This is a genomic window from Fictibacillus sp. NPDC058756, assembly GCF_042746035.1.
Classification (GTDB): Bacteria; Bacillota; Bacilli; order Bacillales; family Fictibacillaceae; genus Fictibacillus.
Genome location: NZ_JBHYPU010000002.1, coordinates 1 through 57671, shown reverse-complemented (window position 1 = coordinate 57671; position 57671 = coordinate 1). Strand labels below are relative to the sequence as shown.

The window sequence follows — 57671 nt, the reverse complement described above, 5'->3', positions numbered from 1 at the left end:
TAATGATTCAATACCGTTTGACGTGATTGATTCAACAACTAATCCCATGATTCCTAGCGGCGCAAGCTTAATCACCCAAGTAACCAGTTTAGCTACAGCATCCGAAACATTAGAGATCATCGTTTTTGTCGTATCCTGTGCATTTCTTAATGCCAGACCTAAAAGTACCGCCCATGCCAAAATACCGATGTAGTTTGCGTTAACAAGGGCGTTAAATGGATTATCAACAACGTTCATCAGCAAGGTTTTGAGTACTTCCACAACACCACCCGGAGGAGTTACACCTTCTGCTCCCTTTCCAAGGGTCAAACCTACTGGGAAGATAAAACTTGCAATAACAGCGATTAATCCTGCTAGAAATGTTCCTAAAAGATATAAAGAGATAATCGATTTCATGTTCGTTTGTTGGCCCGCCTTATGTTGCGCGATAGCCGACATAACCAGGAATAATACCAGCACAGGTGCAATAGCTTTTAGAGCACCTACAAATAAAGAGCCAAAAATAACAACAGGTTTTGCTGCTTGCGGAATCGTTACAGCTAGGATAATACCAACAATCAATCCAATAATGATTTGTTTAACAAGACTCAATTGATTCCACTTTTTCAGTATACTTTTCATAGATGTCATCACCAATCTAAGTTAGAATTGTAAAGCTGTTTAATCTCAAAAACCTGCAGTAAAACAAAGTCTTTTGCAAGGAAACAATAGGATGTACACCTAATGTATTCCACCCGAAAAAGACAACTGTCTTCCTAATAAATTGTATTATAGTGGGTATTTTGATAGATTACAATTTATTTATAAAAGTTGTAATTATTTGAATATTTTAAATAATTATTGCTGTTGCTATAAGTAGAGTGGATTTCCATTCCAGGATGCTCGCTTTCCTATTAGAAATGGACAACAGAAAGCACCTCAGTGGTTATTCCTGAGGTGCCTCTTATCTAGAATACATCCGTGATAATTTTTCTTTTAGTAAATTCCCACCGCATCAAATCCTGCGTTTACAGCATTCTCTTCGGCACTTCCTTCCCCATAAAGGTCGCTTGCTGACTGAACGAGAGCCTGGCGAGCGTCGCTAAAATTGGAATTTGAAGTTAGATAAACAGATAAAGCACGATAATAAATCTTCCCTAATTTTTCTCTTCCAAGTTCTTGTCCAATCAAGTATGCTGCATGGTTTGTAATGGAAGAGTTAACATGAACACCGCCATTATCTACATTAAGCGGCATGTTATAAAATTCATCCATATGAGCTGGATACACTCCACTGCCGTAAGCTGCTCTTTGCGGATTACTTACGACAACGCTGTTTGGATCACTTAAGCTGCGCAGTCTTGTGACACCATCGGCTTTTGCAGCTGGTGCCATAATGTCCTCGCCCATTTCCCAATCACTGTCGTCAACGAGCGCACCAAAAACGTCAGCAAATGATTCATTTAGTGCACCGGATTGATTGCGGTATGCCAAGTTCGCAGTATGAGAGATCACACCATGAGTCATTTCATGGGCTGCAACGTCAAGACCGGCTGATAATGGAATGAAAAACTTACCGTCGCCATCCCCATAAGCCATATAACGCCCATTCCAGAACGCATTATTGTAATCGACACCTATGTGTACATAAGAATTAATTGCCATTCCTTCTCCATCCAGAGAATTGCGACCATGTTCGTTTAGATAATACTCATAAACTTTCTCAGAATTATAATGAGCATCTACGGCCGCCCGATCATAGTCGCTTATGAAAGACGCAGAATTCCCTGTATATAGGGCGTCATTGCTGGAGTCCCAATCAGCTGTAGCATCATAAGTGAAGATTCCTTCAAGATTTTCATGTGAGTAGTCTGCTAAAGCAAATTTCGTGCTTGAATTATCTTCCTTCACACGGGTAATATGCAGGTTCCTGTGTTCACCATGCACACCTTTTCCCGAGCCAGTTTGCGTTTTATTTTCCTCAGCATGCATCAAGCCATTAAACTTATCAATCACTTCTCCTGACTTTGCATCCACGTACACAAACCAGTTTCCTGGCTCATCACCCATGAAGTTAACATTCACTTTATAAGCTGTATGATTTTTATTTTTAAAAGGATAAACGACAAGCTCAGCAGTTGGGTCATATGTCAGTTCTTCTGGAGCATTAACAGACGATAATGCAGCTTGAAGTGCTGCTTCACTGCTGAGAGAAGCAGTTGTATCCACTGCCTCAACAGCAAGAGTCTGATTTGTTCTGCCGTTCACAGATACTACTTCATTATTTTTATTAAAATGTGCAATAATTTCAGATCCTTCTACAGGAATTCCATTGATTGCTTGAGTAAAGCGGACATGCGTCATGCCCAGTTCATCTCTTTGTACACTTTTCACTTTTAAATTTTTATCAGGATTGTTGATCCCGATCTTATCTTGATTTTTCTTCAAATAATTTAAGGCATTAGAAGGACTGCTAGAAGAGAACTTTTCCGCCGAACGCTCCTTCACAAAAAAAGGAACACTCGTTTTTTTTTCATTCCACTCTTTAGAAGCTTGTACGCTAACTTCACTAGAGTTAATAGGTTGTGCAAGGACGTTTACGGGAATTGAGCCTACCAACAGTGCTGACGACAAAAGTACAGGTGCTAAAAGCTTTTTCTTCACTATGTAATACCTCCTATTAATTGGATAGTCTTCATTATAGAGGAGAAGAAAAAGTTTCGAATGAACAATAAGAATTATCTTAATTTTACAAAAATATAAATTATAGCTAATTATTTTAGGGTGTGTAGGTAGAATATACCAAATAGGATAAGGGAAAATCACTGCTAAGTAATTTATAAAAGCATAAAAAAGAAGGAGTTAGCAGGTTTTTATCCTGCTTTTCTCCTTCTTCTAATCAATCTTTATTCTGACTTTTGTTTTAGTAAGTGTGAATTATAAGCTTCATTACTTTAGAACTAATTTTGCGTAAACAGTTTCCAATGCCCTTCGGATACAACTTCGACCTCTCCATCGATCACTTTGATGGCGGTTTGATCATCAATTGCATACGCCGGCCCCTGCATCCCGGCTGCCCATTTCTCTGCAGCAGCCATCGTGTTATATGGCAGCATGTCGTGATCCACATGGGGGAACATTGCAAAATTGACCAGGCCTAGTGTTTTATCACCACCGTTGGGTGGAGTCCAGCCTACGAAGAATTCCCCAATGTTTGGTGCCATCACCATGCTCCCAGCACTCATTCCCACATAGACTGCGGGAAGCGAAGGCAAGAGATCTGCCAGCCCTGACTGCTGCATCCAGTGGTACAGGTAGAGAGCGTCGCCGCCCGACACCAACAGGACGTCCGTCTCGCGGACCAGCGGTACCCATCGTTCTTCATCAATGCTTGGCAGCGCTGTGAGCTCCAGCACCCCAACAGACTTCCAGCCCAGATCAACCATTGGATTCTCAGAATTCCCGCTGATGAATTCCCAAGTTTTCACGCCTGGTCCGACCCAAGGATGTCCGTACATCGCAGTGGGGATGCACAGTGCGCTAGATTCGGCGATCGGCTTGTCCAGCATATCAACTAGCGCATCGTGTATGCTTTTGTTATTAACGCCTGCAGATGTAAGCAGCAATTTCATAACGTAACTCCTCCTTGTCGTTACAATATTCTGATTGCATATTTTATTCTGCAAGGGCTTCCGTCTTCCTCTATCCCATAACTTTTTAGTCAATTTATAAGGACTCGAACTCTAGTAATGAAGTGAAAAATAAATAAACAAAAACAGTATGTAACCCATGAGTTTCCATACTGTTTTCACTGTATTTTCTATATGCTTTTATAAGTCATCAGTCTAAGTTAGCAAGCAATGCACGCACTTCATCTGTTGATTTCGTGTTCATCAATTGATTTCGCAATTCAGCCGCTCTAGGGAATCCTTTGACATAGATTTTGAAAAAACGATGAAGCCCTGTGATTGAACGCGGTACTTCTTCTGCATATTGATCCTGAAGGTCAAGCTGCAGTCTTAAAAGATCAAGGTATTCTTGGCTGCTATGCTCTCTTGGCTCTTTTTCAAAAGCAAAGGGATTTTTAAAAATCCCTCTCCCGATCATTACACCATCAATACCGTATTTCTCAGCAAGCTGCAGTCCGACTTGACGGTCAGGGATGTCTCCATTGATGGTTAGCAGTGTATCTGGTGCGATATGGTCACGCAGTTTTTTGATTTCGGGAATAAGCTCCCAATGTGCAGGTACTAGGCTCATTTCCTCTCTTGTACGTAAATGAATAGAAAGGTTTGCAATATCTTGTTTTAAAATATGCGTAAGCCACTCCTCCCACTCATTTACCTCCTTGAAGCCAAGTCGTGTTTTCACACTGACAGGCAGTCCGCCTGCTTTTGCTGCTTGAATAAGTTCTGCTGCAACATCCGGACGCAGAATAAGGCCGCTTCCTTTCCCTCTTGAAGCTACATTTGGTACAGGGCAGCCCATATTTATATCAATGCCTTTAAATCCCATCTCTTTCATGCCAATGCTCATTTGGCGGAAATATTCGGGATTATCACCCCAAATATGTGCCACTATCGGCTGTTCATCTTCTGTAAACGTCAAACGGCCGCGGACACTTTTTAAGCCTTCCGGATGACAATAGCTATCCGAGTTTGTAAACTCTGTGAAAAACACATCTGGCCGCCCGGCTTTACTTACAACATGACGAAAAACTACATCTGTCACATCTTCCATTGGTGCAAGTACAAAAAATGGACGCGGTAAATCACGCCAAAAATTATCTATCATTTCAAGCTCAAATCCTCTCAATATGGATAATAATCCAGGTAAAAAAATATTCCTTTACACTTATATCATGTCTTTAAACTGATTATCAATCACTGTACATCTATAAATTATGGAAAATTATTAAACAGAATAAAATAAACTAAAAAGCCTCATCCACCAAGGAATAAGGCTCCTTAAAGTTATGAGAGTACAAGCTTCGCAACTGCTTCAACATGCGTCGTCTGCGGAAACATATCAACGGGCTGTACTTCCACAGTTTTAAATCCACCATCTTCTAAAACACGGAGGTCACGGGCCAATGTTGCCGGATTACAGCTTACATAGACAACGCGTTCAGGCTTCATCTCGATAATCGTTTTTAAGAGTTCCTCGTCACAGCCTTTACGCGGCGGATCGACTACGATCGCGTCTGGCGTGATGCCTTGTTTCTTCCACTCAGGAATCACATCTTCTGACTTTCCTACTGCGAACTCAGCATTTGTGATGTTGTTTAATTCTGCGTTTCGTCTTGCATCTTCAATGGCTTCTGGTACGATTTCTACTCCGTACACTTTCTTGGCTTTTTGAGCGAGGAAAAGTGAGATTGTGCCGATCCCGCAGTACGCATCAATAACAGTTTCGTCTCCGTTCAATTCGGCGTATTTTAACGCTTGATCGTAAAGTACTTTCGTTTGATCTGGGTTGATCTGATAAAAAGATCGAGCTGATATGGCGAACTTGATGTCACCGATATAATCATGAATATATTCAGCACCCCATAGCACTCGTGTTTCATCACCAAAAATTACATTCGTACGCTTAGAGTTCACGTTTTGCACGATTGATTTTATCTCTGGAAGTGCTGATGTAATGTCTTCAATAATCTTTTTACGCTGCGGCAGATCTTTGCCGTTTGTGACCAAAACAATCATTAAATCACCAGTAGTTTTACCATATCGTGCGATGATATGGCGGAGAATGCCTTTGTGTTTTTGTTCGTCATAAGCTGTAATGTTGTACTTATTAACGATTTCTTTCACCGCTTGAACGGCATCATCGTTCGTATCTCCCGTAATAATGCAGCTGTCCATCTCTACGATTTCGTGGCTGCGTTTTTGGTAGAAGCCTGTGATGATTCTACCGTCACGCTGACCTACTGGTACTTGTGCTTTGTTTCGGTAGCGCCACGGCTCGTCACCCATACCGAGTGTTGGCAATACAGGTACTCCCTCAAGTTTTCCGATTCGTGTGAGTACATCTTCTACCTGCTTGCGTTTATATTCTAACTGTCCTTCATAGGATAGATGCTGAAGCTGGCAGCCTCCGCACCATTTGTAGATCGGGCATGGCGGTTCAACTCGTTCTGGACTCTCTTCTATAAGTTCTTCTAATCTTCCGAAACCGAATCCCTTTTTAACGCCAACAACCTTTATCTTTGCACGCTCTCCAGGCAAAGTATTCGGTACAAACAAAGTAAACCCATTAACGCGCGCAACTCCAGCGCCTTCATGGGTTAAATCTACTATATCAACTTCATAACTCTCATTTTTATGAACAGGCAAATCAGCCTTTGTCATTTTCATCGTCCCTTTTTGTCCATTATGCTTTTCTGATTGTAGCACAACTGCTTATGGACACCAAATGGCAAAATATAAAAAGAACAGACCCAAAAATTCAGGTCTGTTCACTGTTCATTAATTACCAGCCGCTTTTACAGCTTCATATGCATTTACGTATCCAGCTCCCACTTCATGAAGCTTATAGCCAGCCATCGGATCAGCTGTTGATTCCAGCAATTGAAGAACTTGGTCCGGCTGCAAGTTCGGGTTCGCTTCAAGCATTAGAGCTGCAACACCTGAAATGTGCGGTGTAGCCATGCTTGTGCCGCTTGCTGTTGTGTAGTTTGCAAGGTGTTCCGGCTCAATATATTCTGCATCTGTTACTGAACCAAGTGCGTTCATGACCACGCCAGTTTTTGATTTTGTAGAAACGATATCAACACCTGGTGCTGTAATGTCCGGGTGAAGCAGGTTATCTCCTTCAACTCCTCGAGATGAGAAGTCTGCCAGCTGCTTGTCCTTTGTTCCGGCAGCAACCGAAATGACCCAAGGAGCTGCAGAATAAGGATTTAACGTGTTATCGTCTGGCCCTTCATTACCCGCTGCGAACGTTACGACCATCCCAGCGTCATGTGCTTCTTTACTTGCTACGTTGATTGGATCGTTTGCCGAGTAATCACCTGTTGTTCCCCAGCTGTTTGAAATGACGTCAATGCCGTACTCTTCTTGATTTTCAATCGCATAGTTAAATGCTTCTAACGCCCAAAAGATGTTGATTCCTTCACCTGTGCTAAGACCTACCAGCTTCGCGTCTGGTGCAACGCCTGTATACAACCCTTCACTCGCTGTTCCAAGTCCTGCGATTGTTCCGGCAACGTGAGTTCCATGACCAGAAGAAGTATCAGTGTTTTGAACATTTTCAAGGTAAAGCGGTTCGTTCGAGAACAAATCCCCCGCTAAGAATTTTACGTTTTGAATAACTTTTTCTTCGCCAAACGGCAGATCAGGATGTGTAGCATCGATTCCGCTGTCAATAACGGCAACAGTTGTACCCTTTCCTGTAAATCCTAACTCGTTCCATACTCGCTCAGCCCCTATTAATTTGCGGCTGTCTTTCATTAAAAAGTTTAGGTCTTTGTTATGGTAGACCGATACTGCATCTAAACTGCTTGATAGGAGTGATGTAATCTCAAGCTTCGTTCCTTTAACAGCAACCATTGGCAGTTTGCTGAACGTTTTTGTTTCCAAACCTAGATTTTGCAGTGCTGTTACATCTGATGAACTCGGCAATGATTCATACGTAACTACCGCTTCTACCAGTGTGTTAGATGTAAGATCACTAAGGACTTTCGTCAACTCCGTGTCTACTTCTATACCAGCAACCGCCTTCGCATTTTGCTGTGGCAGGAAAAAAGCTGCAGCCATCATGAATGTTAAGCACAACGCAAAAAACTTTTTCATAACCAAACCCCTCCGCTTCCTTTTTTATGAATTGCTTTAATTTTCTAACAAAATAAAGGAAGAGACAATCATGCAAAGGGGATAAATCGCATTACTGTAAATGGACTATACTGATATATCGTTTGATAGGCTTTCCCGTGCGACGATAATGGTATAAAGGTCATTAATCGTCTTGTATTCCTTTGTAATTTCAATCGGAAAGTCACTCTTAATTTTGTAAAAATCACGAGTAATATCCGTCCCGATCACTGAAGTGATTTTGTTTAGGAATCTTCTAACCACATTCGGTTTCTGATTGGAATCTATAAATTTATCAAATATCAATAACGTGCCGCCAGGGCTTAAACAGTTCAAACTTTTCTCTAGTACTTTTTCAGGATGCTCTACAACACTTAGGATTAAATTTAATACGATAACTTCGAACTTTTGATTACCGAAATCCATGTCTTCAGCATTCATTTGGAGCAGTGTAATATCCCAGCTGATCTTTTTACTCTCAGCAATTCTTAACATGTCTTCAGAAAGATCAATACCTGTAACAGACGCACCTGCGGGCAAAAACGGAAAATCTTCGCCTGTACCTACTCCAACTAACAATAAAGAGTCCCCTTGCCGAACTTCAATTTCAGAAAAAGCTTGCTGCCGTGCCTTCCGAAAAAGACGGTTGCCCATAAACTTATCGTAGAAAGGTGCCAGCCTTTTATACTTTTGGATATTTGAGTTGTTCTTCATATTGAATTTCTCCCCCTTTAATTTCCCCATCAAAAAAAGAACACCTAATAGCTCTATGCTTAGGTGTTCAATCTCGTTTGCTTATATTATGGTTTGATTCTTTCTTTTGGCACTAACAACTCGAAGTGGTGATGCAGGTTTTCGAATTCACCTGGCAGAATCCCGCCCAGCTCACCGTCGAGGTTGATCTGCATCTTTTCGCGAGGTGTTACTTTAACACGCTTCGCTTTTTTGTAGATAACATGATCATCATGAATGTGTTCGCCGCGAATCGCAAGGGATGCGATACGGACAAACTCAGCAAGGTTTGTTTTCTTTAAGATGACCACATCGAAAAGTCCGTCATGGAATTCAGAAGATGGAGCAAGTTTTTCAAACCCCCCGACAGAGTTCGTATTGGCTACTAAAAACAACATGATCTCGCCTTCATACTTTTCCTTGTCATCAAATTCAATCTCAACATATGTGGGACGAATCGATGGAAGCATTTCGATTCCTTTAAGGAAATACGCAAGCTGACCAATCATCGTTTTGAGCTTGCTCGGCACTTCATAAGTAAGTTCTGTTATTCGACCGCCGCCTGCAATATTAATAAAGAATTTATCATTTACTTTACCGATATCAACCGGCATGTGGGTACCGCCGCAAAGAACATCACAAGCACCTTCGATCGTTCGCGGTACACCTACTGCACGCGCAAAGTCATTTGTCGTTCCCGCAGGAATGATACCAAGCATTGGACGATTCTCAAGGCTTGCAAGTCCGTTTACTACTTCATAGATTGTTCCGTCTCCGCCAGCTGCTATGACAAGGTCAAAACCTCGTTCCCCAGCAAGGAGTGCCGCACGTGTAGCGCAGCCATCTTCAGGTGTAGTCGCATGACATGATGTTTCATATCCTGCGTTTTCAAGTCTATCCAAAATATAAGGAAGCTGTTTCTTTACAGTTTCTCTTCCTGAACTTGGATTATATATTAGTCTAGCACGTTTCATATCTTTCACCTTCGCTGTTTGACTTCTATTAAAAGTTTTAACTTAAATCTTTCGCTGTATAACCACAAAAAACAGTCCGTACATGGACTGCTTCTAAGGATTCCTCTTATATTATAGTGATTCATGTCCTAAAAAGCAAAGCTGTTTGTATGTTGCATGTGTTGAAATTGTGTCTAAATTGAAGGGGGTCTGTCCCGGGTCAGACCCGGGACAGACCCCCTTCAATTTTCAAACAATTCTTGTGAAAATAAAGGAGTTTTATGTCTCTTTATGGAATTTTCTAGGTGAGGAGTGTGTAACATGGAGAAACCTGCATTAGAAATTTCCTTATCAACACCTGCGGATTACCCCGGGCTTGTTGAAATTGATCATCTCGTTTGGAACATAGAAACAACACCTGCACCAGATATCCGCTGGGATTCACCTGAAGATTATGGGAAGCAGTTTCCTGCCGGCAGTCAAATTGTCGCTCGATGCAACGGAAAGGTCTGCGGCTACATTTTTTATAAAGATGTGTTTCCAGTCCCTTCTAACCTGCATGTAGCAGATCTTGCGATGGCTGTTCACCCTGATTATCATGGACAGAACATCGGCTTTGAGCTTATGCATGCAGTGGAGGAGCTGGCGCGGGACAACGGCAAAACGAAGCTTTCTTTACGCGTCTTATCAACAAATGAGAAAGCGATCCGATTTTACAAAAAATGCGGCTACCAGGAACAAGGAAGACTTGTTGGTGAATTTTACTTAAATGGGCGCTTTGTCGATGACCTGCTTTTTTATAAGCATATCTAAAAACTAACTTCATAGATTAACTATTGCACCACGATCTCTAGGAGGTGTTTCAAATGTTTTGGGTGTTTATTTTATCACCACTCGCTGCGGTCCTGTTGCTTTTTGCAATTGTACATTGGAGAACGAAACAGAGGTATAAAAGATACAATGCAAAATATGAACTTGAGGAAAACGTAAGTGATCAAAACAAAATCAACAACGCAGCTGCCTGGAACTCTTCACAGCAAAATCACCATTCTGGCGGTGGCGGAGGAGGATTTTAAAAAGACGGGATGCCGATCCTGTCTTTTTTCACGCTTAAAGACTGAAAGGAGCTGCACATGGCACACAAAATAGCGATATCAGGAAGTACAATCATGTCTGATATTTCCCTGTTACAGGACCTTTTTATAGATGAAACGAGTCATATCGAAATAGGAGAATTCGAGAATGAAGATGCTTATCAACATTTTTTAGGTATGGTTAAAAGGTCGAACAAAAGCTTCGGACTTCATTCACCCCTTTTTCGCAATGACAGCAAATACGATCTTATTGAATACGTGCATTATGAGCCCGACAAAGCATGGATTCAATTTGAGAACGAAGTAAAGCGGATAGCGGAAGCTGGGGCAGCATACATACTTGTTCATTTTCCTTATATTCAAGATGATTCAAAAGATCCTAAAACATTAATAGAAGAAGGATTACAAAGGTTATCTCTCCTCCAGACAAAGTATAATCTGCCAATTGTCTGCGAACCAAAACTAGGAATGGGGAGATCCGCAAAAGGCATCGAGTATCTTCATAAGTTTCCTCTGTCCGTTTGGGAAAAGTACGGACTGAAGCTTTGCATTGATATCGGTGATTATCTGCTGGCTGCTGCAAAGTTATCTATGAACCCGCTAGACTTAATTCAAAAATGGCAGGATTACATTAAAGTTGTTCATCTTCATAATATTGAATTCATTGAAGAGAAATACATTTGGATCCCCATTCATCCATCACATGAGAGTGATGATGTTTATTTTCCGATAAAAGAGATTTTGAGTTTCATTGCCAAACAGAACAATATTTATTGGGTTTTAGAACATACGCCGCATTCATCCCCGAAGAAAGAATTCGTCATGGAAGGCATACAGTGGTTAAAGAAAGACATTTTAAATATTGATAAGTAACATGGAGGATGCAACAAATGAAACACTTAAAAATCGCCTTATTTCTTGGTCTATTAGGTTTACTTGCAGGAGCTTTTGTAGTTCCTTTTCAGCTGGAATCGTTGAAAAACACATTAACAGCTGCTGAGTATGCAAAAATTATGGACGCCATTCCTTTTCCACTGCCAGTAATGATAATCATAGCTTCACTTCAAATTGGAGTATTGGCTACTATATTAAGCTGGATTGGTTTAAGGCTTACCGAACGCACAGGCCTGACACTTCCCTTGCTTAGGGCGTGGATTGCTGAGAAAAAGAAACCTGTCATCGATCTGCCTGCTTTAAAACTCGCTCTTATAGGCGGCGCAATTGGATCTTTTTTTATGATTCTAACCGATTTGTTTTTATTTCAGCCTCACATGCCCAAGCTCGGAAATGGCGAAGGTGCCGTATGGTGGAAAGCCACACTTGCGGGAGTATTGTACGGAGGTATTGTTGAAGAAGTTCTGATGCGCCTTTTCCTGATGACATTGATTGTCTGGCTATTATCTTTCATATTCAAAAAATCTAACGAAACCATTCCTTCCTCTTTTTACTGGATCGGAATTATACTGGCAGCCATTCTTTTTTCAGCGGGACACCTGCCAGCTACAGAGGCTTTATATGGAGAGCTCAATAACATAATCATAGCCCGTGCTTTTGTTTTAAATGGAGTTCTCGCTGTTTTCTTTGGATATCTTTTTTGGAAGAAAGGCTTGGAATACGCGATGTTCGCGCATATGATACTGCATGTCGTAACCCAGCTAATGGTACTTCCTCTAATCCAACTAGTTTCATAAGGTTTCTCAAAAATACTGGATATAGCTCCAGTATTTTTTATTTGTAATTTTTTGAATGAATTATGTTAAATGGTACGTCAAATAAATAAAAGAAATATCTTTTGGAAAATTCATACATTTTAATTTCAAAAATTTGTCATTTAGTTTACAATTATTTCAATTAAAAAACATTTTGAAGAGAGGTGTTTCATGTTTTCTTTTCGCAGCTATTCAAAACGGTTTAGCTCGACAGTGCTAGGTATTCTTCTTATCAGTGCGCTTCCATCGCTTTTATTTGGCGTAAACTTTCATTTACAAGAAAAGGTTTGGATTTATACGACATATTCGTATAAGGGAGCACCAGTAAATCGCGATGTATTTCCTGAGATCTTTGATAAGTTCTTTTACTCGATGACAGTTTTCTTTTTAGCTTTAATCGTTGGTTTACTAATTGCACTGATTCTTACCTTCATCACGACAATGCTTCCAAGATTTATTCAGCGCATGATTTATGGTTTTTTAACGGTGTTAGAATCCTTTCCAGATTTATTTATCGTCGTTGTTTTACAAGTATGTATTGTCTACATTTACAAGCAGACAGGTATTTTAATTAATTTTTATAATAATTTCGATGATCCTATTTATTTGCTGCCAGTTCTCGTACTTTCCATAGTACCTACCATTCAGCTCTTTAAACTTACTCTTTTATTAATGAGAGAAGAACAGCACAGAATCTATGTAACGGTAGCCCAGTCTATGGGACTTAGCCGGTTTTACATCATATTAGTACATGTGTTTAGAAACATTTTGACGAGTCTCATTCAATATTCAAAACCCATTATTGTTTTCATGCTTTCCAATCTGTTTATCGTAGAATACGTATACAATTTAAACGGAATTTTGACATTACTGCTGTATACGAAGGGTGTTGTCTTTTTAGTAACTGCCCTTTTCATCGCCATCCCTTTTTCGGTGCTGTTTGAAATTGCGGATAACTATAACGTCTCCGTTAAAAAGAAAACAGAGGAGGATGCCGCATAATTACTAAACTAGTAAACAGCTAGAATACGTTTTACTATTTTATGAACTGAGGTGTATTATGTATTTTTCCTTCCATAGTTATTTAAGGCGCTTGCGTTCAACCATCCTAGGTATCCTTATTATCAGTATTCTTCCAGCGTTAATATTCGGTATAAACACTCAGCTTCATCAACAGGTGTATGTCTATTCATTGAGGGGCTTAACCGTAACGAAAGACATGTTTCCTGAAATCTATGATCAGTTCTTTTACTCCATGAAAATCTTCTTTGCTGCCCTGCTCGTAGGCTTGCTTGTTGCACTCGTTCTTACATTCATTACGACGATGCTTCCAAGATTTATCCAGCGGATCATTTATGGCTTCTTAACGGCATTAGAATCACTGCCCGATTTATTTATTGTCATTGTTTTACAGGTTTTTATTGTTTATCTCTATAAAAAGACTGGCATCGTTATCTATTTTTATAATGACTACAATAATCCTATTTACCTGCTTCCAATTATTGTACTTTCAATCGTGCCAACCATTCAGTTGTTTAAAATTACTCTCTTACTAATGAGAGAAGAACAGCACAAACCTTATGTAACAGTAGCAAGAGCTATGGGACTCAGCCGCTTTTACATTACTTTAAAACACGTGTTCAGAAACATCCTGACGAGTCTGTTTCAGTACTCAAAGACAATCTTCGTTTTCATGCTTTCAAACCTGTTTATTGTGGAATACGTCTACAACCTGAACGGAATTATGTATTTATTAATGAATACTAAGGGCGCCGCCTTTTTAGTAACTGCACTATTCATTGCTATCCCTTTTTCGGTCCTGTTTGAAATTGCGGATAACTATAACGCGTCAGTAAATAACAAACAGACGGAGGAAAATGCGGCATGATTATAAAACTAGCAAAACAGCCACAATTTCTGATTGGATTGCTTTTTATTCTCGGTTTACTAGTCTTCAGTTTCTTTTGGACCGACATTTTGGATATTCAAAGGTCAGAAGCCATGAAACTGATGGACTTTAAATATGATGAAGATGGAAAGATGATTGATCACATTCCATATTCTCCATCTGAACATCCACCATTTGGTACTGATTTGTTTGGTAAACAGCTTTTTTATCAAATCATTGATGGAGCTAAGTACACCATTTTAATCGCATTTGTAATCGCATTCTTTAGAATAGTACTTTCGGTTGGAATCACACTTATCAATCCAAAAGCTAATTACTCTTTTCTAAACGATCTTGTTTCAGCAACACTTACGATTCCTACAACGATACTAGCTTACCTATTCATGAGTTCACTATTGATGAAGCATTCGATGGAGCGCAAGAGTTTTACGGAACTAATCGTGATGCAATGTATTGTATTAATTTGTATCGGTGTCCCTCCTTTAATCTCAACTTTTTCCCGTGAGATCAGGAACATTTTAAACAAAGACTATATCAATAACACATTTGCTATAGGTGCAAAAAAGCCTTATGTGTATTACAAACACGTACTCCCTGAGCTGTCTACAAAATTGCTGCTTTTATTTGCTCAGCAAATGATTCAAGTATTGATACTCTTAGCGCATTTAGGAGTGTTAGCTATTTTTATCGGCGGCGCGGAAACATTAGCCCTAGGTGATCCTTTTAATGTAAAGCTAGTAGATATTCCTTTAGCTGGTGAATGGTCAGGAATTATCGGAATGTCCTTCAATAAATTGCAAGCTGCACCATGGGTTATATTAATTCCGCTTACATGCTTTGCTGTTACGATATTCGCTCTTAATTTAATCATTCAAGGTATTCAAAATAGTGTAGAAGAGACAAACAAGTTGTAAAGTGAGGTGTAGAATATGGATCAGCATATATTACAAATTGAACATTTAAATGTTGCTTTTAAGAAAAAAAGGGAAAAAAGTATAGCGGTAAATGACGTCAGTCTTCAAATAGAAAAAGGTCAGACCGTTGCATTGATTGGAGAATCTGGTTCAGGAAAAAGCATTACCTCTCTTTCAGTATTAAATCTCTTGCCGCCTAACGGTAAGGTTGAGAGAGGCTCCATCACCTTTGACGGAATAGACTTGTTAAAGCAATCTGAAAAAGAGATGCGAAAAATCAGAGGAAATGAAATATCCATGATTTTTCAGGATGCCATCGCCTCGCTCAATCCAGGGATGAAAGTCGGCGTACAGATCACAGAAGGGCTTAAATATCATAAGCTGCTTCCAAAAACTGACCTGAAGACAGAAGCGCTGCAATTGCTGGAACAAGTCGGTTTTAAAAATCCAGCCCAGATCTATGATCAGTACCCTGAGCAGCTTTCCGGCGGTATGAAACAGCGCATCCTAATTGCAATGGCAATCTCGTGCAAACCTAAACTCATTATTGCTGATGAACCAACTACTTCCCTGGATGTTACAATCCAAAGGCAGGTCCTTGATTTAATTGATCATTATAAATCAGATTTGGATGCCTCTGTTCTGCTGATCACCCATGATTTTGGCGTTGTTGCCGAATATGCTGACTGGGTTTATGTTATGTTAGGCGGTCATATTGTAGAGTCTGCTGATGTTTATACTATTTTCAAGAATCCTGTTCATCCATATACCAAAGCACTGATCGGCAGTATACCCAATCCAGAAAACAGTGAGGAACGTTTAAAAAGTATTTCCGATTATACATTTGAAGATACCGGCTATGAAGGCAGAAAGTTTGCACCTGAAACGTACACGTACGAAAGCAGTTCGTTTAATGCTCCTTCATCATTAATTGAAGTAGAGCCGATGCATTATGTTCGTTTCTTTGATGATGAAAGGAAGGTAATTGCCATTGGATAACCTACTTGTAAGAGCTCAAAATTTATCAAAGTACTTTACAGACAGCTCTGGTGTTCATAAAGCACTTGATGGTGTCTCACTAAATATTCACCGCGGGGAAACACTTGGCGTTGTTGGGGAATCAGGTTCAGGTAAAACTACACTTGGCCGTACAATTATGAGATTATACAAACCAGAACAAGGACAGATCTGGTTTGAAGGTAAAGAAATCACAAAGCTGAATGAAGGAAAATTAAGACCTTACCGAAAAGAAATTCAAATGATTTTTCAAAACCCATATGAATCTTTAAGTCCTCGATTAACTGTTGGAGAGATTCTTGAAGAACCGTTATATATTCAAAAAATAGGGACAAAAAAAGAGCGGATGGATAAAGCGATGAGTATGCTGGAGAAGGTTGGACTGCCTCGGAACTCTTATAGCAGAAAGATTCATGAGTTTTCCGGTGGTCAGCGCCAGCGTATCGGCATTGCTCGTGCATTGATATTAGAACCAAAATTTGTTATAGCAGATGAACCCGTTTCTGCACTTGATGTTTCCGTTCAAGCTCAAGTTCTAAATCTATTAAAAGATCTGCAGGCCGAAATGAATCTAACATGTCTGTTCATATCGCATGACTTAAGCGTCGTTCATTACATGAGCGACCGTGTAGCGGTTATGTATCTCGGGCATTTAATAGAATTAGCTCCAAAAGAAGAGCTGTATCGCAACCCGATACACCCTTATACGAAGTCATTACTGGCATCTATACCTGTTGCAGATCCAGAACGCCGCAACCCATATCGCGAGCCGATCATTCTTCCAGAGAAGCCGCTATACCCGCCACAGCTGGTGCATATCGGAAACGATCACTATGTATCGGCCAATATGATCAATATAAAAGATTTTGAGATTGATAGTACAAGAAAACAAGTAAGCTATATATAAAGTGAAAGACTGGCCGGTGGTCAGTCTTTTCTTTTTTCTGGCTTTTAAGTTCGCAATGTCGAAAAGTCTATAAATGCAGATTAACAGCTTAGAAGAATAAATTACGGCTTATAAATTTTATTTACATCTTATAGATTTAAATTACGGTCTAGAAATGAAAATTACAGTTTATAAAGCTTTCCCGTCTTTATCATCTATTCCTCAAAATGACAAACATACTCACCGTCATAGCTCCTACTCCTAAAATCAATGAAAAGATCAGACCGATCCATGCCATGAACAGATCATCACCTGGATAAGCAGGCTGGAGTATTATGTAATGCCAGATAGCCCAGATCATTAAGATAAGGAAAAATGAATTTCCTACACATGCCATCTTAATCTTGTCTTTTTCTTTTCCATCCCAAATCTCAGAAATAAAAAGCCACGTGAAAATGCTAAGCGGTATGCATAATAAAATTCCGAGTATGGTTCCCATCGGCAAAAAGAACATAATGACAAAAGCTATGCCGAATAAGGCAGTATTGGCAGCAAATAACGCTGCACCTGCCAGCCAAAAATTTTGACTTAACCTGCTTCCCTTAAGTTTATAGCTAAAGTTTGTTAAAAACCCGACTGAAGACCAATCTTTTTGTTTTGTTAAAAGGATAACCGTTAAAATCATTCCAGCTATTAAAAAGATCGACATAATATCACCCACATTTTTACAATTTACTGGTCTTATAATATCATTAAGGTAGACTATAAGAATATAAGATTATTTGAAGGAGGCGACAGGCATGATGGAACTTTTTATTTTATTTTTTGTTATTGCAATTGCAGCTCCCCTTTTAATTAAAAAGATGACAAATCCTAATTACTTAAAGATCGCTGAAATGACCACTTTGCCTCCAGAATTGGGCGTGAATGAAAATCTGCATCTTGAAAATAGGGTCCAGAAGTTAGAAGCTTCTCTTCCAAGCGAGTTTAAAGAGAAACTTAAACGCCGATATCTTTCTGAGCATCCTAAAGCTACAGAAGCTTATTTTGAAGCTTGTTTCTTCGAGCTTAAACGCTTCTTCATCATGTGCTCTTTATTGAATAACGTTCCGATGTTCAGCAAAAAAGTGGATGCCATCTGGCATGAGATGCTGATGTATACAAAGGAATACGAGAAGTTTTCGTCAGACCTATGCGGTGAGCACATTCATCATGCTCCCAACGATACAGTAACACCTGATCCGCACGGCAGAGCATGGTTTGATCTTTTATACACAAAGCTTTTTGTATTCACGGAATTCGCGCCTGTCGCATGGGGTACTTTCTTTCAAAACCCGCTTCATCCAGGACTTTTAGAAGAGCTCCGTACGCTTTCCGTTGAGGACTTAAGCAGAAGATATTTTAGAGAAAATGCTGATCAGAATATTGTTCATGCATTGCTTACAGAAATTAAAAGTGAACTTGAACGGGTTACGAAAGAAAATGATCCTTATAAAGGCTTAAAGCTTACGCCAAATGCGATTGATAGTGCTCCCATCCTAGCTGGAGCCATGCTTTATTACTCCTATCACCATTTTGATGAGTATGAGAGTCATATAGGGAAATTAAATCCGGCAAATAGCTACTCTGGGAATTCAACCGCATGTGGAAGCAGCTGCAGAAACGATAACCATGACAGCAGCTGCAGCAGTGATGGCGGCGGAAGCAGCTGTGGCAGCAGTTGCGGCGGCGGATGCGGAAGCAGTTAATTTGTAAGGCTATCATCTACAAGATTGTTGTTCTCGAAATATATTTCATCTTCATTGACAAGTTGAATGGAGTGCAAGGTGCGAGACTCCTCGAAAATGAAAAATCACATTTTCTTCGTGCGATGTAACGCTGCCGAAGCTTTCCTTGTCCTGCGGGACGAGTGTGACAGGTGAGACTCCTAATGGCGCAGAGCGGCAGGAGGCTCACCGCACGCCCCGCGGAAAGCGAGCAACCTGGAACGGAAGTAATCACTTCCAAAAAGCCTTCTTTCCTATAAAAAAGCCCTGCACGATGACACACACATCACCATGCAGGGCTTGAACAATTAGTTTTCTTCTACTACTTTACGATTTTTCTTAAAGATCTTCGACAATACTTCATACACGATTGGTACGATAATCAGCGTTAACAATGTGGAACTTGTTAATCCCCCGATTACAGTGATACCAAGACCTTTCGAGATTAGACCTCCTCCGCCTGAGCCAACTGCTAACGGTAATAGTGCTCCGATTGTTGCGATAGCTGTCATTAGAATTGGACGAAGACGCGTTGCTCCCGCCTCGAGAATCGCTTCACGCATACTCATTCCAGCACGTTCCATATGAATGATGCGGTCTACTAGAACGATGGCGTTCGTAACAACAATACCGATCAGCATCAACAGCCCCATCATAACAGATACAGAGATGGTTTCGCCGGCGATTAATAATCCGACAAATGAACCAATGACTGCAAATGGGAGTGAGAACAGGATCGCAAACGGTGCGACACCTTCACGGAATGTTACGACCAGTATGAAATACACAATCGCGATTGCCGCTAGCATTGCAGCACCAAGCTGAGTAAAGGTTTCTGTCATATCTGCTTGAACACCCGCAACCCCAACTGTTACCCCTTTAGGCATATCCAATTTATCAATGTCTTTTTGAACTTCCGAAGTTGCTTTGGACATATCGTCGCCGATTGCATTACCTGAAACTGTAGCATAATACTCCCCTTTGCTACGGGCAAGAGTATTAAGTGTTGTTCCTTCTTCAACTGTTACAAGCTCTGATAACGGCATTGTCGTTCCAAGGGCTGTCGGAACTTGTCTTGCCAAAATATCATCAACTGATTTAGGCTGTTTCGTCTGTTCCTGCTGAACAATAACGTCTAAAGTATCACCGTCTTTTTCAATCGTAGTTAATACATCATCCGTTTTTGCAGGATTAAGCATCATAACGATTTGACCCGTTGTCAGTCCGTATTTTAGCAGTTCATTTTGATCAACATTAAAAGTGTGCTCAACAAACGCATCCTTTGCGCTTGAAGAAACGTCTTCTAAGTGGTCATTCTTCTTCATAACGTCTTCTGCCATTTTTACAGCTTTATTGAGCTTATTTAAATCTTCACTGTAAAACGTATAGCTGACTTCATTCTCTGCTCCTGACATCGAAGAGAAGTTCTGACTCTTCCATTCTCCTGATTGACCGATGTCTGCTACATAGTCTTCTATATCTTCACGTACTTCCGGGAAGTTCTCCATCTCCGGGTCAAAGATCAAGTACATTAATGCACCGCCTGCTCCGCCGCCAGCCATAGCCATCATCGGATCGGCGTTTTCCGTTACAGAGATTTGAACGATGTCGATATAGTCACGCTTCAGCATTTCTTCTTCTAATTCTTCAACGTTTGCCAGTGTTTCTTCCTTAAGTTCACCAGCTTCTGGTGTATATGTTAAATACATTACTTTGTCTTCTTCACTGCCCATGAAGCTGAAACCGATTATCGGTGTTAACGCTAAGCTTCCTGCTAATAAAATGACAGCTAATAGTGAAGTGATAATTTTATGATTCAGAGATTTGTTAAGGATCCCTTTGTACCAACTTGATAGCTTACCAGCTTCTTTATGGCTTCCTTCTGTCTTCTCACCATATAGCTTCTTTTTAAATAAGAAGTGGGATAATGCAGGTACGATTGTAATGGCAACAATCAGTGAAGCTCCGAGCGCAAATGTCATCGTTAACGCGAAAGGCGCAAACAGCTCTCCAACCATTCCCCCTACAAAGATAAGCGGCGCGAATACTGCAACGGTTACCAGTGTTGATGATAGGATCGGCTTGAACATTTCGATTGTTGCTTCGCGAATCAACGCACGCCCATTTAACTTTTCTTTTTTTAAATGCAAGCGTCGATAAATATTTTCAACTACCACGATGGAATCATCGATTACACGGCCGATTGCTACCGTGATTGCACCAAGCGTCATGATGTTCAGTGTTATTTCCATCCAGTTAAGGAGCAATAAAGCCATGAAAATTGAAACTGGAATGGAAATGATTGAAATAATGGTTGATTTAAAATCACGCAGGAACAGTAGGATAATCAATACCGCGATCAATCCTCCGAATACTGCTTTTTCAATCATAGTTGTTACGGATTCTTCTATCGGTTTACCTTGGTCCAGAGATACATCAATAACTAGACCATCTATTTTTGATTTTTCTTCTTTAATTAACTTTTTGACGCTGTCTACAACATCCACCGTGTTGGCTTGCTGTTCTTTAACAATCTGAATCGCGATAGCGTCATCCCCATTTGTACGGGAGACTGACTCTACTTTTCCGACCGTTTTGATATCAGCAATTTCACTAAGCTTTACAAAAGGGGTTGGATTTTGTTCAGATGGTGTGACTGGGATCATCATGTTCTTCAGTTCTTCTGTAGTCATGAACTTACCGTCAACTGCTACTGCTTCTTCACTCTCTTCAAATTCATAAAGTCCTAAAGAGACTGCCATGTTGCTTGCCTGAATCATTTCTTTTACTTTATCTTCGGTTAAACCAAACTCAGACATTTTGGCTTTGTTATAAGTAAGGTCCACTTCTTCAATATGCTGACCTGTAATTTTAGCTGATGCAACTCCATCAATCTTCTCGATCTTTGGAAGAATAATCTCTTCTACCGTTGAAGTTAATTCCACGATATCTTCTTTCGTACTGCTGACACTAAGTGCAGCAACAGGCATCATGTTCATGCTGATCGCTGTAACTGTCGTCTCTTGTGCTGCTTCTGGGAGGTTTACCGCATCCAGTGCAGATTGCAGTTCGCGTTTAGCCTCATCCATATCTATGCCATATTCATATTCCACTTGAATGTTTGACATATTAGAATATGAATTCGAATAAACGGCTTTTACATCTTCAAGTCCTTCCACTGCTTTTTCTATCGGCATAGACACATCTTCCATAACCTTCTCTGGAGTCGCTCCAGGATAAACGTCCATAACCATTAAGTAAGGAATCGATACATCCGGAATCGTTTCCATATTCATTCGTGTCCCTGAATAGATACCTGAAACTGTTATAATAATGGTAAGCAGCCATACGGCTAATTTATTCATCAGGACAAAATTAACTAAACCTTTCATTAGTCCACCAACCCCTAATTGACTTATCAAACTCAATTACTTATACTAATGACTGATTGGTCATTTGTCAATGAATTATTACTAGGAGCGATGAAATGAGTAAAAAACAATTAATTATGGAAAGTGCTCTGGAACTCTTCGCAAAACAAGGATTCGAAGCCACTTCTGTACAGCAAATAACCGAACACGCCGGTATTTCCAAAGGTGCTTTTTACTTATCATTCAAGTCAAAGGACGAATTGATCATTGGGCTGATTGATCATTTTATGATGGAATTTATATCGGATATTGACCATGTAGTCAAAAATCACAATGAAGATAAAAATCTATTAAACGAATTTTATAAAGCAGCGTTTCATTCCTTTCAAAAGCATTCTGATTTCGCCAAAATTTTTATTAAAGAGCAATCGCAAACCGTTAACGAAGATCTCATTACTAAAATGCATCATTACGATAAACAAATCGATAAGATTATTTTAGAGATGCTGGAGCGTTTATACGGCGAAGAAGTCAGACATACAAAATATGATCTGATTTATTGTACGAAAGGCTTCATCCATACCTATTCACATCTATTTTTATTCTTTAACGTACCACTGGATCTGAATTTATTAAGTCAGTCACTTGCAGAAAAGACCTACTTGCTTGCCAGACACTCTGAGACAACTTTTATATCAGAAGAGCTTTACCAATCGTTTAATGAGATGCCGGAAGAAAAAGTTACAAAAGAGCAGATCATCGAAATCATTGAACAAAAAATAGAAGAAGTTGATGAGTCTACTGAGAGTGAGTCCTTAGTTCTGCTAAAACAGCACATTCAAGAACCAAGCCTCAGTCCTGTGATCGTAAAAGGCCTGCTGTCAAACCTCAAAGACCACCCCAAATGTAAGCAGATTTCTTATTTACTTCGGAATTATCTGGAGTTATAGACGAAAAAAATCCTCCTGTAATAGGAGGATTTTTATTTTAAGATCTTAGGTTGTTCTCTAAATTCTTCATTGACAAGTTGATTGTAGTGCAAGGTGCGAGACTCCTCGAAAATAAAAATCACATTTTCTTCGTGCGATGTAACGCTGTCGAAGCCTTCCTTGTCCTGCAGGATCAGTGGGACAGGTGAGACTCCTAAGGCGCAAAGCGCGAGGAGGCTCACCGCACACCCTGCGGAAAGCGAGCACCTGGAACGGAAATCAACTCTTTCTACGAAAACTTCCTTGCTTTATCTCTTTTTAAGTTCTTCCACAATAAGCTTATTTACAAGCGGAGGATTGGCTTTTCCTTTTGTTTCTTTCATCACTTGTCCAACAAGGAATCCAACTGCTTTTTCTTTTCCGTCTTTGTAGTCAGCTACAGATTGTTCGTTGGCATCCAAAATCTTTACGACGATTTCACGAATAGCCCCTTCGTCAGAGATCTGCACAAGACCTTTATCTTTTACGATCTTTTCAGCATCGCCGCCGTTTTCGATTAGCTCTTTGAAAACGGTCTTTGCAATTTTATTAGAAATCGTTCCGTTGCCAATAAGTTTAATCATACCGGCTAGACCTTCCGCCGTCAGAGCGGTTTGATGCAGTTCTCTTCCTTCGTTGTTCAAGTAGGCGCTCACTTCACCCATGATCCAGTTGGATGCTTGTTTCGCATCAGCACCTGCTGTGATCGTTCCTTCAAAGAAATCAGCCATCTCTTTTGTCATCGTAAGAACTTTTGCATCGTATTCAGGAAGTCCGAACTCGCCAACATAACGTTTCTGGCGCGCATCCGGAAGTTCCGGAATTTCTGACTTCACCCGATTCATCCACTCGTCATCAATAAAGATGGAAACAAGATCAGGTTCCGGGAAGTAACGGTAGTCATCAGACCCTTCCTTCACTCTCATAAGAAGTGTAGTCTTTGAAGCTTCATCATAACGGCGGGTTTCCTGAAGGATTTCTCCTCCGCCTGATACGACTTCACGCTGGCGCTTCTCTTCATGTTCGAGTCCTTTTTGAACGAAAGCAAATGAGTTTAAGTTCTTCAGCTCTGCTTTTGTTCCAAACTCCTCCTGACCGACTGGGCGAATAGAGATATTAGCGTCACAGCGCAATGAACCTTCTTCCATTTTACAATCTGAGACTCCCGTGTATTGAATGATCGCTTTTAATTTTTCAAGATACGCATATGCTTCTTCCGGCGTACGGATATCGGGCTCAGACACGATCTCGACAAGCGGTGTTCCTTGACGGTTAAGATCCACAAGTGAACCGTCTGCTGTATGCGTAAGCTTTCCTGCATCCTCTTCCATATGAATGCGTGTAATTCCGATTTTCTTTTTATTTCCGCCAACTTCGATTTCAATCCAGCCATGTTCACCGATCGGCTTATCAAATTGTGAAACTTGATAGGCTTTCGGGTTATCCGGATAAAAATAGTTTTTACGGTCAAATTTCGTCTCACGGTTGATTTCACAATTCAGTGCAAGTGCAGCACGCATCGCAAAATCAACAGCTTGATGGTTCACTACAGGCAGTACACCTGGATGTCCGAGACAGATGGGACATACATTCGTGTTCGGCGGCGCACCAAAGTTTGTAGAACAGCCGCAGAAAATCTTTGAGTTTGTTTTTAATTCTACGTGTACTTCTAGTCCAATTATCGTTTCAAATTCGCTCATTCTCTGCACCCCCTACAGCTTCGGCTTCGCTTTGTGATGTTCTGTTGCCTGTTCAAACGCGTGAGCAACCTTATAAATTGTCGCTTCGTCAAAATGTTTCCCGATGATTTGAAGTCCGATCGGCAATCCGTCTGAGAATCCGCATGGCACGGAAATTGCCGGGACACCTGCCAAGTTCACCGGTATCGTTAAAATATCGTTCATGTACATCGTTAACGGATCTTTCGTCATCGCTCCGCATTTAAATGAAGCAGATGGCGTTGTCGGTCCGATGATGACATCATATTTTTCAAAGATTTTTGTAAAGTCTTCTTTAATCAGCGTACGGACTTTTTGTGCTTTTTTATAATAAGCATCATAGTAGCCTGAGCTCAACGCAAACGTCCCAAGCATGATGCGGCGTTTTACTTCCTCACCAAATCCTTCACTGCGGGATTGCTTGTACATATCGATCAGGTTGTTGCTGTTGTCTGAACGGAGTCCATAACGAACACCGTCAAAACGCGACAAGTTCGCTGATGCTTCAGATGAAGACAGAAGATAGTAGGTTGCCAGGGCATAGCGCGAATGTGGAAGAGATACTTCTTCCCACGTCGCACCTAAACCTTCGAGAACCTTTAGAGCTTCCATTACGCGCTCTTTAACATCAGGCTGGACACCTTCTCCAAGGTATTCTTTTGGAACTCCAATTTTCAATCCTTTTACTTCGCCTGTTAAAGAAGCGAGGTAATCCGGAATATCTACTTTTGCTGATGTGGAATCCATCGGATCGTTCCCTGCGATCGCCTGGAGCAAATATGCATTATCTTCAACACTGTTTGTGATCGGTCCGATCTGGTCAAGAGATGATGCAAAAGCTACTAGACCGTAACGTGATACAAGACCATATGTAGGTTTCAGCCCAACTACTCCACAAAATGCAGCTGGCTGTCGGATGGATCCGCCTGTATCAGAACCGAGTGAGAAAAGAACTTCTCCTGCAGAAACGGCTGCTGCAGACGCACCTGAAGATCCGCCTGGTACACAGGAAAGATCCCATGGGTTATGCGTCGGGTGGAATCCTGAGTTTTCATTTGATGACCCCATCGCAAACTCGTCCATGTTTAATTTACCGATTGTAATCGTGTCCGCTTCAGTTAATCGTTCAACAACTGTCGCATCATAGATCGGTTCGAAATTTTCTAGAATTCTTGATGCACAAGTCGTGCGGATTCCTTTTGTGACGATATTATCCTTAATACCGATCGGCATGCCAAATAGCAGTCCTCTGTCAGCACCGGAAACTAGCTTCTCATCTAATTGTTTTGCCTTAATGCGGCTGTATTCTTCGTTCAATGTCAAAAATGCTCTTACTTTATCGTCAACTTGATGGATGCGGTCAAATGTAGCATCCACAATATCAGTTACTCTCAATTCTTTCGTATGTAATAACTGATGCAATTCTGAAATCTTTTTATCTAAAATCGACATACGTGGTATTTCCTCCTACTCCAAAATGTTCGGAACTTTAAACTGGCCGTCCTTTTGTGCTGGTGCATTTTTCATTGCTTCATCCACTGAAACAGAATTTCTCACTTCATCTTCACGAAGTATATTCTTCAGCTCCAGTACGTGTGTAGTCGGCTCCACGTTATCTGTGTCGAGTTCGTTTAATTCTTCAGCAAACCCGATAATTTTATCTAATTGCTCAGTCAGCAATTCGGCTTCTTCATCCGTAACAGCTAATCTTGCTAAATGCGCTACGTGTTTCACTTGATCTTTCGAAATTCGAGACAAACCTGACACCTCCAAGACTTCTTATACCAAAGTATTATTCTGATGATAACAAAAAGCTTGGTGTATAGGCAACTTGAGAAGAGAAGATTCGTGTGATTTGTGTAAAAAGAGAGGTATTAGGTCTTTTTTGGGTAGAATAAGGTCTAATTTATAAAAATTAAGTCTAAATCGACGTAAGTCTTCTTTATAAAATATAGGTCTTTTGACAAAACTCGACAAATGAAAAACCGACTCAAAACAAAATGTTTTGAATCGGTCTTATCTTTAGATACCCCACTCATGAAGTTCTAAACGGCGTACGCCTTCCTTCACGTAAGGATCTTCTTGTGCTAATGTTTGTGCTTCTTCTAAAGACTCCGCTTTATAAACGACCATACCCCCTGAACCATCAACGAAAGGGCCTTTAAGATGCACCTTGTCCTGTTCAACGAGTTCTTGCAGGTAATCCAGGTGAGCCTGGCGGTACTCCTGATTCAATTCCGATTTTTCCATATGTAAAATCGCTGCGAAATATGCCATCTAAATAACCTCCTTATTGATACATATATCTTACTATACTCCTTCTTAATACAAAAAGAAAAACACCCGGTTTTATCCGGATGCCTCAATCTTTTCCGTAGCTTGAATCTTTTGTTGGATGGCGAAGCATGCCTTCTTTTGGCGGTGCTTTCTTTTCAATCAGATCTCGATTCATGTTCGTATTCCATCCAATATCGTTCGTAGGATGCACCCACTCATCTCCTGCCATCACTTCAGGGTCTGTGTCAGTACTCCAATTATTCAGAGGTGAATTTTCTGAATCGTAAAAACTGTCTCCAATTACAACGCCATGCTCATTTATGAATGGAGCCTGCATCTTCATACCTGTCTCTTTAAAGTCTGGGGAGCTGATTTGATGCGGCATCGTTTCATCCAGATCGACTTCGGGCAGATTCTTCTTTGGCTCTTTATCCTTTGACATCTACTACACCTGCTTCCATTTCGTTATACGATTAACTTCTCCTGAACCGGCTTAGATAATCCATTTTTATTTACGATTGGGTGGAGACAGATCATTTTTAAAAGGTTATATATTGTTATGAAATTCCCCGCAAATAAAAAGCCTTTTCTCAAATGAGAAAAGACTTTTTATTTTACTATTAAAGTGTTTCTGAAGTTGTTTTTGCTTGCATGTGAAGTGTTAGGTAGTCTGGGCCACCAGCTTTTGAGTCAGTTCCAGACATGTTGAATCCGCCGAATGGCTGGTACCCAACAATTGCACCTGTACATCCGCGGTTGATGTAGAAGTTTCCTACGTGGAACTCTTCACGCGCGCGTTCGATGTGCTCACGGTTGTTAGAAAGAAGTGCGCCTGTCAGACCATATTCTGTGTTGTTTGCGATTTCCATCATGTGATCGAAGTCACGTGCTTTACATACCGCTACAACTGGTCCGAAGATTTCTTCTTGCATCAAGCGAGCTTTTTCATCAACATCAGCAAAGATTGTTGGCTGGATGAAGTAACCTTTAGAGTCGTCGCCTTCTCCACCAGTCATCAGACGGCCTTCTTCTTTTCCAATTTCGATGTACTTCATAATTTTGTTGAATGAAGCTTGGTCGATTACCGGCCCCATGTATGTTCCAACATCTTCTGGGCTACCCATCGTTAATGTTTTAGTAAGAGCTACAGCTTTTTCTAAAACTTCATCGTAAACATCTTGGTGGATTACTGCACGTGATCCAGCAGAACATTTTTGTCCAGAGAATCCGAATGCAGAGTAAACGATTGAGCTTGCTGCTAATTCAAGATCAGCGTCACGGTCAACAACTACTGTGTCTTTTCCGCCCATTTCAGCGATTACACGCTTTAGCCAGATTTGGCCAGGGTGTACTTTTGCTGCGCGCTCATAGATACGGCAGCCTACTTCACGAGAACCTGTGAATGATACGAAACGAGTTTTCGGGTGGTCTACTAGGTAGTCACCGATTTCTGCTCCGCTACCAGGAACGTAGTTAAGTACGCCTGCAGGAAGTCCTGCTTCTTCCATTACTTGAACGAACATTGCTGCGATAACTGGAGTTGAGTTCGCTGGCTTCAGTAATACAGTGTTACCAGAAACGAACGCAGCTGCTGCAGTACCCGCCATGATCGCAAACGGGAAGTTGAATGGAGAGATAACGATACCTACTCCAAGTGGAATGTAGTTAAATTTATTGATTTCACCTTCACGGCTTACAACTGGCTGACCAGCTTTAAGCTTGATCGCTTGGCGTGCATAGTATTCTAAAAAGTCGATAGCTTCAGCTGTATCAGCGTCTGCTTCTTTCCATGGCTTACCTGCTTCTTTTGTAAGCATAGCGGAGAATTCATATTTACGGCGGCGGATGATCGCTGCTGCACGGAACAAGATGTTCGCACGGTGCTCAGGATCCCACTTTTTCCAAGATTCGAAAGCAGTTAGTGCAGCTTGCATTGCTTGCTCAGCGTGATCTTGAGTCGCTTTTGAAACAGATCCAATCACTTCTTCTTTGTTAGCTGGATTTATAGAAATAATCTTTTCATCTGTTGTGATTTTCTCACTGCCGATAACAAGCGGAAACTCTTGTCCAAGCTTGGAATTAATAACCTTCAAGCCTGCTTCATAAGCTTCCTTGTTTGCAGGAACTGAAAAATCCATAAATGGTTCATGACGGTATTCACGTGTCATAATAAATTCCCCTCCTAATAAAGCGTTTTCAAAATTGGTTTTCCCACCGTTCATTTTACATGAACATAGCGTTTTGTTCAAACAAACAGAAATAGTCAGAATTCTTTATTTTTCAAGGGATTGACCGTGTTTATGCATGTTATTTCTTTGCGATGAATGATTAATCCATATAAGATACTTTTAGTTATAAAATTCTGGTAAAACACGAATAAATATACTTCTGCTTGTTTGTGAATAGACGCCTTTTTTCGTTGTTAGTTGTTAACGTTTTACGGTACGTGTTCTTTTTATTTATTACACGTTCGCCAAGTGACATTGGGTTTTTGCCCGTTCGAGTACTCTTTTCGCCCCTGCCTGGTCTATTTACACCCCAACAGCTTTATGTTTCACCCGTTGACTACCCATTTTCGCCCCGTGAAGTTGTCTTTACATATCATTCACCTTAAATGAGTTAAAAATATATAAAGTTCATTACAAAAAAAGAAAACTGACACCAAAAGGGCAAATTTGATGTCCTTTTGAGTCAGTTTCTTCACTTAATTGAACTATTTACGATAAATATGAACAAATGGTTCTTCTTGTGTTGTATCGTCTTTTACAATCAATGCCTCTGGCTGGTCAACAGCGGAACCGATGTACACTTCAATCGGAACATTCGGCAGTTCGCCGAGGGCTGATGTGGCGACGAACTGAGTAAAGGAGATGATCTCCGCTTTCCCTCTGAACTGTACAGGAATTTCGATCGTCATTCGCTCTAAGTTCCCGTCTTTATAGAACCCTTTTCCGATTACACCAATAAAATTCGGGAAGTATTCCTGAACTTTTGCTTTGAAAGTTGTAAACTTCTCATAATCACTTCGCTTCTTTTTTGAAGCTGTATCTGATGGGAACAACAGATAATCTTCATCGATGTTTTCCCACGAACTGATTGAGTTGCTTCCTTTTTTCACGACTCCTGCAGAAAAGAAGTTCCCTGGCGTTACGGAATCACGCTCTTCTTCTTGATAAAGTGCAACTACGATAGGCACATCTTGAAGTTTAGGGTCTTGGCGCAAACGGCTTGCGACCTGCCCAGCTATCTTTTGTGCTTCTTTTTGAACTTTCCCTCGATCCAGCTTCACTTCCCCTGGATAGATCAAGCTGTTTTTCTTAACATCGTAATAATAAGTCGAGTTAAAAGATAGACCAATTACTACGCCGCCAAGCTTTACCTTGCCATCTCCGCTTTGAACAAGATAGTTATGTTCTAAAACGTAAGAAAGGTATTTCGGGTTATTCTTGTTGGCTTCTTGCAATTTTTTTACGTAATCCGGATCACCTTCATCGACCTTGGCACCCAGTTTCGGGTTCAAACCAGTTTGGTCCAGATCACTTTTGCTCTTTCCTGGCTTCTCATCGGCTCTTCGCAGCCAATTGGTAACTGTAGGTTCGTTTAAGAACTGGCCTTCCTGGAAAAAGTATTTATCTGTATTGAAAGTATCTTGAGCTACTCGCATCAAGCCCATTTCGAACTCGTTAATATCCAGGCGGTTGTCTACGCCATAACGGATAACACCTCGTGCTCCGCCTGGCTCAAACGGAAAAATGCTTCGGTAATACTTTTCCCCTGTATTAATTTCCCCAGTGATGATCGCTTTTTCTTCTTTCTTCCCCTTTTCTTGCACAACCTTTTCTTCTTTTTCCAGCTCATCGTCACCCAGACAGCCAGTCAAAACGAGTAAAAGGCTTAAGAAAAGGAGTCCAACCCGTTTAATCATTACGGACACTCCTCTAATAGATGGTTAGCTCTCGCCAATCTTTATTTGTTAAGCTCATCAACCAATTGCTGTTCATCCCAGATATCAATGCCAAGCTTCTTTGCCTTATCAAGCTTAGATCCCGCATCTTCCCCGGCGATCAGCATATCTGTATTTTTACTCACGCTTCCGGTCACTTTTGCTCCTAAGCGCTCCAATTTTTCTTTTGCGTCATTACGGGTCAAAATGGACAGCTTTCCAGTCAGCACAACGGTTTTTCCTGCAAACGGCGTGTCCAAATCCTCAACTTTAATAAGCTTTGGTCCTTTGTATGTCATGTTCACACCGAGGCTCTGCAGTTCTTCCATCAGCTCTTTAACTTCAGGCTTTGAGAAGTATAATTGAATAGACTCAGCCATCTTTTCACCGATTTCTTCTACTTCTAAAAGCTCTTCTTTTGTTGCGGCCATCAATGTTTCCATCGTTTCAAAGCGCTGGGCAATCGTCTTAGCCGCCTTTGCACCTACATGACGGATTCCGAGTCCGAAAAGAAGACGCTCTAATGAGTTTTCTTTTGATTTCTCGATCGCTGCAAGCAGGTTGTCTGCAGATTTTTCACCCATACGTTCTAATTCTAACAGTTTATCACGCTCAAGCTTATATAAATCTGCAACATTATCAATCAGTTTTTCTTTAAAAAGCTGAGCGACTACCTTTTCACCAAGTCCATCGATGTTCATCGCATTTCTGGATACAAAATGAATGAAGCCTTCACGGATCTGTGCAGGACATTGCGGATTTATGCAGCGAAGTGCCACTTCGCCGTCCAAACGCTCGAGCTTGCTTTCACACTCCGGGCATTCTGTTGGCATATTGAAATCCGTTTCGTCTCCCGTTCTACGCTCTGTTATAACGTTAACTACTTCAGGGATAATGTCTCCCGCTTTTTTCACAACAACATAGTCACCAATTTTAATATCTTTTTCACGAATCAAGTCTTCATTATGTAATGAAGCGCGTTTGACTGTCGTTCCAGCTACTAAAACAGGCTGAAGCAATGCCGTTGGTGTAACCACACCTGTACGGCCGACGTTAAGCTCAATACCTTCAAGCTTTGTAACAACTTCCTCAGCCGGAAACTTGTACGCGATCGCCCACCGCGGATTTTTCGCGGTGAATCCTAATTCTTCTTGCTGATATAGAGAGTTAACTTTAATAACGATGCCATCGATTTCGTACGGAAGATCAGGACGCTTCTCCTGCCAGCCGTTCACATACTCAATCACTTCATCGATGTTATCGCATTTTTTCCACTCCGGATTCGTTTTGAAACCTAAGTGACTCAAATACGTTAAGCTGTCATCATGTGAATCTACCGAGTGGCCTTCCAGCTTGCCAACTCCATATAGGAAGATGTCCAGGTTTCGGCTAGCTGCGATTTTCGGATCAAGCTGACGCAATGACCCTGCTGCTGCGTTCCTTGGATTAGCAAAAAGCTCCTGCCCTTCCTCTTCACGGTGAGCATTAAGCTTCTGAAATGACTTCTTCGGCATGAACGCTTCTCCGCGCACTTCGAGCATAACAGGATCTTTCAGCTTAAATGGAATGGAACGAATTGTTTTTAAATTGTTCGTAATATCCTCGCCGATTGTGCCGTCGCCGCGGGTTGCACCTCTAACAAACCTTCCATCTTCATAAAGAAGAGAAACCGCAAGTCCATCTATCTTAAGCTCGGCAACATACGAAACGTTATCACCGACACCATCGCGCACTCGGCGGTCAAAATCCCGAAGGTCTTGATCGTTGAAGGCATTTCCAAGACTAAGCATTGGAACAGTGTGCTCAACTTTTTCAAAAAAGTCCAAAATAGCACCGCCTACACGGGATGTAGGTGAATGCTCGTCATGGAGTTCAGGATGGTTATTCTCAAGTTCGATCAGCTCTTTCATAAGCTGGTCATATTCAGCATCAGGTACAGACGGTTTGTCCAGTACATGATATTCGTAATTGTATTTTTCTAAAAGCTCCCGGAGCTCCAGGATTCGGTTCTTTGCGTGTTCTTCGTTCAACCCGTTCCACTCCTTCTTTTGTTACTCTTTTTCGATCGGGGCAAATTTAGCAAGCAGTCTTTTCACACCAACAGGCTGCGGGAATGCGATATCCAGTTCCAGTGAATCACCTTCACCACGCATACTTACTACTGTTCCCGTTTCCCATTTACGGTGTTTAACTTTGTCGCCTACTCTCCAATCCAGTTTTTCCCCGCCAGAAGATTGATAGACAGGTGTGACGGTTTTCTTTTTCGGACTCATGAACGAAGGAGTCGATCCTCCACCCGAACGAACCCCAGCACCCCAAGGAACAGATAGCTTTTCTTTTACCTCTGTTTCAATTAGATCAGCAGGAATTTCTGCGATAAACCGTGATTCCGGATTTGTAGTTGTACGTCCGTAAAGTGTACGCATTCTCGCGTTTGTTAAGAAAAGCTCCTCTTCTGCACGTGTAATCCCTACGTATGCAAGACGGCGCTCTTCTTCCATCTCGTTCTCTTCAAAAAGGGCACGGCTGTGCGGGAATACACCTTCTTCAAGCCCCATTAAGAATACGACAGGGAACTCCAGACCTTTTGCAGAGTGAAGCGTCATAAGAACAACGGATTCTTTTGGCTTATCTTCTTTTTCAGCTTCTTCATCCAGCTTATCGATATCCGCTACAAGAGCAAGGTCAGTAAGGAAAGCAACCAACGACTTGTCATCCTGCTTTTTTTCAAAGTCCTGTGTAACGGAAATAAATTCATCGATGTTCTCTAAACGGCTTTGTGCTTCGATCGTTTTCTCAGCTTTTAAAGCTTCCCGGTAGCCCGTTTTGCTTAATACTTCTTCTGTGAGTTCAGTAACAGAAAGGAATTCCTGCTGGCGTGTCCAGTTCGTAATAAAGTCTGTGAACTCTTTTAAGCTGTTTGTTGCACGAGCGCTAAGTCCGATCTGTTCTACTTCTAAAAGCGCCTGATACATAGACAAATCATTAGCAGCCGCATACTGAGCGACTTTATCTAATGAGGAAGCACCAATTCCTCGTTTCGGAACGTTCACGATTCGAGTCAGAGATATATCATCGTCAGGGTTTGAGATTAAACGAAGGTAAGCAAGAATGTCTTTAATCTCTTTTCTGTCATAGAACTTTGTTCCGCCGACAATGTTGTAAGGAATGTTAGACTTTATCAGAACTTCCTCTATTACACGGGACTGTGCATTTGTTCTGTAAAGAATCGCGATATCGTTATAAGACCGTTTCCCTGATGAAACAGCTTCACGGATTTTTCCTGTCACGTAATAGCTTTCACCCTGCTCGTCGTCACCTTGATAATAGGTGATGCTTGCTCCATCCGTATTATCTGTCCAAAGGTTCTTCGGTTTACGGTTCATGTTGTTTTCGATGACTTTGTTAGCTGCTTGAAGAATCTTTTTCGTAGAACGATAGTTTTGCTCGAGCAAAATAACCTCTGCATCGTTGTAATCTTTTTCAAAAGAAAGAATGTTTGCGATATCCGCTCCGCGCCAGCCATAGATTGACTGATCAGAATCCCCGACAACACAAAGGTTGCGGAAACGGTCAGCAAGCATTTTGACAAGCATGTATTGGGCACGGTTCGTATCCTGATACTCATCCACGTGGATATATTGGAACTTGCGCTGATAAAACTCAAGCACCTCAGGGACTTTCGCGAACAATTGGATCGTCGTCATGATCAGATCATCAAAATCAAGCGCCTGGTTTTTTCTTAAGCGCTTTTCATAGTTTTCATAAACCTCTTGTACGACTCCTTCAAAATGGCCGTTTGCAACCTTCGCAAAGTCAGATGCAGTCTTCAGCTCATTTTTCAAAGATGAAATCGAACTTAAAATGCCGCGTGGTTCGTATTTCTTCGGATCATAGTTCAAGTCTTTAAGAATCGCTTTTACAACAGACAATTGATCTGTCGCGTCTAAAATCGTAAAGTTACGGCTGATTCCGATACGGTCGATGTCACGGCGCAAAATACGTACGCACATGGAGTGGAATGTCGATATCCAGATCTGTTCAGCTACAGGACCCGTAATCTTAGCAACCCTTTCCTTCATTTCTCTTGCTGCTTTATTCGTAAATGTGATCGCCAGGATGTTCCATGGTGCCACTTCTTTTTCCATCATTAAATAAGCGATGCGGTGTGTCAGCACACGCGTCTTTCCGCTTCCCGCTCCAGCCATTAACAGCAATGGCCCGTCTGTATGTTTTACTGCTGCTTTTTGCTCAGGGTTAAGCCCTGTTAACAGCTTTTCAATCATTTGATGCATACTCATTATTCATTCACCGCCCGAACGTATATTCTCATTTTATTTTCGCTTATTTTGCCGTATTTTTCAACTTCTATCTTTAACTGCTATAACTGTTTCGATGGCAGCTTTCAAATCGTCATATACGATGTTTCCGACTACAACCGTATCAGCATATTCTGCTATTTCACTTGCCTGTGCAGCAGATGTGATTCCGCCTCCATAATAAAAGACCGTATTCTCAAGCACGCTTTTTACCTGTTTAACGATATTCACATCACCATAAGCCCCGCTGTATTCCAAATAAAAGATAGGAAGCTTAAACATTTTTTCCGCCATACGGGCATATGCTACAACATCATCTGCCGTCAGATCTGTTTCAGCATTCGAACGCTCAGCAGCCGTACAATCAGGATTTAAGATGCAATAGCCTTCCGTAATAATCTCTTCCCAGTTCATGATGTCGCCGTATTCTTTTAAAGCTTCGTGATGCAATCCCGTTATGAAGTTTGCATCCTTCGCATTTAATACGGTCGGAATATAGTAAAAATCAAATCCTGGTGTAAGGGATTCAATATTGGAAACTTCGAGCACACAAGGAACCGCAAATCTGCGGATTCGTGACATAAGATCCAGTGTATTATCAAGCGTTACCCCTTCAGATCCGCCGACGATGACAGCATCCGTACCACTCTCGCAAATCATCTCAAGGTCGCTGTCGCTGATCTCTTTATCTGGGTCAAGCTTAAACACATGCTTCCATTCTCTATAATCAAACATGGTGTTCTTCCTTTCATGAATAAAGGCTGTTCCGTAGGCTAATTGCTTTTTAGAGTAGTTGATTTCCGTTCCAGGATGCTCGCTTTCCGCGGGGCGTGCGGTGAGCCTCCTGGCGCTTCGCACCGTTAGGAGTCTCACCTGTCACACTCGTCCCGCAGGACAAGGAAGGCTTCAACAGCGTTACATCGCACGAAGAAAATGTGATTTTTCATTTTCGAGGAGTCTCGCACCTTGCACTCCAATCAACAATCAATGAAGCGCACTCTAAAAAATACTGAAAGCTAATATAAAACAGCTTAAATAAAACAACCCGTGCCTGCTTTTTTAACAGGCCGTTTTCTGTACTTCTGCATTATATCAAAAATCAAGTTCTCACTCTATGATTCATCATGTGGAAAGATTGTGAAGTTCATACTTCAGTTTGGGGAGGCTTGCCTATGCTCATGTGGCAAATTGACGATGAAATCATGCTGAAACAAGCAGACTTGAAAGAATCCGAATCTATTTTCATGCTGCTCGAGCATTCGCGCGAGCATCTCGGACCATGGATCGGCTGGGTGGATTACACACAATCACATGGAGAAATGAAGCAGTTCATCAAAACCGTTAATAAAAAGATGAAAGAACAGACGGACGTTGTTCTGTTTATTTGGTATCGTGGCCAGGTTGCGGGTTCAGTGGCTCTGTATGATTTAAAGTGGCATAATCAGTCGGGAATGCTCGGTTACTGGGTTGGGGGAGGTTTTGAAGGACATGGTATCGCTCAGCGGGCTGTTAAAGGAATGCTTATGTACGCGTTTTACACCCTTATGCTAAACCGTGTTGAATTAAGGGCAGCCGTTCAGAATGAAAAAAGCATCAAACTCGCCCGCCGGCTTGGATTCCAGGCAGAAGGTATCGTCCGGCAAGCAGAATGGATCCGCGGACAATGCCGCGATCAGGTCCAAATGAGCTTGATGAGGAGTGAGTTTCAATAAATGTGGAAGATTTCATAAAATCAAAAAAGCATCGACCATATTTCTTTGGTTAATGCTTTTTATTTATTACTTATCCTTTTTTTCTTCTTGCATTTCGCTCTTGTCATCATCTTGATCTAGTTCATCGTTTTGTTCTGAAGGTTCTTCACTTGGATCTGGTTCTTGCTCATCTTGGCTTGGATCTGAACATCCGAATAGAAGACTAAGTGAAAGTACTGCCGAAAGTGAACCGAGTACGATTTTCTTTAGTTTCATGTTGTGTCCTCCTTTCGTCTTATCAATATTTGTATTTTGTATATAATTTGATTTTTTATTCAGCATACTGACCGTTGTGTGTTAACTTTATTGACTGTTGATCCATTTTGAATTCAGAGACCAGGTCATTGTCCTAAGAATCGCACGTTAGTCAGGTTTTTTCGCACGTTATTTTATGAAATTACACGTTAGCGAGCATTAATCGCACATTAATTTCAAAAAACGATATTTTCGACAAAGCTGCACATATGCCGACAACTATTACATTCATAAAATCCCAAACAAAAAAACCTGCACTCGGCAGGTTTTTCGTCATCATTATTTATTTCGCTTCTTCCTCTTCATGAACACGGTCGAGCACCATTGCATAAGCGTCGTTCCCGAAGTTCAGGCAGCGCTTTACACGCGAGATTGTCGCTGTACTTGCGCCAGTCTCGCTCTCGATTTTGTGATATGTCTTGCCTTCACGAAGCATGCGTGCCACTTCAAGTCTTTGTGCGAGTGACTGAATCTCGTTCATCGTACAAAGGTCATCAAAGAAACGATAGCATTCTTCCATATCCTTGAGCGAAAGAACAGATTCAAAAAGCTGATCCAGCGCTTTTCCGCGTAGTTTATCAATTTGCATGAAACATGCACTCCTTTTTCTATTGCATCTTAACTGAATTCTCCATACCGCTAGGCACGATGTTGATCCAGGTTTTACCCGGTATGAACGCTCCGCCGTCCGGAACGATTCTTCCATTCTCGTTTCTCCACGAGATTTTCTGAGCAACACCATTTTGAATCAGAATCGCATCTCCGCCTGAAGTTAAATTGATTTTGCGTCTGCCGGCATCATCGATAACCCGGTGAGCTGCCTCTACGATAAATACATTGCTCACTGAGATTGGAGTTTCAGTTTCCCTATCTATTGTCGGTTCATTGTTGCTGCTTCTAGCGTACGTTTTCTTTTTCTCGGAGTACGTAAATCCTACTGTTTCTCCGCGTCCATAATCAACCGTAACTTCTTTTGCTGGTTCGCCCTCAATATTAACAGAACTCGATTTCGTCAGAAATGGAAGCATATCCAGATCGTCTGTTTGATCCGCTCCAACTTTGTCCATCCCTTTTAAAATATTTTCAGAGGTGATGTAAGAGTTGTGAGGCGCCTTTCTGAAATCAGCCCGGTTAAAAAGGCTGCCGTCGTAGTCCATGCCGTTCAAATGATCAACGGTACCGCTGTAAAGCATCTCTTTCGCTTCAGGACTGTATCCGTGCGCAACATAAAGGGCGTTGTAGCCACGAGAAAGTTCAATATAGTAGTCTCTCGCACTGCGGACTGGCCCAACAGTTTCCGGCATCTCGCTCTGGAAGATAGCCAGAAAACGAGTAAGTTCTCCCTCAGCTAATACTTCGTAAACAATATCGGCTTTATGAAGTCCTGATTGAGGTCTTGCCTTCCAATGGTTGTTTACCATAACCGCTACCGCACGATGATCGACCTCGTCGTTCGTCCCAATACCAGTAAGGGGAAAGACAGAAGAGAATGTTTCTTCTTTTTTCTTATCTTTCTTCTTATCAGAGGCTTCGGCTTTATCCACCTTGCCGTCCTCAAGCACCTTATCTTTTGCGTCTTTACATGCAGACAGCGTAAATACAAGGATCAAAGACATCAAAATCACGTACCACTTTTTCATTGGGCTCACTACCTTTGTATCATTATTTTGCCCAATCCTTTTCTATATTAACGCATAATCGAAGGAAAGAGTAACCCTTTCTTTTTAACATCGTAAATGCCTCTTTGCGTAATGCGGATATATGGCAAGTGTGTAGAAGAAAAGAATAGAAGAGAATAAATCGGATCCTCGTATTGATAGCCCCGGTCTCTTAGCGCACTCGTTAGGGCTTTTTCTTCCTCTATTAGTTCTTCTATAGCAAGATTCGACATTCCTCCCGCTAGTGGAAGATTTATCTCAGCTATCACTTTGCCTCTTTCCGTAAGCACGATTCCCCCTCCTATTTCCTTTAATCGTTCAAACGCCAAAGACATATCTTTTTTGCTTTTTCCGATTATGAGAAGGTCTCCCGTATTGGAGTACGAACTTGCAAAACCATATAAATTTTTAGCAAAGCCCTTTACGATCGTGTTGGTCCGCCACTTTCCTTCTTTATCGATCAGCATTAAGAAACACTCATCAGATTCCTCGTTAATCTCTTCAGAAAAAGGATTGATCGATACATTATATGGCCGTGTGATGACACTATTGTACATTTCTATCCCAACAAGGCCAGAAAACTGAAAATCGTCATCATGCAGATCCCAATCAATCTTTCTTTGTGAGATGCCGTGGCCTTCCCAGTCAAACTCAAAATCTTCGTCTTTACTTGTATTGATCCCATCCCGTTTCATCCATTTCCCTTTTGCCAAAACCGAAACAGGAAGAGGATTATTAATATCATCTAAAATATTCAAGTGTGCCACACGCCCTGGAGCAACCATCCCGAAGAGGTGGTCCATTCCGTAATATCGTGCAACGTTATACGAAACCATCATGTAGGCATCCACTGGATCAATGCCTGCCTCTAGTGCAATCTCGAGCATTTTATCCGTTACGCCTTTCTCATAAAAAGCAGGAGTTGAACCATCAGTCGTAAAGAAAATCCGTTCAAAGTTTGTGATTCCTTCTTCTTTCATCTGACGCAAAAGCTTTGGAAGATCTGGACGAATCGAGGAATATCTAAGTGACACTTGAAGACCTGCATTCAGGCGGTCCATCACTTCTGTACCTGTCATCGCTTCATGATCGCAATCCACACCAAGCAGCGTCATTGCCGTTAACGTTTTCTCTGATGCTCCTGGCAGATGTCCCTCAATCTTTTTGCCAGCTTTCTTCGTCTTTAACATCCAGTGCAAAAGCGTGTCATCGCCCTGCAGAACCCTCGGCCAGCTCGTCAGTTCTCCTCCTTGCAAAACATACGGGCTTTCCAGCAGCTTTTTAATCGATGTTTCCGAAAAATATTTCTCCTCTTCCGCTAGCTCTGTTTGTGCGTCATATCGGCACCACCAAAAGAAATTAGCAGGCATTTCGTTCACGTCTTCCATAAAAGAAAGCGCTTTCGAAATATTCATTTCAAAAAGAAGCATGAAGTTATCGGCTAAAAATACAGATGTCCCGCGCTGCAATGCATATCGGGAGAGCGTCTGGGGATTATAAAGTTGAAACGGATGACAATGTGGTTCAATGTATCCCGGCACAACAAATTGACCTTCAAGATCAGCATATTCGGTACCTGCATCTTTAGCTGGCAGATTTTCGCCGACATAGATGATACGGTCTTCTAAAATCCAGATATTTGCTTTCGTCCATTTTTTAAGGGCGGTATTAAGGTAAGCAGCGTTTTTTAAGACAAGAGACGGTGCCATTTCACCTTGAATGACTGCCACTTGTTTGCGCATTTGTGACTTATTCCAAAACGCGATGTGTTGGTTCATGTTGGATTCACCTGTCTTCTCTGAAAATTTTGTTTTTTCAAGAATACCATATTCATCAAACAAATTGGTAAAAATCGAAAGGAGTCTCTCTATGAAACAAAATATTGGTTTGGTTAACAGCATGATCCGTATTATTGCAGGCTTAACTCTTCTCTCTGTTTACACGGCTAAATTAACAAGAAAGCCTTACAAAGAGTCATATATTCTTATGATTATGATGGCTGCTATGAAGGTGGCAGAAGGCATCGTACGTTATTGTCCAATGACAGACCTACTGCACAAAAGCAAAGAAATGAACGATATGGATTTAGGAACAATCGCAAAAGAGGGATCTCCATTTAATCCTTCTTAAATATATGATGCCGACACATTCGATTTTAAAAGGCAATCGGCCGCTTCTAAGTCTCCTGATTGTGGTATTTATTACACACCTCGGATCATATCTCGTTCTGCCTGTTCTGCCGATTTTATTAAAAGTAGAATCTGGACTTACAGCTGCCCAGATCGGATTCACTCTGGCAGTGATTTCGGTGTTCATGCAAACAGGTAGTGTGATTGGGGGAGTTTTAGCTGACCGTACAGGGAGACGTTTTATTATCTCACTCGGAGCGCTGATAAGAGCTGCAGGTTTAATTGGTTTTGCATATTTTTCAGCGTATTATCTTGTTTTATTAACAGCGGCTGTCAGTGGACTTGGTCTTGGTCTAAATGCGCCTTCAACAAAAGCTTTTATATCTTCACTTGTAAAAGAAGACATGAGATCTACCGCCTTTTCGCTTCGCGGTATATTTGCGAATATCGGAATGGCTCTTGCCGGCTTAACAGTTTTTGCTTTGTTTACGGATAACTCCAGGCTTATTTTCATTACAGCTGCCGTGATTTATGTAAGTGCCAGTATAATTAGCTGGTTCTTCTTGCCCGCAGGCTGCGGCGATGAAAATTGCGGAGAAGTGAAGTGGAGTGAATATAAAGAAGCGCTAAAAAACATTCCGTTTCTTGTGTTTGTAATCGCAACTATCTTTGTTTGGGCACTCTATGTACAGTTTGCACTCGTCCTGCCGCTGCGTGCCGAAAGCGTCCTAAAGAACGGAAAAGATATCAGCATCATCTGGACGATTAACAGCATAACCGTCATTCTGGCACAAACGCTTATAACAAAAAATATCATTCGAAACATTCACCCTCTTACATCTGTCGGACTTGGTACTGTTTTCATCGGAATATCACTTGGCAGTTTGTTTTTCGCAAACACTTTATTTTTCTTTGTGTTTGCCGGGCTGATCTTTATTGTCGGTGAGATGCTGCTTATGCCCACACTCGATACTTCTATTTCACAGCTTGCCGCTGCCCGTTTCCTTGGAATGTTCTTTGGACTCGCAAGTGTATTTACTGGGATCGGGGAAGCGATTGGAAACTTTTTAGGCGGAAGGCTTTTCGAACTCTCAGCAGGCGGGGAGAATGCAGCGCCATATATTGTTTACGCCGTAGCAGGAGTAACCATATTTCTTGGCATGCAGCTGTTAAGAAGATGGCGGCCCCTTACGATCATTCAGCCTCCAAAACCAGCTGATACAGCATCGCCTATCACAGATTCAGCCGCGTCTCATCCAAATCCAATAAAAGAAGGCTGACCTAAAGTCGGTCAGCCTAGAGCAAAGCTTACATGCACACTGCGAGTTGCATCTTTTGAATCATTTTAGTGTGAGATGCTTCATTGAAAGTTGATTGGAGCGAAAGGTGCGAGACTCCTCGAAAATGAAAAATCACATTTTCTTCGTGCGATGTAACGCTGTTGAAGCCTTCCTTGTCCTGCGGGATGAGTGGGACAGGTGAGACTTCTAACAGCGCAGAGCGCTAGGAGGCTCACCGCAAACCCCGCGGAAAACGAGCATCCTGGAGCGGAAACCAACCACTTCCCACTGCAACAAAATTTACAAAAACATCAAAAAAAAATTAAAGGAGGTTAGCAGCACCATGAACTACGAATACCTAATGGATACTGCTTTTCTTTATATTTTGCTTATTGGCGGGATCATCGCCATCACGTTTGTTTTTATTAAAAAGAGACGTGTGAAATAGCTTTATAACCGATATCTTTGCGATAGAAAGAGCCTTCGCACGTAATCTTTTTCATTTCTTTGTAAACATTTCTTTGAGCATCATCAAGCGAATTACCTTTTGAGGCAACCAATAACACCCTGCCGCCATCAGTCTGCAATGCATCTCCTGAGCTTTTTGTACCTGCATGAAACACATTCGTGTTCTCATGAATTTCTTTAAGCCCTTTAATAAGCTGAGGTTCAGATGATGAAACAGGATATCCTTCTGATGCAAGGACTACACCAAGCACAGACTCATCAGTCCACTGAAGCTCTGGCTTTTTATCATCTAACAATGAGACAAGCATTTCTCCCAGATCATTTTCCAGCCTCGGTAAGATCACTTGTGTTTCTGGGTCCCCAAAACGCGCATTGAACTCAATCACTTTTGGCCCTTCTTGTGTTAAAATCAGCCCTGCATAAAGGATACCTGTAAATGGTGTACCTTCCTGTTTCATCGCGGAAACAGTCGGCAGCACGATGTCTTGAATCGCTTTTTGAACCGCTGCATCAGGGATTTGTGGAACAGGTGAATAAGCTCCCATGCCGCCTGTGTTTGGTCCTTCGTCACCATCATACGCACGCTTATGATCTTGTGCGATTTCCATCGGAAGGACGATTTCGTCATGTACAAATGACATTAACGAGAACTCTTCACCTTCTAAAAATTCCTCGACCACGACTTTTTCGCTTGCTGCACCAAACCGTTTGTCTACCATAAGTTCGTGTAAGCCATCTTCAGCTTCTTCCAGTGTCGCTGCAACAATAACTCCTTTACCTGCTGCAAGACCGTCCGCTTTTAATACGATAGGGGCACCTTTCTCTCTTACATAGCTGAGCGCCTGATCATAATTCGTAAACGTTTCAGATGAGGCGGTTGGAATCCCGTACTTTTGCATCAGATTTTTGGCGAAAGACTTGCTTCCTTCAATCTGAGCAGCTGCTTTAGACGGTCCGAAGATTCTCAAACCCGCTTCTTGAAACTGATCCACGATTCCGTTTAGAAGAGGTACTTCTGGTCCGACAAACGTCAAATCGATCTCTTTTGATTTTGCAAAAGATACAAGTTCATCAATCTCGTTTTCTTTAATCGCTACATTCACAGCGATTTTTTCAGTCCCAGGATTACCTGGTGCGGCATATACACGTGACACACTTGGACTGTTGGCAAACTTCCAAACAAGCGCATGCTCGCGTCCGCCTTTTCCGATGACAAGAACGTTCATTAGCAAATCCTCCTTTTGGGAAGTTGATTTCCGTTCCAGGATGCTCGCTTTCCGCGGGGCGGGCGGTGAGCCCCCTGCCGCTACGCGCCTTTAGGGGTCTCACCTGTCCCACTCGTCCCGCAGGAGTCTCGCACCTTGCAAGCAATCAACTATTCAATGATGCTTATGAATGAAATGAGAGCAAGAACAACAATAGCTTAATGTTTAAAGTGCCTTACGCCTGTAAACACCATTGTAATGCCGTGTTCATCTGCTTTTTTGATTGAATCCTCGTCCTTGATAGAACCTCCTGGCTGAATGATTGCCGTTACTCCAGCGCGTGCCGCTGCTTCAACTGTGTCATCCATCGGGAAGAACGCATCTGAACCTAGCGCAGAACCTTGCGCTCGATCGCCAGCTTGTTCAATCGCAATTTTAGCTGCTCCAACACGGTTCATTTGACCTGCACCAACGCCTACTGTCATTTCGTCCTTCGCAAGTACGATCGCGTTTGATTTAACATGTTTTACAACTTTCCATGCGAGCTTCAGATCTTTCCATTCCTGCTCAGTCGGCTGGCGTTTTGTAGGTATTGCCACGTTCGCATCATCAAGTCCATAAACGTCTTCATCCTGAACAAGCATCCCGCCAGAAACAGTCGTTACTTTTTTAGCAATTCCTTTTCCTTCAGTAAAATCGAGCTTTAACAAGCGGATGTTCTTCTTCTTTGTTAAAATTTCTAAAGCTTCGTCTGTAAATGAAGGAGCAATAATGATCTCCAGGAAGATCTCTGCCAACTTCTCTGCCGTCGCTCCATCAACTTCTGTATTTGAAGCGATGATTCCGCCAAAGATTGAAACCGGGTCCGCTTCAAAAGCACGCGTAAAAGCTTCCAGCAACGTCGAACCTGTTCCCACTCCACAAGGATTCATATGCTTAACCGCAACCACAGCCGGGTCAACGAACTCTTTTACGATAGAAAGTGCTGCATCAGCGTCATTGATGTTGTTGTACGAAAGCTCTTTGCCGTGAAGCTGTTCCGCATTTGTTAATGAAAGTGTGCCCGCGAGCGGTTTTGCATAGAACGCCGCCTTTTGATGAGGATTTTCACCATAGCGCAGATCTTGCTTCTTCTCATACGTTACTGTAAAAGATTCTGGGTGCTCTTCTTCTACAGCTGCAGTTAAATATTCAGCGATTAAAGCGTCATACGCTGCTGTGTGGCGGAAAGTCTTCGCTGCAAGTCTGCGGCGCGTTTCTTCACTTACTGAACCTGCGCTCTCAAGTTCACCAGCAACTGTCTCATAATCTTTTGGATCAACAACAACGGTTACATAAGCATGATTTTTTGCTGCTGAACGAAGCATGCTCGGTCCGCCGATATCAATGTTTTCAATGGCATCAGAAAAGGCTACGCCTTCTTTCGCAATTGTTTCTTTAAATGGATATAAATTCACGACAACAAGGTCAATAGGGGCAATCTCATTTTCTTGCATCGCTTGTTTGTGTGTTTCATTATCACGGACAGCAAGAAGTCCGCCATGAATTTTCGGATGCAATGTTTTTACACGGCCGTCCATAATCTCAGGAAAACCTGTCACTTCCGAGATCCCGATGACCAGAATTCCTGCTTCTTCTAATGCTTTTTTCGTTCCGCCAGTCGAGATGATCTCTACACCATGACTCGCTAATTTTTCTGCAAAAGGAAGCAAGCCTTCTTTATTCGATACGGAAACTAATGCTCGTTTAATGCTCATTGTACAATGCCTCCTACGGTGTCTTTTTGTAATAGTTTGTTTATGATGGCTGGGTACAATTGATGTTCAGCTTTCTGTATACGCTGCTGCAGCGTTTCTCTTGTATCTCCAGGCAATACCGGAATTTTCACTTGTTCAATGATCGGGCCTGTGTCCATTCCGCTGTCTACATAATGAACGGTAACGCCTGTTTCTGCAACATTAGCTTCTAATGCCTGACCGACTGCATCCTTGCCTGGAAATGCTGGCAGGAAAGAAGGATGAATGTTAACGATTCTTCCTTCAAAAGCATCCAGCAGTACGTTACCAATGAGCCGCATATAGCCTGCAAGTACAATAAACTCAACGCTATGTCCTTCAAGTTCATTCACAATCTCTTTTTCAAAATGAGCTTTTGAGGCAAACGTATTCGGTACAAAAGTAAAAATCGGAATGTTAAGTTTACGGGCTCTTTCAATGACTTTTGCTCCGGGCTTATCGCATATTAAAAGCTGTATTTCAGCCTTAAGCGTTCCATTTTCCACAGCATCTGCAATCGCTTGAAAGTTGCTTCCGCTTCCTGAAGCAAACACAGCTATTCTTTTCATTCGATCGATCCTCCGCCAAAAATAACACCTTCGCCTTTTTTAACTCGTCCGATAATATACGGCTTCTCTCCTGTCTCTTCTAAAAGACGGATGACAGGCAGCATGTTCTCTTCTGATACAGCGAGCACCATGCCGATCCCCATATTGAACGTTGTAAACATCTCTTTGCGTGTAAGGCTGCCTTTTTCTTCGATCAGATCAAAAATTGGAGGAACAGGCCATGAGCCATAATCAATTTCAGCAGCAAGTCCTTCAGGCAGCATGCGCGGAATGTTTTCGATAAAACCGCCGCCTGTAATGTGAGCCACACCATTTACATCGTACTTGTTAAATACTTCTAATAACGGTTTTACATAGATTCGTGTTGGGGTCAGAAGCTCTTCACCAAGCGGTTTAGAAAACCCGTCATATTGTTTGTGTAAGTCCAGCCCGGCACTTTCTAATAAAACCTTTCGAACAAGTGAAAAACCGTTTGAGTGCAGTCCGTTTGAAGCAAGTCCGATTAACACATCGTTCTCTCCAATTCGAGAGCCGTTAATCAGCTTAGATTTTTCAGCAATTCCGACTGTGAAACCTGCAAGGTCATACTCTTCACTGCTGTACATACCTGGCATCTCAGCCGTTTCTCCCCCGATAAGTGCGCAGCCTGCCTGCTCGCAGCCGTCCGCGATGCCTTTTACAATCTGTTCTATTTTTTCTGGGTGAAGTGTGCCGCAAGCAATATAGTCCAGGAAATAAAGCGGCTCTGCTCCTTGTGCTACGATATCGTTCACACACATGGCAACGGCATCAACACCAATCGTGTCATGCTTATCCATCATAAAAGCGAGCATCAATTTCGTTCCTACTCCGTCTGTTCCGGAAACAAGCACCGGTTCTTTGTGTGAGAAACCTGACAGATCAAACATCGCACCAAATCCTCCAAGTCCAGCAAGCACTTCTGGACGTTTTGTTTTCAGTGCATGTTTCTTGATCCGGTCAACCGCTTCATAACCTGCTTCGATATTCACTCCCGCTTGCTTATATGCTTCTGCCATCGACTTCTCCCCCTTTAAACAAGCTCTTTTTCATATGGTAAAACAGTATCTGGATAAATTTCTGTCGGATAACGTCCTGTAAAACAAGCTAAACACTGACCGCAGTTCGGTTCTGAGTTCGATCGGCCAATTCCCTCCATCAATCCTTCAACGGAGATAAAAGATAAGGAATCAGCTCCGATAATTTCACGGATCTCATCAACCGAATGTTTTGATGCGATAAGTTCTGCACGTTCTGACGTATCAATTCCGTAGTAGCACGGATGGGCAATCGGCGGTGCTGTAATTCTCACATGCACCTCTGTCGCGCCCGCGGCACGCAGCATTTTTACGATACGGCGGCTTGTAGTTCCGCGAACGATCGAATCATCCACCATAACAACACGCTTGCCTTCCACAATTCCTCGAACCGGTGAAAGCTTCATTTTTACGCCGAGTTCACGCAGTTCTTGCGAAGGCTGGATGAATGTTCTTCCCACATAACGGTTTTTAATCAAGCCGATCTCATAAGGAATACCGGATGCTTCTGCATAACCGATCGCTGCCGAGATACTTGAATCAGGAACACCAGTTACCACATCCGCTTCAACTGGTGCTTCTTCAAACATCTTTTTCCCAAGACTTTTTCGTGCAGCATGAACGTTTATTCCTTCAATATTGCTGTCTGGTCTTGAAAAATAAATATATTCCATCGAACACATCGAGCGCTGTACAGATGTTGAAAAACGGTCTACCGTTAATCCGTCTTCATTAATGATCAAAAGCTCTCCCGGCTGTACGTCACGCACGTATGTTGCACCGATTACATCAAATGCACATGTTTCAGAAGCTACTACATAAGCGTCTCCTAGCATGCCTAACGATAATGGACGCAAGCCGTTCGGATCTAACGCCACCATCATCTCGTTTTCAGTCATGACTAAAAACGCGTAAGCACCTTTTAACATCGTAAGTGCGTTCTGTACTTTTTCTTTTAAAGTAAAATAACCGCTGCGCTTGATTAAGTGAGCAAGCACTTCTGTATCAGATGTTGTCTGAAAGATGCTTCCTTGTGACTCGAGCTGATGTTTTAACGCGTTAGCATTTACCAGATTTCCGTTATGCGCTAATGCGAGTGAACTCGTTTGCGAGCGGAATAACAGCGGCTGAACATTTGCAAGCTCATTTCCGCCAGCTGTTGAATACCGGACATGGCCAATCGCACCATGTCCAATCAAACCCTCTATCTCGCCTTTACTAAAAACGTCATTCACAAGACCGCTGCCTTTATGAATGCGAAGGCGCTCTCCATCCGTTACAACAATTCCAGCACCCTCTTGCCCGCGATGCTGCAGGCTGTGAAGGCCATAATACGTTAACTGCGCAGCATCAGGGTGACCCCAAATACCAAATACGCCGCATTCTTCGTTTAAACCTTTGATGTCAGCAAGCATGGAATTGCTCCTTTCCAGGCATCTTGCAGTTCCTGGAGCGTACAGGATAATAACTCTTCACCCTGCTCATTATCGATCGCAAGACCGCTCTCAGAACGTACAAACCCTATGATTTTTGCATCTTTTACAAGCTGTTGGAACTCGTCTTGATTTTCAGGTTTTACTGTTACTAAGAAACGGGATTGAGATTCACCAAAAAGACTTCCGATCGGCTCATCTGTCAGCGTTACGCTTGCGCCGACTTTTCCGTCCATCACAGATTCAGCAAGTGCTACTGAAAGTCCGCCTTCCGCCACATCATGTGCTGAAGCGATAAGTCCTTTTTGAATCGCTGTTAAAAGATCACGCTGCCTGTTTTCTTCTACTTCAAGATCGATGTGAGGCGCTTTGCCGAAAATGCGTCCTTCTTTCATCTTCTGAAGCTCGCTTCCACCAAACTCAGGCTTGCTGACACCGATCAGGTAGATGATGTCTCCCGCTTCTTTAAAGCTTTGCGTTATAATGTGCTTTGTATCCTCGATCAGCCCGACCATACCAATAACAGGTGTTGGGTAAACCGCTACACCGTTCGTTTCGTTATAAAGGGATACGTTTCCGCCGATTACAGGCGTCTCAAGCTTGGTACATGCCGCGCTCATGCCGTCAGCAGATTTTTCAAGCTGCCAGAAGATCTCAGGCTTCTCAGGGTTTCCGAAGTTTAAGCAGTCAGTTACAGCTAATGGCTTCGCACCAGAACATACAAGGTTACGAGCCGCTTCAGCAACAGCAATCTTCCCGCCAACTTCCGGATCCAAGTACAGGTAGCGTGAATTACAATCGGTTGTCATCGCAAGAGCCTTTTTCGTCCCTCTTATTCTTACAACCGCTGCGTCAGAACCCGGCGCAACAACTGTGTTTGTGCGCACCATGTAGTCATATTGGTTATAAACCCACTCTTTGCTCGCGATCGTCGGCTGTTCTAAAAGTGATAGCAGCGTAGATTTGAAGCTAGTAACCTCAGGGATATAATCTTCTTGCGCTTGGAATTCACCATAATATGCTGGTTCTTTTGATGGTTTATGATAAACAGGCGCATCTTCTGCGAGTGCATCTACCGGTACATCTGCTACGATCTCACCTTGATGAGTGAGGCGCAGTACTTTTTCTTCGATAACCGTTCCAACTGTTACACAGTCCAGATCCCACTTCGCAAAAATCTTTTCTACTTCATGCTCACGGCCTTTTTCAACAACTAACAGCATGCGTTCTTGAGATTCTGACAGCATCATTTCGTAAGCCGTCATACCTGTTTCACGCTGAGGAATAAGGTCAAGATTCATCTCAATTCCCATTCCAGCTTTACTTGCCATCTCAGCAGAAGAGCTTGTCAAACCTGCCGCACCCATATCCTGAATTCCAACAAGAGCATCACAGTTATGAATCAGCTCCAAGCACGCTTCCATTACAAGCTTTTCCATGAACGGATCGCCAACTTGTACAGCAGGACGTTTTTCTTCTGATGCTTCAGATAATTCTTCCGACGCAAATGTTGCACCGTGGATGCCGTCGCGACCTGTTTTCGCTCCAACGTACATCACGGAGTTTCCTGCACCTTTTGCCTGGCCCTTCTTTATATCTTTATGATCGATTAAACCGACACACATAGCGTTAACGAGCGGATTGCCTTCATATGACGGATCAAACTGAACTTCTCCGCCAACCGTCGGGATTCCGATACAGTTTCCGTAACCTGCAATCCCAGCTACAACCTGTTCAAACAAATATTTCACACGCGGGGATTCTAATTCACCAAAACGAAGGGAGTTCAGCATTGCGATCGGTCGCGCTCCCATTGAGAAAACGTCACGGATGATTCCGCCAACACCTGTCGCGGCACCTTGGTAAGGTTCAATCGCTGATGGATGGTTGTGAGATTCAATCTTAAATACAACCGCCTGGCCGTCACCGATATCTACGATACCAGCTCCTTCACCTGGCCCTTGCAGCACACGCTCTCCCTTTGTCGGGAACTTGCTCAACACAGGTTTTGAATTTTTATATGAACAGTGTTCACTCCACATAACAGAGAACAATCCCGTTTCCGTCCAGTTTGGAAGTCTTCCAATAATTTTTTCAACCAGTTCAAACTCTGAATCATTTAAGCCCATTTCACGGTACAATTTCTGTTCTTTAATTTGAGAACTTGTTGGTTCATGTTGCAGCGACATAGCGTTCCCTCCAGCTCTTCACGATTGATTGAAATAATTTCAGGCCATCCTTGCTTCCTAACAGCTCATCAACAGCGCGTTCCGGGTGCGGCATCATCCCAAGTACATTGCCCTCTTTGTTTGTAATTCCGGCAATATCCTCAACAGATCCGTTCGGATTTTTTGCATATGTGAATACGATCTGATCGTTTTCTTTCAGCGCTTTTAGCGTCTCTTCATCGCAGTAATAGTTGCCTTCACCGTGTGCAACTGGAACAGAGATCACTTCACCTTTTTCGTATTGAGATGTAAAAATTGTGCTCGCATTCAAAACGTTAAGCTCTTCCGGCTGGCAGATAAATTTCAGAGATTCGTTTCGGCGCATCGCCCCAGGCAAGAGACCAGTTTCCAGCAAAATCTGAAAACCGTTGCAAACGCCAAGAACCGGCTTTCCTTCTTTGGCTGCTTTTACAACTTCACTCATCACATTTGAAAATTGTGCGATCGCGCCAGTACGTAAGTAATCTCCATAAGAGAAACCGCCAGGCAATAAAATACCGTCAAATCCACTTAAGTCTGATGCATCATGCCAAACATACTCAACATCCATGCCAAGTTCGTCTTTTACCGCATGATACATATCTGTGTCACAGTTCGATCCTGGGAATACGATTACTGCAAACTTCACTGTGCAACAACCTCCTCCACCTCATACCGATAGTCCTCGATTACCGGATTGGATAAAAGTTTAGAGCACATAGAAACGATCTTCTCATCCAGATCATAGTCGCCTTTTTGAAGTGTCAGCTCCAGATACTTTCCGATACGTACGTCTTCAACCTCTGACTGTCCCATCTTATGAAGCGAATGCATAACTGCCTTTCCTTGCGGGTCCAATACACTCTCTCTTAGCGTTACATAAACTTTTACTTTGTACATGATAGGCCTCCTAGACGTTTTAAAATAGTTTCATAAGCATCTGTTAAACTTCCAAGTTCACGGCGGAACACATCTTTATCAAGTTTCTCATTCGTTTCTGCATCCCATAGTCTGCATGTATCCGGAGAAATTTCATCAGCAAGGAGCAGCTGTCCGTCGCGATCAACTCCGAACTCAAGCTTAAAGTCTACAAGCTTTACATTCTTCTGAGCAAAATAGGATGTCAGCACTTCATTGATCTGAAACGCTTGCTCTGAAATGATTTCGAGCTGCTCTTTAGTTGCTATGTTCAAAATATCAATGTGATCTTCGTTAATAAGCGGATCACCAAGGTCATCGTTTTTGAAGTAGTATTCTAGAATGGTTTTTGGCAGGATCTGTCCTTCTGGCAAACCCGTGCGTTTTGAAAGTGAACCGGCTGCGATGTTGCGTACGACCACTTCTAAGGGAATGATGGTCACCTTCTTCACGAGCTGTTCAGTTTCTGAAACTCGTTTTACAAAATGAGATTTAATGCCTTTTTCTTTCAGCAACTCGAACAGTATGGTTGATATCTCGTTATTGAGTCTACCTTTTCCCTCGATCTCTGCTTTTTTCTCCCCATTAAAAGCGGTAGCAGAATCTTTGTAGCTTACCCAAACGACATTTTCGTCTGATGTTACGTAGATTTTTTTCGCTTTTCCTTCATACAGCTGCTCTAACTTCTCCATTCTGACCCCTCCATTTTATGAACATTCCCAATATTCAATCTTCTAAAAAAGGCAAAGAGAAAGAGAGCTCATAATATCACTCTCTTTTTAGTTGAAATCCTGCAAATAAGCTTTTATTGCAATTACTGTTGTCTTTGAAAGAGGTTGATTTCCGTTCCAGATGCTCGCTTTCCGGGGGGGCGTGCGGTGAGCCTCCTAGCGCTCTGCGCTGTTAGGAGTCTCACCTGGCCCACTCGTCCCCCAGGAGTCTCGCATCTTGCACTTCAATCAACTTTCAATGAAGTCTTTTAAAAACAACAATCTTAAAAGATCTTTCTTATTAAATCGTTTAAAGTCCTAATCTGTCGAAGATCGTATCGACATGTGACAAGTGGTAACTGTAATCAAAGCATTCAGAGATTTCTTCAGGTGTTAATTTGTCTGTAATTTTCGGTTCAGCTTCTACTAATGTTCTAAACTGCATGCCTTCTTCCCAAGCTTGCATCGCTTTTGGCTGCACCGTGTCATACGCTTCTTCCCTAGCCATGCCTTTGTCAATCAGTTTCAATAGAACGCGCTGCGAGTAGATTAATCCATATGTGCGGTCCATGTTGCGCTTCATGTTCTCTGGGAACACCGTTAAGTTTTTAATGATGTTGCCAAAACGGTTCAGCATGTAATTAAGTGCGATCGTTGCATCCGGGAGAATCACACGTTCAGCAGACGAATGCGAGATGTCGCGCTCATGCCATAGAGACACGTTTTCGTAAGCTGTCATCATGTAACCGCGGATCACACGAGCTAAGCCTGTCATGTTTTCAGAACCAATCGGATTTCGCTTATGCGGCATTGCTGAAGAACCTTTTTGGCCTTTTGCAAAGAACTCTTCTACTTCACGCGTTTCACTCTTTTGAAGTCCGCGAACTTCTGTTGCAAACTTCTCGATGCTTGTTGCGATCAAAGCGAGTGTTGACATGTAGTGTGCGTGACGGTCGCGCTGCAGTGTCTGTGTAGAGATGGGTGAAGCTTCTAATCCAAGCTTTTCACACACATATTTTTCAACGAATGGATCAATATTGGCATATGTTCCAACAGCTCCTGAGATCTTTCCGAAACGTACCGTATCAGACGCTTGCTTAAAGCGTTCAACGTTTCGCTTCATTTCTTCGTACCATAGAGCAAGCTTCAATCCGAATGTTGTCGGCTCAGCGTGTACACCGTGCGTACGTCCCATCATCACTGTGTACTTATGCTCTTTTGCTTTCTCTGCTAATATTTCAACAAAGCGATCAAGGTCTTTTGCTAAAATGTCGTTTGCTTGTTTTAAAAGGTAAGATAATGCTGTATCTACAACGTCTGTTGAAGTCAGACCGTAATGCACCCACTTGCGCTCATCTCCAAGCGTCTCAGAAACGGCTCTTGTAAAAGCAACTACATCATGGCGTGTTTCTTCTTCAATCTCTAAAATGCGGTTAATATCAAACGATGCATTTTCACGAAGTTTCTTCACATCTTCCTTAGGGATATCACCAAGTTCAGCCCACGCTTCACATGCTAGGATCTCAACTTTCAGCCATGCTTGGTATTTGTTTTCATCCGTCCAAATAGCTCCCATCTCTGGGCGAGTATAACGTTCAATCATTGTTGTACCTCCGTCTTGTTTCTCTCTAAAAATACGTTAGACACGATTTCAGCTTTTTCTAGCGCTTCTTCTACTGTTTCGCCTAAAACCGTTATGTGCCCCATTTTACGTTTCGCTTTTGCTTCTTTCTTTCCGTACAGGTGCAGTTTCGCTTCTCCTAATTTTCCTATCTCACTTAACACGGTCTCATGATGTTCACCTAAGATGTTGATCATCACGGCCGGTTTTATTAAGTCTGTATTGCCGAGCGGCCAGTTACACACAGCTCGCACATGCTGATCAAATTGAGACGTCTCACACGCCTCGATCGTGTAATGCCCCGAGTTATGCGGGCGCGGCGCCAATTCATTCACATAAAGGCTGCCGTCTTTTGCGAAGAACATCTCTACGGCAAGCGTACCAACAAGCTCCAGTTCCGCTGCGATTGACCCCGCTAAGAGCTTCGCTTGTTCCGCAGTTTCTTTTGTGATTCGGGCGGGCGCTATCGTTTGGTGCAGAATGTTGTCTCTATGAATATTCTCTGCTATTGGAAACGATTTAACCTCACCGCTTACACTTCTTGTTAAAATAACCGAGATCTCCTTATCGAACTCCAGCCATGACTCTAGGACACAGTCTGTTTCTTTTTCCAAAAGCTGTTCTGCTTTTTCTATGTCGCTTTCCTGTCTGATCACGACTTGGCCCTTCCCGTCATAACCGCCTCGACACGTCTTTAGAACTGAAGGAAGTCCGAGCTGTGTGATTGCGTCACTTAATGAATCTATATCTGAAACCGGCCTGTAAGGTGCTACCGGAACTCCAGCTTTTACGAGCGTTTCTTTTTCTCTTAATCGATGCTGAGTGACGGCAAGAAGACGGCTTCCTTGCGGCAGGTGTGCATTCTCCTCAAGCCAGCTCGCACTTTCTGCATCTATGTTTTCAAACTCATATGTGACAACATCGCTTAGAGCTGCGAGCTTCTGAATTCCTTCACGATCTTCGTAACCGGCTAAAATCTGCTGATCCGCAACTTGCCCGCAAGGTGAATCTTCACCTGGCTCTAAAACTACGACACGAAGTCCCATTTCTCTTGCGCTCAGTGCCATCATACGCCCAAGCTGTCCGCCGCCCAATATTCCGATTGTTTGCTGTGGTTTAATTGTTTTATACAAGCTGCTCACTACTTTCAATCGCCATCGCTTCTGCATTTGCCCGGCGTTTTTTAAGTCGCTGTCTTACTCCTTCATCATGTACAGCTACCATTTGTGCAGCTAGGAGTCCTGCGTTTGCTGCACCTGCTTTTCCGATCGCAACTGTTGCTACCGGAACGCCTTTAGGCATCTGAACAATGGATAATAGTGAATCAAGGCCATTAAGCGCTTTTGACTGAACCGGTACCCCTATAACAGGAAGGATTGTCTTTGCTGCAACCATGCCTGGCAAGTGTGCAGCACCTCCAGCTCCTGCAATGATCACTTCTAGTCCTCTTTGTTCAGCTTCTTCTGCATATTGAAACATTAGATCTGGTGTACGGTGTGCTGAAACTACTTTCTTTTCAAATGCTACCTCTAGCTCTTCTAAAATATCGCACGCTTCTTTCATTGTCTCCCAATCTGAAACACTTCCCATGATAACGCCTACTTTAGCCATGGCAGCCTCCTTATTGTCAGAAAAAATAAAAAAGTCCAGTTTGTATGCTTCTCCCTAAATATGAGAGAAAGCAGCCAACTGGACATACGTATCCGATAAAAATAACAGAAAGATGCTTTCCCTCATAGTCTGATGAAATATACGGTCATCAGGTAGAGACTTACGGGCCATATCCCCGAAATTATATGAGGGCTTTATTCTTCTGGTTTCATTGTAACAATGGTCGTTTTCGTTTGTCAACAAAAATCGAACATTAAATGATATTAAATACCTAATGTTCGTGTTTTAGTGTTATTTTATAATTTTTCCTTCAAAAACGATTCGTTGTTCCTTCACTTCTGGTTCCAATCTGCCATTTCGCTTCACTTCATGAAACACAGGCTCTTCCATTCTTCTAACTGGTGTATAGCCTTCCTTTTCCATACGATCCAGGCAGTCAGAAATAGACTCTCCTGCCTCAACAGCAAACTTCTTTTTAGATGGTTTCTTCTCCATCTGTTACCTCCTGATACCCTTGACCCAAAATCCGCCATGAAATGCTTTCGGTTCATGCGAAATAATAAACGCCTTTGGATCTAAATCTTTTACTGTATTATATAGGTTCATTTCCGATTTACGCGATGTTAATATCTCCATCATTAAACGCTGTCCTTCACGGCCTTCTGCAAGCCAGTTCGTAACACCATAGCCCTTGTTGCGAAGCTCATTCGGCAAGCCTCCAGCAAGATCAGTTGTAATAACGTTAACAGTAGTATAACCAAGTGCCAGCTTTTCTTCGATTTTCATCCCAACAAGCACACCGGCTCCGTAACCTACCGCATAAGCAATCAAGTTTTGAATCTCATTTAAGTTATCAAGTACTAGACCAAGTCCAACAATATAAATAATAACCTCAAAAATACTTATAAACGCAGCCAGATACCGCTGGCCTTTTAGCGTTAATATCATCCGGATCGTAAAGAACGAAACGTACACTATATTAATCAATAAAATAATACACACCATAACAAACGCATTATCTAACAAGGCGGCAACCTCCTAAGGTGAAAAAAATACTTTGTTAAGAATAACACTTTTTGGACAAGTTGGAAACTGGAGAATTGATGCAAAAAAGGTTTAGTGTTTAATAGGGGGTTTGGCGGTGGCCAAACAACATTATTGTTTGAGGTGAGGGCTTGGCAGATGCCAAGTTTCCTTTCAAAGTGGTTTAAAGCCTAGGAATTAGGGCTGGGTTTTGGCGAAGACTTATAAATTTTTTTGAGGACTTATAAACTTTGGTGAAGACTTATAAAATTTTTTAAAGACTTATAAATGAATTTGAAGACTTATTAATGTTGAGGCAGGTAAATTTGGCTTTTTCTTCATTCATAAAAACCCAGTATTTACGTCCTGAATATACTGTTTTTCACTTTCAATTGAATCTAAAGTTTATTTTTCAAGCTCTTCATTAATAAAAAGTAATTTAACATTATAAGTTCATTTATGTTTTGCAAGGTGATAAGCAGCCTTATTTATATACAAAAAAAGATGGAACGAACATAAAGTTCGTCCCACCTTCTTTGCCTAGCGACGTCCTACTCTAACAGGGGGAGACCCCCAACTACCATCGGCGCTGAAGAGCTTAACTTCCGTGTTCGGTATGGGAACGGGTGTGACCTCT

At 42.0% G+C, this 57671-nt stretch carries 53 protein-coding genes, 1 rRNA gene and 1 riboswitch (1 of these 55 running past the window's edge); of the genes, 15 read left to right on the top strand and 39 right to left on the bottom strand.

The window, feature by feature from the left end:
• The 8 genes from sstT to ACFW35_RS17100 all read right to left on the bottom strand — a co-directional run.
• Positions 1-621, bottom strand: the 5' portion of a protein-coding gene (gene sstT / locus ACFW35_RS17135; protein ID WP_379847643.1) for a serine/threonine transporter SstT. 618 nt of this gene lie to the left of the window's left edge; the window shows 621 of its 1239 coding nt (coding positions 1-621); it begins with the start codon at positions 619-621; its stop codon lies beyond the left edge, outside the window.
• Positions 622-975: 354 nt separating this feature from the next.
• Positions 976-2643, bottom strand: coding sequence for a M4 family metallopeptidase (locus ACFW35_RS17130; RefSeq protein ID WP_379847641.1), 1668 nt, complete (start codon positions 2641-2643; stop codon positions 976-978).
• A 296-nt stretch (positions 2644-2939) separates the two neighbouring features.
• Positions 2940-3611, bottom strand: coding sequence for a Type 1 glutamine amidotransferase-like domain-containing protein (locus ACFW35_RS17125; protein WP_379847640.1), 672 nt, complete (start codon positions 3609-3611; stop codon positions 2940-2942).
• A gap of 208 nt (positions 3612-3819) precedes the next feature.
• Complete coding sequence (locus tag ACFW35_RS17120; protein WP_379847638.1) at positions 3820-4773, bottom strand: tRNA dihydrouridine synthase; 954 nt, start codon at positions 4771-4773, stop codon at positions 3820-3822.
• A 179-nt stretch (positions 4774-4952) separates the two neighbouring features.
• Positions 4953-6329: a 23S rRNA (uracil(1939)-C(5))-methyltransferase RlmD gene (rlmD, locus tag ACFW35_RS17115; protein WP_379847637.1), complete on the bottom strand. Its 1377-nt coding sequence runs from the start codon at positions 6327-6329 to the stop codon at positions 4953-4955.
• Between the two features lie 117 nt (positions 6330-6446).
• Complete coding sequence (locus ACFW35_RS17110; protein ID WP_379847635.1) at positions 6447-7772, bottom strand: S8 family serine peptidase; 1326 nt, start codon at positions 7770-7772, stop codon at positions 6447-6449.
• A gap of 105 nt (positions 7773-7877) precedes the next feature.
• Entirely contained in the window at positions 7878-8504 is a 627-nt protein-coding gene (locus ACFW35_RS17105; RefSeq protein ID WP_379847634.1) for a class I SAM-dependent methyltransferase, read from the bottom strand.
• A gap of 86 nt (positions 8505-8590) precedes the next feature.
• A complete protein-coding gene (locus ACFW35_RS17100) occupies positions 8591-9496 on the bottom strand; it encodes a diacylglycerol kinase (protein ID WP_379847632.1) in 906 nt (301 codons plus the stop codon).
• A gap of 300 nt (positions 9497-9796) precedes the next feature.
• On the opposite strand from ACFW35_RS17100, the gene ACFW35_RS17095 reads away from it, so the two are divergent.
• From ACFW35_RS17095 to ACFW35_RS17055, 9 genes are all read left to right on the top strand, one after another.
• A complete protein-coding gene (locus ACFW35_RS17095) occupies positions 9797-10288 on the top strand; it encodes a GNAT family N-acetyltransferase (RefSeq protein ID WP_379847631.1) in 492 nt (163 codons plus the stop codon).
• Positions 10289-10341: 53 nt separating this feature from the next.
• Complete coding sequence (locus ACFW35_RS17090; RefSeq protein WP_077365076.1) at positions 10342-10551, top strand: hypothetical protein; 210 nt, start codon at positions 10342-10344, stop codon at positions 10549-10551.
• Between the two features lie 57 nt (positions 10552-10608).
• Positions 10609-11442, top strand: a complete 834-nt coding sequence (locus tag ACFW35_RS17085; protein ID WP_379847629.1) for a sugar phosphate isomerase/epimerase — start codon at positions 10609-10611, stop codon at positions 11440-11442.
• Between the two features lie 17 nt (positions 11443-11459).
• Positions 11460-12260 carry a CPBP family glutamic-type intramembrane protease gene (locus ACFW35_RS17080; protein WP_379847627.1) on the top strand — a complete coding sequence of 267 codons (801 nt, stop codon included), beginning with the start codon at positions 11460-11462 and terminating at the stop codon, positions 12258-12260.
• Between the two features lie 189 nt (positions 12261-12449).
• Positions 12450-13280 (top strand): ABC transporter permease subunit, encoded by an 831-nt coding sequence (locus ACFW35_RS17075; protein ID WP_379847625.1) that lies wholly within the window; start codon positions 12450-12452, stop codon positions 13278-13280.
• Positions 13281-13470: 190 nt separating this feature from the next.
• On the top strand, positions 13471-14166 hold the full coding sequence (locus ACFW35_RS17070; protein ID WP_379847623.1) for an ABC transporter permease subunit: 696 nt from the start codon (positions 13471-13473) through the stop codon (positions 14164-14166).
• Positions 14163-15101, top strand: coding sequence for a hypothetical protein (locus ACFW35_RS17065; RefSeq protein WP_379847622.1), 939 nt, complete (start codon positions 14163-14165; stop codon positions 15099-15101). The genes ACFW35_RS17070 and ACFW35_RS17065 overlap by 4 nt, the downstream gene beginning before the upstream one ends.
• 15 nt (positions 15102-15116) lie before the next feature.
• A complete protein-coding gene (locus ACFW35_RS17060; protein ID WP_379847620.1) occupies positions 15117-16100 on the top strand; it encodes an ABC transporter ATP-binding protein in 984 nt (327 codons plus the stop codon).
• Positions 16093-17025 (top strand): ABC transporter ATP-binding protein, encoded by a 933-nt coding sequence (locus ACFW35_RS17055; RefSeq protein ID WP_379847619.1) that lies wholly within the window; start codon positions 16093-16095, stop codon positions 17023-17025. The genes ACFW35_RS17060 and ACFW35_RS17055 overlap by 8 nt, the downstream gene beginning before the upstream one ends.
• A gap of 190 nt (positions 17026-17215) precedes the next feature.
• Here ACFW35_RS17055 and ACFW35_RS17050 read toward each other — a convergent pair whose 3' ends face one another.
• The gene (locus tag ACFW35_RS17050) at positions 17216-17713 is read right to left on the bottom strand and encodes a hypothetical protein (protein ID WP_379847617.1); all 498 of its coding nucleotides are present in this window, start codon (positions 17711-17713) and stop codon (positions 17216-17218) included.
• 91 nt (positions 17714-17804) lie between these two features.
• On the opposite strand from ACFW35_RS17050, the gene ACFW35_RS17045 reads away from it, so the two are divergent.
• Positions 17805-18752, top strand: coding sequence for a hypothetical protein (locus tag ACFW35_RS17045; RefSeq protein WP_379847616.1), 948 nt, complete (start codon positions 17805-17807; stop codon positions 18750-18752).
• A gap of 326 nt (positions 18753-19078) precedes the next feature.
• Here the strand turns inward: ACFW35_RS17045 and ACFW35_RS17040 are convergent, their stop codons facing one another.
• Positions 19079-22162, bottom strand: a complete 3084-nt coding sequence (locus tag ACFW35_RS17040; RefSeq protein WP_379847614.1) for an efflux RND transporter permease subunit — start codon at positions 22160-22162, stop codon at positions 19079-19081.
• 95 nt (positions 22163-22257) lie between these two features.
• Here ACFW35_RS17040 and ACFW35_RS17035 point away from each other — a divergent pair, with 95 nt between their 5' ends.
• On the top strand, positions 22258-23091 hold the full coding sequence (locus tag ACFW35_RS17035; protein WP_379847613.1) for a TetR/AcrR family transcriptional regulator: 834 nt from the start codon (positions 22258-22260) through the stop codon (positions 23089-23091).
• 287 nt (positions 23092-23378) lie between these two features.
• Here the strand turns inward: ACFW35_RS17035 and gatB are convergent, their stop codons facing one another.
• From gatB to ACFW35_RS16985, 10 genes are all read right to left on the bottom strand, one after another.
• Complete coding sequence (gene gatB / locus ACFW35_RS17030) at positions 23379-24809, bottom strand: Asp-tRNA(Asn)/Glu-tRNA(Gln) amidotransferase subunit GatB (protein ID WP_379847611.1); 1431 nt, start codon at positions 24807-24809, stop codon at positions 23379-23381.
• Between the two features lie 12 nt (positions 24810-24821).
• On the bottom strand, positions 24822-26279 hold the full coding sequence (gene gatA, locus ACFW35_RS17025; RefSeq protein ID WP_379847609.1) for an Asp-tRNA(Asn)/Glu-tRNA(Gln) amidotransferase subunit GatA: 1458 nt from the start codon (positions 26277-26279) through the stop codon (positions 24822-24824).
• A gap of 15 nt (positions 26280-26294) precedes the next feature.
• Positions 26295-26585: an Asp-tRNA(Asn)/Glu-tRNA(Gln) amidotransferase subunit GatC gene (gene gatC / locus ACFW35_RS17020; RefSeq protein WP_066285784.1), complete on the bottom strand. Its 291-nt coding sequence runs from the start codon at positions 26583-26585 to the stop codon at positions 26295-26297.
• 264 nt (positions 26586-26849) lie between these two features.
• Entirely contained in the window at positions 26850-27104 is a 255-nt protein-coding gene (locus ACFW35_RS17015) for a YciI family protein (RefSeq protein WP_379847607.1), read from the bottom strand.
• An 85-nt stretch (positions 27105-27189) separates the two neighbouring features.
• On the bottom strand, positions 27190-27546 hold the full coding sequence (locus tag ACFW35_RS17010) for a DUF3905 domain-containing protein (protein WP_379837911.1): 357 nt from the start codon (positions 27544-27546) through the stop codon (positions 27190-27192).
• 178 nt (positions 27547-27724) lie between these two features.
• A complete protein-coding gene (gene pruA, locus ACFW35_RS17005; protein WP_379847605.1) occupies positions 27725-29272 on the bottom strand; it encodes an L-glutamate gamma-semialdehyde dehydrogenase in 1548 nt (515 codons plus the stop codon).
• 545 nt (positions 29273-29817) lie between these two features.
• Positions 29818-31029 (bottom strand): CamS family sex pheromone protein, encoded by a 1212-nt coding sequence (locus ACFW35_RS17000; protein ID WP_379847604.1) that lies wholly within the window; start codon positions 31027-31029, stop codon positions 29818-29820.
• A 41-nt stretch (positions 31030-31070) separates the two neighbouring features.
• Complete coding sequence (gene ligA, locus ACFW35_RS16995) at positions 31071-33077, bottom strand: NAD-dependent DNA ligase LigA (protein WP_379847602.1); 2007 nt, start codon at positions 33075-33077, stop codon at positions 31071-31073.
• A gap of 21 nt (positions 33078-33098) precedes the next feature.
• Positions 33099-35342: a DNA helicase PcrA gene (gene pcrA, locus ACFW35_RS16990; protein ID WP_379847915.1), complete on the bottom strand. Its 2244-nt coding sequence runs from the start codon at positions 35340-35342 to the stop codon at positions 33099-33101.
• 66 nt (positions 35343-35408) lie between these two features.
• Positions 35409-36101: a heptaprenylglyceryl phosphate synthase gene (locus ACFW35_RS16985; protein ID WP_379847600.1), complete on the bottom strand. Its 693-nt coding sequence runs from the start codon at positions 36099-36101 to the stop codon at positions 35409-35411.
• Positions 36102-36538: 437 nt separating this feature from the next.
• Here ACFW35_RS16985 and ACFW35_RS16980 point away from each other — a divergent pair, with 437 nt between their 5' ends.
• A complete protein-coding gene (locus ACFW35_RS16980; RefSeq protein WP_379847598.1) occupies positions 36539-37078 on the top strand; it encodes a GNAT family N-acetyltransferase in 540 nt (179 codons plus the stop codon).
• A 66-nt stretch (positions 37079-37144) separates the two neighbouring features.
• On the opposite strand, the gene ACFW35_RS16975 is transcribed toward ACFW35_RS16980, so the two are convergent.
• From ACFW35_RS16975 to ACFW35_RS16960, 4 genes are all read right to left on the bottom strand, one after another.
• On the bottom strand, positions 37145-37333 hold the full coding sequence (locus ACFW35_RS16975) for a hypothetical protein (RefSeq protein ID WP_066285774.1): 189 nt from the start codon (positions 37331-37333) through the stop codon (positions 37145-37147).
• Positions 37334-37655: 322 nt separating this feature from the next.
• Positions 37656-37961, bottom strand: coding sequence for a YerC/YecD family TrpR-related protein (locus tag ACFW35_RS16970; RefSeq protein WP_066242834.1), 306 nt, complete (start codon positions 37959-37961; stop codon positions 37656-37658).
• Between the two features lie 19 nt (positions 37962-37980).
• Positions 37981-39012 carry a DUF3048 domain-containing protein gene (locus ACFW35_RS16965; protein ID WP_379847596.1) on the bottom strand — a complete coding sequence of 344 codons (1032 nt, stop codon included), beginning with the start codon at positions 39010-39012 and terminating at the stop codon, positions 37981-37983.
• 47 nt (positions 39013-39059) lie between these two features.
• Positions 39060-40808: an adenine deaminase C-terminal domain-containing protein gene (locus ACFW35_RS16960; protein ID WP_379847594.1), complete on the bottom strand. Its 1749-nt coding sequence runs from the start codon at positions 40806-40808 to the stop codon at positions 39060-39062.
• Positions 40809-40899: 91 nt separating this feature from the next.
• Between ACFW35_RS16960 and ACFW35_RS16955 the strand changes: the two genes are divergently transcribed.
• The 3 genes from ACFW35_RS16955 to ACFW35_RS16945 all read left to right on the top strand — a co-directional run bounded on the left by ACFW35_RS16955 (position 40900) and on the right by ACFW35_RS16945 (position 42887).
• Complete coding sequence (locus ACFW35_RS16955; RefSeq protein ID WP_066285761.1) at positions 40900-41160, top strand: YgaP family membrane protein; 261 nt, start codon at positions 40900-40902, stop codon at positions 41158-41160.
• Positions 41161-41221: 61 nt separating this feature from the next.
• Positions 41222-42439 (top strand): MFS transporter, encoded by a 1218-nt coding sequence (locus ACFW35_RS16950; protein WP_379847592.1) that lies wholly within the window; start codon positions 41222-41224, stop codon positions 42437-42439.
• A gap of 343 nt (positions 42440-42782) precedes the next feature.
• Positions 42783-42887, top strand: a complete 105-nt coding sequence (locus ACFW35_RS16945) for an EYxxD motif small membrane protein (RefSeq protein ID WP_347400206.1) — start codon at positions 42783-42785, stop codon at positions 42885-42887.
• Here the strand turns inward: ACFW35_RS16945 and purD are convergent.
• From purD to rrf, 15 genes are all read right to left on the bottom strand, one after another.
• Positions 42865-44133, bottom strand: coding sequence for a phosphoribosylamine--glycine ligase (gene purD / locus ACFW35_RS16940; RefSeq protein ID WP_379847590.1), 1269 nt, complete (start codon positions 44131-44133; stop codon positions 42865-42867). The genes ACFW35_RS16945 and purD overlap by 23 nt on opposite strands.
• Before the next feature lie 197 nt (positions 44134-44330).
• Positions 44331-45869, bottom strand: coding sequence for a bifunctional phosphoribosylaminoimidazolecarboxamide formyltransferase/IMP cyclohydrolase (gene purH / locus ACFW35_RS16935; RefSeq protein ID WP_379847588.1), 1539 nt, complete (start codon positions 45867-45869; stop codon positions 44331-44333).
• Positions 45866-46456 carry a phosphoribosylglycinamide formyltransferase gene (gene purN, locus ACFW35_RS16930; protein ID WP_379847586.1) on the bottom strand — a complete coding sequence of 197 codons (591 nt, stop codon included), beginning with the start codon at positions 46454-46456 and terminating at the stop codon, positions 45866-45868. Before purN ends, purH begins: the two co-directional genes overlap by 4 nt.
• Positions 46453-47493 (bottom strand): phosphoribosylformylglycinamidine cyclo-ligase, encoded by a 1041-nt coding sequence (gene purM / locus ACFW35_RS16925; protein WP_379847584.1) that lies wholly within the window; start codon positions 47491-47493, stop codon positions 46453-46455. The genes purN and purM overlap by 4 nt, the downstream gene beginning before the upstream one ends.
• Positions 47494-47507: 14 nt before the next feature.
• A complete protein-coding gene (gene purF / locus ACFW35_RS16920; RefSeq protein WP_379847582.1) occupies positions 47508-48926 on the bottom strand; it encodes an amidophosphoribosyltransferase in 1419 nt (472 codons plus the stop codon).
• Complete coding sequence (purL, locus tag ACFW35_RS16915; RefSeq protein ID WP_379847580.1) at positions 48902-51133, bottom strand: phosphoribosylformylglycinamidine synthase subunit PurL; 2232 nt, start codon at positions 51131-51133, stop codon at positions 48902-48904. Before purL ends, purF begins: the two co-directional genes overlap by 25 nt.
• On the bottom strand, positions 51117-51800 hold the full coding sequence (purQ, locus tag ACFW35_RS16910; protein WP_379847578.1) for a phosphoribosylformylglycinamidine synthase subunit PurQ: 684 nt from the start codon (positions 51798-51800) through the stop codon (positions 51117-51119). The genes purL and purQ overlap by 17 nt, the downstream gene beginning before the upstream one ends.
• Entirely contained in the window at positions 51797-52051 is a 255-nt protein-coding gene (gene purS, locus ACFW35_RS16905; protein ID WP_130297262.1) for a phosphoribosylformylglycinamidine synthase subunit PurS, read from the bottom strand. The genes purQ and purS overlap by 4 nt, the downstream gene beginning before the upstream one ends.
• Entirely contained in the window at positions 52039-52761 is a 723-nt protein-coding gene (gene purC, locus ACFW35_RS16900; RefSeq protein ID WP_379847576.1) for a phosphoribosylaminoimidazolesuccinocarboxamide synthase, read from the bottom strand. The genes purS and purC overlap by 13 nt, the downstream gene beginning before the upstream one ends.
• A gap of 328 nt (positions 52762-53089) precedes the next feature.
• Positions 53090-54382 (bottom strand): adenylosuccinate lyase, encoded by a 1293-nt coding sequence (gene purB / locus ACFW35_RS16895; RefSeq protein ID WP_379847574.1) that lies wholly within the window; start codon positions 54380-54382, stop codon positions 53090-53092.
• Positions 54379-55533 carry a 5-(carboxyamino)imidazole ribonucleotide synthase gene (gene purK / locus ACFW35_RS16890; RefSeq protein WP_379847572.1) on the bottom strand — a complete coding sequence of 385 codons (1155 nt, stop codon included), beginning with the start codon at positions 55531-55533 and terminating at the stop codon, positions 54379-54381. Before purK ends, purB begins: the two co-directional genes overlap by 4 nt.
• Complete coding sequence (gene purE, locus ACFW35_RS16885; protein ID WP_379847570.1) at positions 55526-56011, bottom strand: 5-(carboxyamino)imidazole ribonucleotide mutase; 486 nt, start codon at positions 56009-56011, stop codon at positions 55526-55528. Before purE ends, purK begins: the two co-directional genes overlap by 8 nt.
• A gap of 105 nt (positions 56012-56116) precedes the next feature.
• Positions 56117-56220, bottom strand: a riboswitch (purine riboswitch).
• An 82-nt stretch (positions 56221-56302) separates the two neighbouring features.
• The gene (locus ACFW35_RS16880; RefSeq protein WP_066285733.1) at positions 56303-56506 is read right to left on the bottom strand and encodes an NETI motif-containing protein; all 204 of its coding nucleotides are present in this window, start codon (positions 56504-56506) and stop codon (positions 56303-56305) included.
• Positions 56507-56509: 3 nt separating this feature from the next.
• Positions 56510-57037, bottom strand: a complete 528-nt coding sequence (locus ACFW35_RS16875) for a DUF2179 domain-containing protein (RefSeq protein ID WP_066285731.1) — start codon at positions 57035-57037, stop codon at positions 56510-56512.
• Between the two features lie 535 nt (positions 57038-57572).
• Positions 57573-57671, bottom strand: a 5S ribosomal RNA gene (rrf, locus tag ACFW35_RS16870); the annotation flags it as partial.

Coding starts and splice junctions, on each gene's coding strand:
- ACFW35_RS17040 (WP_379847614.1), bottom strand. CDS start 22,162: ATGAAAGGTTTAGTTAATTTTGTCCTGATGAATAAATTAGCCGTATGG.
- purN (WP_379847586.1), bottom strand. CDS start 46,456: ATGAAAAGAATAGCTGTGTTTGCTTCAGGAAGCGGAAGCAACTTTCAA.
- ACFW35_RS17105 (WP_379847634.1), bottom strand. CDS start 8,504: ATGAAGAACAACTCAAATATCCAAAAGTATAAAAGGCTGGCACCTTTC.
- ACFW35_RS16955 (WP_066285761.1), top strand. CDS start 40,900: ATGAAACAAAATATTGGTTTGGTTAACAGCATGATCCGTATTATTGCA.
- gatA (WP_379847609.1), bottom strand. CDS start 26,279: ATGTCGATTTTAGATAAAAAGATTTCAGAATTGCATCAGTTATTACAT.
- purM (WP_379847584.1), bottom strand. CDS start 47,493: ATGGCAGAAGCATATAAGCAAGCGGGAGTGAATATCGAAGCAGGTTAT.
- purD (WP_379847590.1), bottom strand. CDS start 44,133: ATGAACGTTCTTGTCATCGGAAAAGGCGGACGCGAGCATGCGCTTGTT.
- ACFW35_RS16975 (WP_066285774.1), bottom strand. CDS start 37,333: ATGAAACTAAAGAAAATCGTACTCGGTTCACTTTCGGCAGTACTTTCA.
- ACFW35_RS16945 (WP_347400206.1), top strand. CDS start 42,783: ATGAACTACGAATACCTAATGGATACTGCTTTTCTTTATATTTTGCTT.
- purH (WP_379847588.1), bottom strand. CDS start 45,869: ATGAGCATTAAACGAGCATTAGTTTCCGTATCGAATAAAGAAGGCTTG.
- ACFW35_RS17090 (WP_077365076.1), top strand. CDS start 10,342: ATGTTTTGGGTGTTTATTTTATCACCACTCGCTGCGGTCCTGTTGCTT.
- purF (WP_379847582.1), bottom strand. CDS start 48,926: ATGCTTGCTGACATCAAAGGTTTAAACGAAGAATGCGGCGTATTTGGT.
- ACFW35_RS16965 (WP_379847596.1), bottom strand. CDS start 39,012: ATGAAAAAGTGGTACGTGATTTTGATGTCTTTGATCCTTGTATTTACG.
- ACFW35_RS17095 (WP_379847631.1), top strand. CDS start 9,797: ATGGAGAAACCTGCATTAGAAATTTCCTTATCAACACCTGCGGATTAC.
- ACFW35_RS17065 (WP_379847622.1), top strand. CDS start 14,163: ATGATTATAAAACTAGCAAAACAGCCACAATTTCTGATTGGATTGCTT.
- ACFW35_RS16980 (WP_379847598.1), top strand. CDS start 36,539: ATGCTCATGTGGCAAATTGACGATGAAATCATGCTGAAACAAGCAGAC.
- rlmD (WP_379847637.1), bottom strand. CDS start 6,329: ATGACAAAGGCTGATTTGCCTGTTCATAAAAATGAGAGTTATGAAGTT.
- ACFW35_RS17060 (WP_379847620.1), top strand. CDS start 15,117: ATGGATCAGCATATATTACAAATTGAACATTTAAATGTTGCTTTTAAG.
- ACFW35_RS17080 (WP_379847627.1), top strand. CDS start 11,460: ATGAAACACTTAAAAATCGCCTTATTTCTTGGTCTATTAGGTTTACTT.
- ACFW35_RS17100 (WP_379847632.1), bottom strand. CDS start 9,496: ATGAAACGTGCTAGACTAATATATAATCCAAGTTCAGGAAGAGAAACT.
- ACFW35_RS17120 (WP_379847638.1), bottom strand. CDS start 4,773: ATGATAGATAATTTTTGGCGTGATTTACCGCGTCCATTTTTTGTACTT.
- ACFW35_RS16985 (WP_379847600.1), bottom strand. CDS start 36,101: ATGTTTGATTATAGAGAATGGAAGCATGTGTTTAAGCTTGACCCAGAT.
- ACFW35_RS17085 (WP_379847629.1), top strand. CDS start 10,609: ATGGCACACAAAATAGCGATATCAGGAAGTACAATCATGTCTGATATT.
- purB (WP_379847574.1), bottom strand. CDS start 54,382: ATGATTGAACGTTATACTCGCCCAGAGATGGGAGCTATTTGGACGGAT.
- ACFW35_RS17110 (WP_379847635.1), bottom strand. CDS start 7,772: ATGAAAAAGTTTTTTGCGTTGTGCTTAACATTCATGATGGCTGCAGCT.
- pruA (WP_379847605.1), bottom strand. CDS start 29,272: ATGACACGTGAATACCGTCATGAACCATTTATGGATTTTTCAGTTCCT.
- ACFW35_RS17050 (WP_379847617.1), bottom strand. CDS start 17,713: ATGTCGATCTTTTTAATAGCTGGAATGATTTTAACGGTTATCCTTTTA.
- ACFW35_RS17045 (WP_379847616.1), top strand. CDS start 17,805: ATGATGGAACTTTTTATTTTATTTTTTGTTATTGCAATTGCAGCTCCC.
- ACFW35_RS17075 (WP_379847625.1), top strand. CDS start 12,450: ATGTTTTCTTTTCGCAGCTATTCAAAACGGTTTAGCTCGACAGTGCTA.
- purE (WP_379847570.1), bottom strand. CDS start 56,011: ATGGCTAAAGTAGGCGTTATCATGGGAAGTGTTTCAGATTGGGAGACA.
- gatB (WP_379847611.1), bottom strand. CDS start 24,809: ATGAGCGAATTTGAAACGATAATTGGACTAGAAGTACACGTAGAATTA.
- ACFW35_RS17010 (WP_379837911.1), bottom strand. CDS start 27,546: ATGTCAAAGGATAAAGAGCCAAAGAAGAATCTGCCCGAAGTCGATCTG.
- ACFW35_RS17125 (WP_379847640.1), bottom strand. CDS start 3,611: ATGAAATTGCTGCTTACATCTGCAGGCGTTAATAACAAAAGCATACAC.
- purS (WP_130297262.1), bottom strand. CDS start 52,051: ATGTACAAAGTAAAAGTTTATGTAACGCTAAGAGAGAGTGTATTGGAC.
- ACFW35_RS17015 (WP_379847607.1), bottom strand. CDS start 27,104: ATGGCATATTTCGCAGCGATTTTACATATGGAAAAATCGGAATTGAAT.
- ACFW35_RS16960 (WP_379847594.1), bottom strand. CDS start 40,808: ATGAACCAACACATCGCGTTTTGGAATAAGTCACAAATGCGCAAACAA.
- purL (WP_379847580.1), bottom strand. CDS start 51,133: ATGTCGCTGCAACATGAACCAACAAGTTCTCAAATTAAAGAACAGAAA.
- pcrA (WP_379847915.1), bottom strand. CDS start 35,342: ATGCATCAAATGATTGAAAAGCTGTTAACAGGGCTTAACCCTGAGCAA.
- ACFW35_RS16970 (WP_066242834.1), bottom strand. CDS start 37,961: ATGCAAATTGATAAACTACGCGGAAAAGCGCTGGATCAGCTTTTTGAA.
- ACFW35_RS16880 (WP_066285733.1), bottom strand. CDS start 56,506: ATGGAGAAGAAACCATCTAAAAAGAAGTTTGCTGTTGAGGCAGGAGAG.
- purC (WP_379847576.1), bottom strand. CDS start 52,761: ATGGAGAAGTTAGAGCAGCTGTATGAAGGAAAAGCGAAAAAAATCTAC.
- ACFW35_RS17035 (WP_379847613.1), top strand. CDS start 22,258: ATGAGTAAAAAACAATTAATTATGGAAAGTGCTCTGGAACTCTTCGCA.
- ACFW35_RS17000 (WP_379847604.1), bottom strand. CDS start 31,029: ATGATTAAACGGGTTGGACTCCTTTTCTTAAGCCTTTTACTCGTTTTG.